Here is a 57,671-nt window from a genome sequence, read left to right as displayed (position 1 = left end):
TCATCCCGAAGTGGACCTGCGAAGGTTCCATCGCTTCGAAGTACCGCCCGGGTTCGTGCCAGGGTGAGGCCGCAGCCGCCGAGTAATTGGCGTTCGCTGCTCGCATACGGAAACGGGGAGCCCAGGCTCCCCGTTTTCGTTTCAGCGCTGCGGGTTGACCGGATCCTACCTGGCCACACGCTTGCATTGAGTCCGCGAAGTTTGTTCTTCTGTTGAAATCGACCGTGCGACTGGGGAGTTCGCAATGCGCCGTCCTTCATTCAGCCATGGCCCATGGCTGCTTCTGATCTTCGTGCTCTCCGGCTTCGCCGGGCTGATCTACCAGTCCATCTGGACGCAGTACCTGGGGCTGTTCCTGGGGCATTCCTCGCACGCGCAATCGCTGGTGCTGATCCTGTTCATGGGCGGCATGGCGCTGGGGGCGTGGCTGGTCAGCCGCCGCAGTGCGCTGCTGCGCCGGCCGCTGCTGGCCTACGCGGTCATCGAGCTGGTGATCGGGGTGCTGGGCATCGGTTTCGACGGGCTGTTCCAGGGCGTGACCGGCTGGGCGTACACCCACCTCATGCCGGGCATGGAGGGCACCTCGTCCACGGCGCTGCGCTGGGCGCTGGCCACGGCCCTGGTGCTGCCGCAATGCATCCTGCTGGGCGCGACCTTCCCGCTGATGAGTGCGGGTTACATGCGCCTGCAGCCCGGGTCGCAGGGTGAGGTGCTGGCCGGGCTCTATTTCTCCAACAGTCTGGGCGCGGCCGCCGGCGCCCTGGTGGCGACCTACGCGCTGCTGCCGGCGGTAGGGCTGCCGGGCACCGTCCTCAGTGCCGGCCTGCTCAACATCGTGGTGGCCATCCTGGTCTATCCACTGGCCCGCGACGGCAGCGCGCCTGCGGTAGTGGCCTCCGCCGCGCCGGCTGCCGGCGGCGTACGACCGGAGACTGCAGTGCCGGTGCGGCTGGTGCTGCTGGTCGCGGCAGCGACCGGCGCGTCGTCCTTCGTCTACGAAATCACCTGGGTGCGCATGCTGTCGCTCGCACTCGGCACCACGCTGCATTCGTTCGAGCTGATGCTGGCGGCGTTCATCCTCGGCATCGCCTTCGGCGGCCTGTGGCTGCGCCGCCGCGCCGACCGGATGCCGTCGCCCCTGCGCGTGGCAGGCTGGGTGCAGGTGTGGATGGGGCTGGCGGCGCTGGCCTCGATGTTCGTCTATGCGCAGGCCTTCGATTGGGTCGGCTGGCTGATGCGGGTCATCGTGCGCAGTGCGGATGGTTACGTGCTGTACAACCTGGCCAGTGCCGCCATTGCCGGCCTGGTGATGTTCCCGGCGGCGTTCTTCGCCGGCATGACGCTGCCGCTGCTGACCCTGGCGCTGCTGCGCGCCGGGCAGGGCGAGCGCGCGATCGGCCAGGCCTATGCGTTCAATACGCTCGGCGCGATCGTCGGTGTGCTGGCGGCCATCCATCTGCTGATGCCGCTGCTGGGGCTGAAGTACGCGCTGCTGGTCGCTGCGGTGGTCGACATCGTGCTGGGCCTCGTGCTGCTGCAGCGCCTTCGGCTTGCGGCCCCGGGCCGTCTGCGCTCGCCACTGTGGCAGGCTGGCGCGCTGGCTGTCGCTGGCGTAGTGGCGGCCGTCGTGCTGGTCCGCTTCGATCCGCTGGTGCTGAATTCGTCGGTGTACCGCCATGGCACGGCCCGTCTGGCGGATACCGCCACGATGCTGTTCTCGCGCGATGGGCAGACGGCCACCGTGGCGGTCTATGAAAGCACCCAGCCGATCGGCCGCATGCGTGCCATCGCCACCAACGGCAAAGTGGATGCAGGCATGGCCGTGTCGATGGCACAGGCACCCACCAGCGACGAATCGACCATGATCCTGCTGGCGGCTCTGCCGTTGGCGCTGCGCGATGATTACCAGCGCGTCGGTGTGATCGGTTTCGGATCCGGGCTCAGCACGCACACGCTGTTGGGCGACCAGCGCGTCGGGCGCGTGGAAACGGTGGAGATCGAGCCGGCCATGGTGGAGGGCGCGCGTCTGTTCGGCGAGCGTGTCGAGCGCGCCTTCAACGATCCGCGCTCGCACGTGGTGATCGACGATGCGAAGTCCTATTTCGCCGCCAGTCCGCGCAAGTACGATCTGATCATTTCCGAGCCGTCCAATCCCTGGGTGGGTGGAACGGCGGCGCTGTTCAGCGACGAGTTCTATGCGTTCGTGCCACAGCAGCTCAACGAAGGTGGCGTGTTCGTGCAGTGGCTGCAGCTGTATGAGATTACCCCCGAACTGGTCAGCTCGGTACTGGCGGGGCTGCTGGAACAGTTCTCCGATGTGCGCGCTTACCTGGCCAATCGTGGCGACCTGATCCTGGTGGCGACGCCGAAGGGCACGTTGCCGCCGATGAAGGGCAGCCTGTTCCAACAGCCGCAGCTGCGCGGGGAACTGGCGCGGATCGGCGTGCATTCGGTGGCCGATCTGGAGAACGCCCTGTCCATGGATGACGCAGCGCTGCGCGCCTTCGTTCCTCTGTATCCGGCCGCGCGCAATTCCGATTACTTCCCGACCTTGAAGTTGAATGCCCCGGTGGCACGTTTCCAGGGGGCGTTCACCCGTGATTTCCAGCAGGTGATGACGGCCCCCTGGCGGATCGTCAGTGCGCCGCCAACGGGGCAGGTGACGGGTGCTGCGGCGGGTCTGCCGCAACCGGCGTCCAGCCGGGATGACAAACGTCCGACCGCACGGGCCGTGGCAGCTTTCCTGCAGGGCGAGGTGCCCACGGATGCGGCGGATGCCGATTGGATGAGTGCGCAGGCGCTGCGTGGGCTGGCAGCGCGCTGCGAACTGGACGGATCTCCGATGGAAACCACCCGGCTGCTGTTCGTGCTGGCCGGAGAAACGATCCCGTTCCTGCCGGCAGCGCAGCGGGCGGCCCTCTGGGCGCAGCGCGACTGGATGGACTGCACCCCGGCAGATCCCGTCGTGTCCGCCAGCCTTGCCCTGGTTGCCGCCGCGGCCACCGACGACCACCACGCTGTACTCACGGAAGGCCGGCGATTGTTGGGCAGCGAGCATGCGCCGATGCTGCTGGCCGACCCTGCCACCGGCTATTATCTGTTCGGTGCAATGCAGCACGCTGCGCGGCAGCTGGGGGATACCACGGCGTCGCGGCAACTGACGGACCAGTACTGGAAGGCGCTCGCGCCCGATGCGCGAGGAAACGGACCCCTGCGTTTGCTGAGCTACCTGGCCGCTATGGGCCGGCAACCCGTTTCTGAAACTGAATTCCGGCCGTCAGGGCACGAGTAACGAGGAATCCCATGAGCGTTGTTTCATCCCCCAACCTTGTCGGCATCACCGGGCTGGCGCGCCGCCTGGTCCAGGATGGTGCGCTGGACGAGGCCACCGCCCGCGACGCCATGACCCGGGCCGCCGCCGCGCGGCAGCCGCTGCCGCAGTGGTTCGCGCAGAACAAGGTGGTGGGGGCAGCACAGCTGGCCGCGGCCAATGCGGTTGAGTTCGGCATGCCGCTGTTCGACGTCTCGACCTTCGATGCCAGTCAGAACGCGATGAGCCTGGTCAGCGAGGAACTGCTGCGTAAGCACAACGTACTGCCGCTGTTCAAGCGTGGCGGCAAGCTGTTCGTCGGCACCAGCAACCCGACCCACGCACTGGACGAGATCAAGTTCCACACCAACCTGGTGGTGGAGCCGATCCTGGTCGACGAGGACCAGATCCGCCGCACTCTGGAACAGTGGCACGCCAGCCACGACACGCTGGGTGACGCGCTGGGCGGTGACGATGAGGGGATGGCCAACCTCGACGTGGGCCTGGGCGATGAGGATGGCGCGGGCGGCGACTCCGGCATCGATGCCAAGGGCGACGACACCCCGGTGGTGAAGTTCGTCAACAAGGTGCTGGTTGATGCGATCCGCAAGGGCGCGTCGGACATCCATTTCGAGCCGTACGAAGACGATTACCGCGTGCGCCTGCGCATCGATGGGCTGTTGAAGATGGTCGCGCGCGCGCCTGTGAAGTTGAACCAGCGCATCGCTGCGCGCCTGAAGGTGATGGCGCAGCTGGACATCGCCGAGAAGCGCGTGCCGCAGGATGGCCGCATCAAGCTCAACCTGTCCAAGTCCAAGCAGATCGATTTCCGTGTGAGCACGTTGCCGACGCTGTTCGGCGAGAAGGTCGTGCTGCGTATCCTCGACGGCAGTGCCGCCAAGCTGGGCATCGACAAGCTCGGCTATGAGCCCGACCAGCAGAAGCTGTTCCTGGATGCGATCCACAAGCCATACGGCATGGTGCTGGTGACCGGGCCGACCGGTTCGGGCAAGACGGTGTCGCTGTATACCGCGCTGGGCATTCTCAACGACGAGACGCGCAACATCTCCACGGCGGAAGACCCGGTGGAAATCCGGCTGCCCGGCGTCAACCAGGTGCAGCAGAACAACAAGCGCGGCATGACGTTCGCCGCTGCGTTGCGCTCGTTCCTGCGCCAGGATCCGGACATCATCATGGTCGGCGAAATCCGCGACCTGGAGACCGCCGAGATCGCCATCAAGGCCGCGCAGACCGGCCACATGGTGCTGTCCACCCTGCATACCAACGACGCGCCGCAGACCATCGCGCGCCTGATGAACATGGGCATCGCGCCGTACAACATCACCAGCTCGGTGACCCTGGTGATCGCCCAGCGTCTGGCGCGACGGCTGTGCCCGAACTGCAAGCGCCCGGCGCAGCTGCCGGAGCATGCATTGCTGGCCGAGGGCTTCACCCAGGCCCAGCTGGATGAGGGCATCCAGCTGCATGAGGCGGTGGGCTGTGATGAATGCACCGAGGGTTACAAGGGCCGCACCGGTATCTACCAGGTGATGCCGATGACCGACGAGATCGCCACGATCGTGCTGGCCGGTGGCAATGCGCTGCAGATTGCCGAAGCCGCGCAGGCGATCGGGGTCAATGACCTGCGGCAGTCGGCATTGAGGAAGGTCGCGGCGGGTGTGACCAGCCTGGCTGAGATCAATCGCGTTACCAAGGATTGACGCGGTTGTGCTGGCGGGGTCGGAGCCCTTTCCTGCGGAAAGGGATCCGACCGCTGGGTCTTGCGGCCCTTACTCCATGCCCAGCTTCTTCAGCTTGTAGCGCAGCGCGCGGAAGGTGATGCCCAGCTGCGCGGCGGTACGGGTCTTGTTCCAGCGGTTTTCTTCCAGCGCGCGCTGGATGGCGCTGCGTTCGAGCTGTTCGATGTACGAGGGCAGGGCGGCACTGCCCGGCTGCAGATCGACCACGGCTTCGGCGGCCGTGCCGTTGCCGGGCATGCGGGGGGCGTGCTGCGGCAGGCGCAGATCGTCGACACCGATGCGGTCTTCCTCGGCCAGGGCCAGCGCGCGCTCAAGGATGTTCTCCAGTTCGCGCACGTTGCCGGGGAAGGCGTACTGCGCCAGTGCCTCCAGCGCCGAGGGCGCGAGCAGCGGCGTGGTGCGGCCGTGGCTGCGGGCCAGCCGTGCCAGCACGGCAGCGGCCAGCTCCGGCAGATCCTGGCGGCGTTCGCGCAGCGGCGGCACCTTCAGTTCGATCACATTGATGCGGTAGTACAGGTCGTGGCGGAAGCGGCCGTCCTCGACCAGCTCGGCCAGATCCTTGTGGGTGGCCGACAGGATGCGCACATCGACCGGTTCCTCGCTGGCCGCACCCACCGCGCGCACCGACTTCTCCTGGATCGCGCGCAACAGCTTCACCTGCATCTGCAGCGGCAGCTCGGCGACCTCATCCAGGAACAGGGTGCCACCATGGGCGGCCTGGAACAGGCCGGGCTTGTCGGCGTGGGCGCCGCTGAAGCTGCCCTTGCGGTGGCCGAAGAACTCGCTCTCCATCAGTTCGCCGGGAATCGCGCCGCAGTTGACCGGCACGAACGGCCCGGCAGCACGTGCCCCCTGGGTGTGGATGGTCCGCGCGACCAGTTCCTTGCCGACGCCGGATTCGCCGAGGATGTAGACCGGGGCCTGGCTGCGCGCCACTTTGCCGATGGTGGCACGCAACACGTCCATCGCCGGCGAATTGCCGAGCAGCCGGGCGCCCTGTTCGGCGACGGGGCCCGGTACGGGCCGCTCGCTGTTGTTCAATTCCAGCGCGTGCTTGACCAGTCCGCGCAGTACGGCGATGTCCACCGGCTTGCTGACGAAGTCGAAGGCGCCCGCCTTCAGGGCTTCCACTGCCAGATCCATGCTGCCGAAGGCGGTGATCATCGCCACCGGTGTGCGCGGGTAGTGCTGGGCGATCTCGCTGACCAGCTCGATGCCGTTGCCGTCCGGCAGGCGCATGTCGGTGATGCACAGGTCATAAGGATTGCTGGCCAGCAGCTCGCGCGCTTCGGCGAGGTTGGCTGCAGTACTGATGCGCAGCCCCATGCGGCCGAGCGTCAGCACCAGCAGTTCGCGGATGTCGCGTTCGTCGTCGACGACGAGGGCGCTGCGGGTTTCGTTCATGGGCGGAAAAGATAAACGAGGGGGCTGAAAGCGACAAATGTTTGACGCACAGAATCAGGATCCATCGGGCAGCAGGGTGTGCGGACCTGGCAGGACCAAGCGGAAACACGAGCCGCCGGCCGGCACCGGGATGTAATCCAGCCGTGCCTGGTTGGCCCTGCACAATTCGCGGGCAATGTACAAGCCCAGGCCGGTGCCGTGCTCGGAGGTGGTGAAGAACGGCCGGAACAGCTGCGCCGCCACGCTTTCGGGAATGCCGGGGCCACGGTCCATCACGTCGATTACCGCGCTGCGTTCGTGCCGGGCTACACGCAGCCGCACGCGGGCCGGCTGCTGGCCGATGCGGCCGTACTTCAGGGCGTTGTGCACCAGCACGGTCAGCACCTGGTAGAGGTGGCGGGTGTCGACCTGCGCCGGCACCGAGGTGTCGCTGACGATCGGTTCGATGCTGTCGGTTTCCAGCGTCTGGCCCTGCTTGTACTCCAGCACGAAGCGGCGCACGAAGGCGACCAGATCCACGTTCTCCGGCGTGGCACGTTCGCGCCGGGCCAGGCCCAGCACGCTCTCGACGATGCCGTTGGTGCGCTGGCACTGCTGGCGGATGATCTGCAGCAGGCGGCGGTCGCTTTCGTTGAAGCCGGTACCTTCTTCCAGCAGCTGCACGGCATAGTTGATCGCCGCCAGCGGATTGCGGATCTCATGGGCCAGGCTGGCCGAGAAGCGGCCCATCGCCGACAGGGTGAGCGACTCGGCGCGCCGCGACACCACGCTGGAATCATCCAGGAAGACCAGGGCCAGTTCGCTGCCGGCCAGCAGGCGCGCGAAGCGCGGTTGCACTTCGGGTTGGTCCGGATTGAGCTGCAGCGGCAGTTCGTCCTGGGTCCAGCCGTTGCGCCAGCGCTGCAGGCGACGGGCCAGCTCGGGTGCGACGCTGGCCAGATCGAGGCGGCCGGTTCCGCCCGCACCGTCGCTGTCGCCGAGCAGCATCGAGGCAGCCTCGTTGGCCAGAGTGATGCGGCTGTCGGCATCCACCACCAGCACGCCGGTGCGCATGCGGCGGATGATCAGTTCGTTGATCTGGAACAGATTGGCCACCTCGTCACCGCGCTGGTTGGCCAGCTGCTGGTTGCGGCGGGCGCGGCTGCCGACCTGGTAGCTGATGAAGGCCAGGGCCAGGTAACTGGTCGTGAACATCGCCAGCTCGGCCAGGGTGCGGGTCGGGTCGCCGCCCTCCAGCAGCTTCCACAGGTATTCGCCCACCGTTGCCAGGCTCGCCGCCAGGGCCAGCCCAAGACCCCAGCTCAGCGGCAGCAGGGTGGCGGCCGCGGCGATGTTGAACAGCAGCGACATCGAGATGCCGGCACTGGCGCCGGGCAGGGCGTGGGCCAGCAGGATGGCGGCGATGATGTCCACCAGCACGCCGGTGACCACGATCGGCCGCAGCCAGCGTTCGTTGCGGCCGATCGCCAGGGCCAGCAGCGACAACGCCAGGTAGGCCGCGCCGACGGTGTAGGCCAGCCGCGGGTGGTGGGCCTCGCCGACCATCATCGACAACGGGCTGTACAGCAGGGCGGCGATCACGGCTGCGATCAGCACCCGGTACAGGGCGAAGAAGTACAGCTCGCGCCGCGGAATCGATTCGATGCGGTCGATCAATGAAGCACTGGGTGACACGCCGGAACTCCCCTTCTGGCTGCCTGGATCTGGGTTGTGCGACGGGCATGCCCGAGCGGACGCAGATGCCCAGTATACGGTCGTGGCGATGCCCGGCCGCGGGTCCGCGTCGCGCAATCGGCCTGTGGCGAGGGCGGCCGGGCGGCTGCCGGCGATCCGCAACTGCCTGAATGACAGCGGAAATCCGCCCGGATCCGGTACTGCGTACAGACTTCTTTGCGCCCCGGCGCCGGCTCGGCCACAATAGTGGGCCCGCCGCGGTCCGTGCCGGTGCCTCCCCCGGAGGCCCTGAGGAATTGCGTGCGGTCGTTCCTATTCCCACGGTGACGCATGAATTTCCACGAATACCAGGCAAAACAACTGCTTGCCGAATACGGCATCCCGGTCCCGGCCGGCAAGGTCGCGGCTACTCCGGACGAGGCGGTTGAAGTCGCCCAGTCGCTGGGCCAGGGCCCCTGGATGGTCAAGGCGCAGATCCACGCTGGCGGCCGCGGCAAGGCTGGCGGCGTCAAGTTCTGCAAGACCGTCGATGACGTGAAGGCCGCAGCGGCCAAGATGCTCGGCACCAAGATGGCCACCTACCAGACCGCCGGCGTCGAGCTGCCGATCAACCTGGTGCTGGTGACCACCGCCGGTGAGATCGTCAAGGAACTGTACCTGTCGGTCCTGGTGGATCGCGGCACCCGCACCATCAGCTACATCGCCTCCTCGGAAGGCGGCATGGAAATCGAGCAGGTGGCTGCCGAGACCCCGGACAAGATCCACACCCTGAATGTGGACTTCGTCGAGGGCGTGCAGGGTTACCACGGCCGTGACATCGGCTTCAAGATGGGCCTGACCGCCAAGCAGGCCGGCCAGTTCGCCAACATCATGGTGAACCTGTACCGCATCTTCAACGAAAAGGACTTGGCGCTGGTTGAGATCAACCCGCTGGCGATCCTGGACGACGGCAACCTGTACGCGCTGGACGGCAAGTTCAACAGCGACGACAACGCCAACTTCCGCCACACGGAACTGGTCGCGATGCGCGACAAGTCCCAGGAAGATGAAACCGAAGTGACCGCTTCGGAGCTGGACATCAACTACGTCACCATGGACGGCAACATCGGCTGCATGGTGAACGGCGCCGGCCTGGCCATGGCGACCATGGACGTCATCAAGCTCAACGGCGGCGAGCCGGCGAACTTCCTGGACGTGGGCGGCGGTGCCAACAAGCAGCGCGTCATCGAAGCGTTCAAGCTGATCCTGTCCTCGGACAAGGTGGAAGGCATCTTCGTCAACATCTTCGGCGGCATCGTCCGCTGCGACATGATCGCCGAGGGCATCATCGCCGCCGTGAAGGAAGTGGGCGTCAAGGTGCCGGTCGTGGTGCGCCTGGAAGGCACCAACGTGGAAGAAGGCAAGCAGCTGCTGCGTGACAGCGGCATGGCCATCATCCCGGCTGACAACATCAACGACGGCGCCAAGAAAGTCGTTGAAGCGGTCAAGAACGCCGCCTGATCCACGACACCGAAGGAAATTCCCATGTCTGTTTTGATTAACAAGAACACCAAGGTGATCGTGCAGGGCTTCACCGGCCAGCAGGGCACCTTCCACGCGACTCAGATGATCGAGTACGGCACCCAGGTTGTTGGCGGCGTGACCCCGGGCAAGGGTGGCACCACCCACATCGACCTGCCGGTCTTCAACACCGTTGCCGACGCCGTGCAGAGCACCGGCGCCAATGCTTCGGTCATCTACGTGCCGCCGCCGTTCGCGGCCGACGCGATCCTGGAAGCCGCAGCTGCCGGCATCAAGGTCATCGTCTGCATCACCGAAGGCATCCCGGTGCTGGACATGCTGCGCGTCAAGAACGTGCTGACCCGTTCCTACCCGGACACCGTGCTGATCGGCCCGAACTGCCCGGGTGTCATCACCCCGGGTGAGTGCAAGATCGGCATCATGCCGGGTCACATCCACAAGCCCGGCAAGATCGGCATCGTGTCGCGTTCGGGCACGCTGACCTATGAAGCGGTCAAGCAGACCACCGAAGTCGGCCTGGGCCAGTCCACCTGCATCGGCATCGGCGGCGACCCGATCAACGGCCTGAACTTCGTTGACTGCCTGAAGCTGTTCAACGAAGACCCGCAGACCGAAGGCATCATCATGGTCGGCGAGATCGGTGGCGACGCCGAGGAAGCCGGTGCGGAATACATCAAGAACCACGTGAAGAAGCCGGTCGTCGGTTTCATCGCCGGTGCCTCGGCTCCGGCCGGCAAGCGCATGGGCCATGCCGGTGCGATCGCCTCCGGCGGCAAGGGCACGGCGGAAGGCAAGTTCGCCGCCATGGAAGCGGCTGGCGTCGTCACCGTGCGTTCGCCGGGCGACCTGGGCGCTGCCATCGCCAAGCTGGTGAAGTAAGGTTGTTGCCGGCTTCCGGCCGGCACGATCTGTAGAGCCGAGCCCATGCTCGGCCTGCTTTGGAAAAGCCGCCTCCGGGCGGCTTTTCTGCGTCTGGGCGTCGCGCAGTCATCCGCCGGGCATGGCCCGGCGCTACCCGCAGGGTCCGCCCGGCAGGCACACGGTGCGGCGTTACAATGGGCCATTGCAACCACAGGCTGGACCTTCCATGGCTTCGATCCGCATCGCGATGGCGCAGTTCGATTTTCCGGTCGGCGATGTCGCCGGCAATACCGAGCGCATCATCGAGATGATCGGCCAGGCGCGCGATGAGTATGGCGCCGGGCTGGTGATGTTCCCCGAGCTGGCGGTCAGCGGCTATCCGCCGGAAGACCTGCTGCTGCGTCCGGGGTTCCTGTACGAATGCGAGCAGGCGATCGCGCGCATTGCGGCTGCCTGCCGCGGTATCACCGCCGTGGTCGGCTGGCCGCAGGCGGCGGGCGCGGTGGTGTACAACGCCGCCAGCGTGCTGCGCGATGGCCGGGTCGAACAGACCTATCGCAAGCGCGAGCTGCCCAACTACGCGGTGTTCGACGAGCGCCGCTACTTCGACGTCGATCCTGATGGCGGCAGCTGCGTGTTCGACGTCGACGGCATTCCGGTGGGCCTGCTGATCTGCGAGGACCTGTGGTTCGCTGAGCCGCTGGCCGATACCGTGCGTGCTGGCGCGCAGCTGGTGGTGGTGCCCAATGCCTCGCCCTACGAGCGCGGCAAGCACGCCCAGCGCGATGCCGTGCTGGCCGCGCGCACCCGCGAGAGCGGTGCGGCGATCGCGTATCTCAATGTTGTCGGTGGCCAGGACGCACTGGTATTCGACGGCGCTTCGGTGGTGGCCGATGGCGACGGTACGGTGCACCCGGCTGCCGCTGCGTTTGTCGACCAGTGGCTGGTGGTGGAGTACGACGGTGCCAGCCGTCGCTTCATGCCACACGTCTGGATGGACGATGGCGACGAGAGCATGGACGCCCTGGCCTGGCGCGCGGTGACCCGTGGCATCCAGGATTACTGCCGCAAGAATGGTTTCACGAAGGTGTGGCTGGGCCTGTCCGGCGGCATCGATTCGGCCCTGGTGCTGGCCCTGGCGGTGGATGCGATGGGGGCCGAGAACGTGACTGCCGTGCGCCTGCCGTCACGCTATACCGCAGGCCTGTCCAACGATCTGGCTGCAGAGCAGTGCCAGGCGTTGGGAGTGAAGCTGGAAGCGGTGTCGATCGAGCCGGCGTTCAAGGGCCTGATGGAATCGCTGGCGCCGCTGTTCGAGGGCACAACCCCGGATGTGACCGAGGAGAACCTGCAGTCGCGCAGCCGCGGCGTGATCCTGATGGCGCTGGCCAACAAGTTCGGTGGCCTGCTGCTGACCACCGGCAACAAGAGCGAGTATGCGGTCGGCTACGCCACCATCTACGGTGACATGTGTGGCGGCTACGCGCCGTTGAAGGATCTGTACAAGACCGAAGTATTCGGTCTGTCGAAGTGGCGCAATACCGTGGGGGGCGCGCCGGTGATTCCGCCGGCCGTGATCAGCCGCCCGCCGTCGGCCGAACTGCGCGAGAACCAGCTGGACCAGGATTCGCTGCCGGCCTATGACGTGCTGGACGGCATTTTGTACCGCTACGTCGACCAGGAGCAGTCGCGCGCCGAGATCGTTGCAGCCGGTTACGATGCGGCCGTGGTCGACCGCGTGCTGCGGCTGGTGCGCATCAGCGAGTGGAAGCGGCACCAGGCCGCACCGGGGCCGAAGGTCTCCCGTCGCGCCTTCGGCCGCGAACGCCGCTATCCGATCAGCAACGGCTACAAGGGCTGAGGCCCGCGCCTCCGCAGGGCCCGGCCATGGCGGGCCCCACAAAAAGGAAGGGCCCCTTGCGGGGCCCTTTTCTTACTTCTTTTCCAGCCGCGCGTTGCGCTGGCCGGTACTGGCGGACTTCTCGCCTGCGAACGGGTTGAGCTTGCGGATCATCCAGGGGTACTTCGGCCAGTTGCCTGCCAGCCACGGGTGATCGGGCTGGTTCAGCTCCAGCACGCGCCGGGCATCGTCGGCCAGGGTCTTGTTGCCCAGGTGGGTGTAGGAGTCGGCCAGGACTGCCACGGCGTCGTACTGGAAGGCGCTCTGCGGATAGGTTTCCAGCAGGTAGTTGGCCCGGCCAGCGGCCGACACCCAGGCGCCACGGCGCATGTAGTACAGCGCGTTGTCCAGCTCGTGCTGGGCGAATACGTCACGCAGCTCGATCATCCGCTGGCGGGCGTCGGCGGCGTAGCGGCTGTTCGGGTAGCGGTCAACGACGATGTTGAAGTCCGAATACGCCTGGTGCGGCGTGGACAGATCGCGGCGGCTGGGGTCCAGGGACCATACGCGACGCAGGAAAACCGTATTGCGGTTGGAGTTGGCCAGGCCGCGCAGGTAATACAGGTAGGCGATGTTGCGATGGGTCGGATAGGTCCGGATGAAGCGGTCGATGCTCGACACCGCATCGTCGTGCTTGCCGGCCTTGTACTGCGCGTAGGCGGTTTCGATCATCGCCTGTTCGGTGTACGGGCCGTAGGGATACTGGGCCACCAGGCGACGGAAGCTGGCTTCGGCGCCGCTCCAGTTGCCCCCCTTCATCAGCGTGTGGCTCTTCTCGTACAGCTGTTCGACCGGCGTCCCCTCGTCGGGGCGATCACCCTTCTTGGCGCCGCGATGGCAGCCGGTGGCGGCGATGACCAGCACCAGCAGCAGGGCGGTGAGGCGGACGGGCGCGGAGAGCATGGCGGAGCGTCGGATCATGGGGTCAAGGCGGGACGCGTCTGGAATACGAAGGGTCGATGATAGCCTAGTGTCCTGTCCTGCGACTGAAACCGACCGCCGGGACCCCAAAATTTCAAAGATACCCCCCTGCCATGTCTGAACAACCCTCCGAATCGGCCCGCCAGGCCATCGTCCCCGACACCGCCGCCGGCCGGCGTTTCGACGCCGTCGTGGCCGAACTGTTCCCCGAGTACTCCCGTTCACGCCTGACCGAATGGATCAAGGCCGGCGACGTCCTGCTCGATGGCGCCCAGGCGCGGCCGCGCGATCCGCTGCGCGGTGGCGAGGTGGTGACCCTGAACGTGGTGCTGGAGACCCAGACCGATGCCCAGCCGGAGGACATCCCGCTGGACGTGCTGTTCGAGGACGAGCACCTGCTGGTGATCAACAAGCCGGTCGGCCTGGTGGTCCACCCGGGTGCCGGCAACCACAGCGGCACCCTGGTCAATGCGCTGCTGTACCGCGACCCGTCGGTGGCGGTTCTGCCGCGCGCCGGCATCGTGCATCGCCTCGACAAGGACACCAGCGGCGTGATGGTGGTCGCCCGCACCCTGGAGGCGCTGACGGCCCTGGTCGAGCAGCTGGCCGCGCGTGATGTGCACCGCCAGTATCTGGCCATCGTGATGGGCGCTCTGGTGGCCGGCGGCACCGCCGATGCGCCGATCGACCGTCATCCGCGCGACCGCCTGAAGATGGCGGTGCGCGAAGACGGCAAGGACGCGATCACCCATTACCGCCTGCGCGAGCGCTTCCGGGCGCACACCGCGCTGGAATGCCGGCTGGAAACCGGCCGCACCCACCAGATCCGCGTGCATATGGCGCACCTGCGCCACCCCATCATCGGCGACCCGCTGTATGGCGGTGCGCTGAAGCTGCCCAAGGGCGCCAGCGACGAACTGGTGGCCGCGCTGCGTGGCTTCAAGCGCCAGGCCCTGCACGCCGAGACGCTGGAGTTCGTGCATCCCATCACCGGCGAGCCGGTGCGCAATTCGGCGCCGGTACCGGACGACATGCTGCACCTGATGAAGGTGCTGCGCGAAGACAGCGAGGCCTTTGCCGAGCGCGAGCGGGATCGCTGGTGATGGCGACCGCGCTGCCGCTGCTGCAGGCTGACTGGCCGGCGCCGCCGGGCGTGCAGGCGCTGACCACACGCCGGCACGGCGCGGGCATTTCGCCGGCACCCTTTGCCCAGTTCAACCTGGGCAACCGGCACGCAGCCGATGGTGATGCGCCGGCCAACGTCGAACACAACCGGCAACTGCTGCAGCAGGGACTGGCGCTGCCCTCCGCGCCGCACTGGCTGCGCCAGGTGCATGGCACCACCGTGCTGCGCTTTGATGGCCCGCCAGTGGCCGGGGCCAGCGAGCCGGTGGCCGATGCCGCGGTGACGTCGGTGCCGGGGGTGGTGCTGGCCATTCTGACCGCGGACTGCCTTCCGGTGGTGTTTGCCGCCGCCGACGGCAGCGAAGTGGGCGCCGCCCATGCGGGCTGGCGCGGCCTGGCCGATGGCATGCTGGAACACACGGTGGCCGCGATGCGCACCGCGCCGTCGCAGTTGCGGGTCTGGCTGGGCCCGGCGGCAGGGCCTGCCGACTATGAGATCGGCGAAGAGGTGTATCAGGCCTTCGTCGGCCACGAACCGGCGGCGGCCGCCGCCTTCGTGGCCACCCGCGCGGGGCACTGGAAGGTCGATCTGTTCGCACTGGCGCGCCAGCGCGTGCAGTCCGTGGGCGTGGACCCGGCCCAGGTGTCTGGCGGCACGATCTCCACCATTGCCGATCCGGACCTGTATTCGCACCGTCGCGACCGCCGCACCGGCCGCATGGCAACGCTGGCCTGGATCGCTCCCTGACCGTGCCGCTGTTCGCGCAGGTGCTGGGGCCGGCCTTCGCCACCCTGGCAGCACCGGTGCAGGCGTTGCATGCGGCGCCGCTGCCGTGCCGCCGTACCGGGCAGGCGCGGATCGCACGAGGCCGCCATTGGCTGGTGCCCATGCTGGCCGCGTTGGCGCGGCTGCCGAGGGAGGGGCACGCCTTGCCGGTCGAGGTGGTGTTCAGCGCCTGCGGGCAAGGCGAGCAGTGGGCGCGACGTTTCGGGCGCTGGCCGATGGTGTCGCGGCTGTGGGCACAGGAAGGCCGTCTGCATGAGCAGCTCGGGGCGGTGCACTTCGGATTCGAGCTGCGGGCGCGTGAAGGCGGCATCGACTGGTCGGTGCGCAGCGTCCGCGTGTTCGGCCTGCTGCCGCTGCCGACGCGCTGGTTCGACGGCGTGCGCTGCCGCGAGGCCTGGGCCGCAGAGCGCTACACTTTCCTGGTTGATGTGACATTGCCCTGGATTGGACCCCTGATCCGTTATGAAGGCTGGCTCGACCCGCAGTGACGCAGTGATCGTGTTCGATGGCGTCTGTGCGCTGTGCAGCCGCTGGGTGCGTTTCCTGCTGCGTGTGGACCGCCACGGGCGCTATCGCTTCGCAGCGATGCAGGGTACGCATGGCAGCCTGCTGCTGCGCAGCCATGGGCTGGATCCGCAGGACCCGCGCTCCTTTCTGCTGCTGGACGAGCAGGGCGCTTGGACTGACACGGACGCGATCCTGCGCGTGCTGACCGGGCTGGGAGGCGCATGGCGGCTGGCGGGCGTGCTGCGCCTGTTGCCGCGCAGCTGGCGGGATGCCGCCTATCGCAGGCTGGCCCGCAACCGATACCGCTGGTTCGGTCGTCACGACCGCTGCACGCTGCCGACGACGCAGCAGGCCGGCCGTTTCCTGGACTGATGCGCCGGTCGGTCCGCGCGCGGTGTCAGTGCGGAGCCGCAAGCAGCCGATAGGCGATGCGCTGGTTGCGCGCGCGGCCGTCCTCGCTGCGGTTGTCGGCTACCGGATGCTCTTCGCCGTGCCCCACCGCGACCAGCATCGGTGCCGGCACGCCATGCGCCTGCAACGCCGTCACCACCACGTCCGCACGCTGCTGGCTGAGCTGCCGGTTGGCCTCGGACGCGCCCTGGCTGTCGGTGTGAGCGGCCACTTCCACCCGTGTGCCCGGCGCAGTGCTGCGCAATGCGTCGGCCACCACCTGCAGCGTTTCGCTGGAGCTGCCGCGCAGTTCGCTGGAGCCGGGATGGAACTCCAGCCGGGTCAGGTTCAGCGCAGCGATCCGCTGCGCGGCGCCGGCATCGGCCGGCAGCCGCGACAATGCCGCCCGGCCCGGACCCCACAGCCCACTCATCCGCAGGGCGGGGAAATCCTGGCGGAGCTGCCGCGAGATCGCCAGGCGCCGCTCTTCGCTCAGGGCGGTGGAGTCGATATCCAGCTGGTTGCCGGCGAACTCCAGGCGCAGTCCGTCGCCCTGCAGGCAGGGCAGGGTGCGGATCAGGCGCTCGAACCAGCGCGGCGACCGGGCCTGCGGATCGATCTCGATACGGCCACTGACGTGCCCTGCGCCATGCACCGCAATCAACGCGCTCCACAGGCGGCGGCGCAGGGCGTCGCTGGGCAGGCTGCCATGGACCGAGACCTGCGCGCCGCGCTGGTGCAGGAACAGCCGCGCGTCGTGCTCGCGGACGATCGCCTGTGGCGTCCACAGCGGCGTGCGTGCCTTCAGCTGCAGCCATGCGGTAGCGCCGAGTACGACCACGGCGGCCATCATCCACAGCAGGCTGCGCAGGGCCATGCCCTGCACCCGCGGGGTGAGCAGGGTGCCGGCCATCTGCGGTCGCTGCCGCTGCGGGCGGTTGCGCAGCTGGCGCGGCTCCGAAGGGGCCGGCTCGATGGGCTGGGACGTCAATGCGATCAGCCCCGGCAGCAGATCGCAGGCCACGACCCGGAACGCCCCCGATGACAGTCTGCTGCGCCGGGCCAGCCGGTCCATGACCGGATCACCCAGCGCACGCTGCAGGTCGCTGGCCAGCACCGGCAGCGGCGGCTGCCCGGGACGCCGCCAGGATCGGAAGTGAACCCCCAGGCCCGCCTGCTCGAAGGTCTGCTCCAGTCCGTCTAGTCCCCGTGGGTGGGAGGCTATCCAGCCGGCAATCACATCAACCACCCAACGGGTGCGATGGCCCAGTCCCAGGCGGTGGCTGGCTTCTTCGATGAAACGGTCGTACGCGTGCATGCAGTGGATCCCCGGAGTGATGTGCACGCAGTCGTGCACGGTGCGGCTTCTGTCGATTGCAGGAGCTCTGGGGGCGCCACTGTGGGGAGGTCGCGTCAATGCGAAATGAAATATCGCCGGTTCATTTTCTTTCGTTTTCCGCGATGGCGTCGCGAGGACGCCACGCAGCTGGCTGGAAGCCTTGGGGCAGCAGGACGTTCGCCTGCCTGAGTGCCACTTGCGACAGTGGCTGTGGAGATCACGCCACAGCGGCGGGATGGTTGCATGCGCAATTACTTTCGAGCCAAAAGCGTCAAGTTTCGGCGTACAGAATGCGCCTGATTCAGCCTTCGAGGGCGTCCAGGTAGCTGCGCCGCCAATGGTTGATGTCGTAGGTGCGCAGGTGCTCCATCATGGCGTGCCAGCGCTCCTGGCGCTTGCGCAGCGACATGGTGGCGGCCGTGGCGATGGCATCGGCCACGCCGTCCAGATCGTGCGGGTTGACCAGCAGCGCCTGCTTCAGTTCATCGGCGGCGCCGGCCAGAAGGGACAGCACCAGCACGCCCGGATCCTCCGGGTCCTGCGAGGCGACGTACTCCTTGGCGACCAGGTTCATGCCATCGCGCAGCGGGGTGACCAGACCGACGGCCGCCGCGCGGTAGAAGCCGGTGAGGGTGGCATGGGTGAAGTTCTGGTTGACGTAGCGAAGCGGCGTCCAGTCCGGCTCGGCATGGCCACCGTTGATGTGCCCGGCGATCTGTTCCAGCTGGCTGCGCAGTTGCCGGTACTCGGTGACATCACCGCGCGAGACCGGCGCGATCTGCAGGTAGGTCAGGGTGCCGCGCTGGTCGGGGTGGCGCTGCAGGTAACGTTCGAAGCCGAGGAAACGTTCGGGCAGCCCCTTGGAATAGTCCAGGCGGTCCACGCCGATGGCCAGCTGCCGATCCCGCAGACTGGCCCGCAGGTTCTTCACGGCGGCCTTGGCCGCTGCGGTGCTGGCCTGACGCGCGATAAGCCCGGTGTCGATGCCGATCGGGAAGGCGGCAGCGCGGAAGCGGCGCCCCCCCGGGGCCTCCAGTTCGCCGTTGTCGAGCACGCGACCGCCGCCGAACAGCCGCAGGTAGGTCTGGAAGCGATCGGCATCGCGCTGGGTCTGGAATCCCACCAGGTCATAGGCATACAGCGCGGAGAACAGCCGCAGGTGGTCGGGCATGGCCTGCAGCAGGTCCGCCGAGGGCATCGGGATGTGCAGGAAGAAGCCGATGCGGCAGCCGATGCCGCGCTCGCGCAGCAGGGCACCCAGCGGGATCAGATGGTAGTCGTGGATCCAGACGATATCGTCCTCGCGCAGCAACGGCGCGAGCTTGTCCGCGAACATCGCATTGACCTTGTGATATGTCTCGCGCGTGCCGCGGTCATAGTCGACCAGGTCCAGGCGGAAATGCAGCAGCGGCCACAGCGTGCGGTTGGCGAAGCCGTTGTAGTAGCCGTCCACCTCGCGCTTGTTCAGGTCCATGGTGACGAAGCGGATGTCGCCGTCCTGCTGTTCATGCAGCGCGCCGCTGCCATCACGCACGGTCTTGCCACTCCAGCCGAACCACATGCCGCCGCGCTCCTTGAGCGCAGCCAGCAGGCCCACCGCAAGGCCCCCGGCGCGGTTCTCGCCGGGCACGGCAACGCGGTTGGAGACCACCACCAGACGACTCATGATGCCTCCTGCCACGAACGCGACAGGCGCATCGCTGCCGTGATCAGACCCACATGCGAATACGTCTGCGGGAAGTTGCCCCATGCTTCGCCGCTGTCGAAGGCCAGGTCCTCTGACAGCAGGCCAAGATGGTTGCGCTGCTTCAACAGCGTCTCGAACATCTCGCGTGCCTCATCCATGCGCCCGATCGCCGCCAGCGCATCGATGTACCAGAAGGTGCAGATGGTGAAGCTGGTTTCCGGCTCGCCGAAATCGTCCGGTGCGATGTAGCGGTACAGCGAATTGCCATGCTTGAGGTCGCGGCCGATGGCCTCGACGGTGGCGATGAAACGTGCGTCGAGTGCATCGATGAAGCCGATGTCGGCCAGCAGCAGCAGCGACGCGTCCAGGCGATGGCCGTCGAAGGTGTCGGTGAAGTGGCCCAGCGATTCGCTCCAGGACCGCTGCATGATGCGCGCGTGGATGATGTCGGCGCGCTCGCGCCAGTAGCGTGCACGGTCATCGCGCTTGAGCCTCACGGCGATCTTGCACAGGCGATCGCAGGCGGCCCAGCACATCGCGCTGGTGTAGGTGTGCACCTCGGTGCGGCCGCGGAACTCCCACAGGCCTGCGTCGGGGACGTCGTGCAGGGCAAAGGCCTGTTCGCCCAGCGGTTCCAGCCGGGCAAAGGTATGGGCATCCCCGGGGTCCTGCAGGCGACGATCGAAGAACAGCTGGGTGGAGGCCAGCACCACGCTGCCGTACACATCGTGCTGGCGCTGTACCCAGGCCAGGTTGCCGCGGCGCACCGGTCCCATCCCGCGGTAGCCGGACAGGCTGGGGACTTCGTCCTCGTCCAGCTTGGCCTCGAATCCGATACCGTACAGCGGCTGCAGCGTGCCGTCGGTGGTGGCGAGGTTGAAGATGTAGCCGAGGAACTGTTCCATCGTACGGGTGGCGCCAAGCCGGTTCAGCGAACGCACCACGAACGCAGCATCGCGCAGCCAGCAGTAGCGGTAGTCCCAGTTGCGCACGCTGCCGGGAGCCTCGGGAATCGAGGTGGTCATCGCCGCGATGATCGCCCCACTGTCCTCGTACTGGCACAGCTTGAGAGTGATCGCGCTGCGGATCACCGCGTCCTGCCATTCCAGCGGGATCGACAGATAGCGCACCCATTCGCGCCAGTAGTCACGCGTGCGCTGGAACGCTTCCTGCACATAGCCGCTGATCGAGCGGTTGAGCGATTCATCCACGCCCAGGATCAGGTGCACAGGGTGGTTGAGGACGAACGGCAGGCCATCACGGACCATTCGGACCGGCACATCGGTGGTCAGTCGCAGCACGTGGTCGGGCAGGATCCAGCGCACGTGGTTGCTGCCCCACGTGGATTCGGGAACACGTGCGCCCCAGTCGGCCAGCGGCCGTGCGCGGATGACGATACGTGGGCTGCCGGCCAATGGCCGCACCTGGCGGATCAGGCTGACCGGCCGGTAGAAGCGGTCGTTCTGCCGCCAGCGTGGCGCGAAATCGAGGATCTCCAGCGCACCTCCATGCGTGTCGCGCAGCACCGTGCGCAGGATGGCGGTGTTGGTGAGATATTCCTGCTCGCTGTCGGCGAAGTCCTCCAGCTCGACGGCGAAGTCGCCGCCTGTCTGCTGGTTCGGGCCCAGCAGCGCACAGAAGGTGGGGTCGCCGTCAAAGGTGGGCAGGCAGCTCCAGACGACACGGGCATGTTTGTCGACCAGGGCGCCGAAGCTGCCGTTGCCGACCACGCCCAGATCAAGATCGGGTTGGGTCATCACGCGGTACATCTCGGTTGCGGCCGTGGGGGTGGCCGGGTCAATAGGCATTCTCGCGCAGCCAGGCGTGCACGCTGCGTATGTCAGGCAGCGCGAACACGGCGGCGCTGGGTTCACGCTCGCCGATCAGCACGCTCCAGCCATGCTGGCCGTTGGCGGCGTCGAATCCGAATTCATCCGTCAGGTCATCGCCGAGGAACACGGGCAGGCGGCCCCGGAACGGCAGGTACTGCATCATCCGCCGGATCGCGCGGCCCTTGTCGGTGCCGACGGGCACGAACTCGACCACGTGATCGCCGGGTTGCAGGCGGTAGCTGGAGCGACCGCGCACATGGCGGTCAGCGAACGCCCGCACCTCGCTTCCAGCGTGCGGCGCCTCGCGCCAGTGCAGGGCCAGGCCCACACCCTTGTCTTCCACCAGTACCCCGGGATGGCCATGGGCAAAACGCATCGCCTGCTGATGCAGGGCATGTAGCCATTCGGCGGTGTCATCGTCATGTTCGTCGCGCAGCACGCGTCCGTCCTGGCCACGCAGTTCATGGCCGTGCAGGCCGGCCGCAGGCAGCTGCAGAGGCGCGAACAACTGGTCAAGCTGTGCCAGAGGACGGCCACTGACCAGTGCTACGGCACCTTCCAGGCGGTCGCTGATACGACCGATGGCCTCACGCACATCGGGCAGCAGCTGCACGGCGTCCGGTCGTGCAGCGAATTCAATCAGGGTGCCATCGACATCGAGGAACAACGCGCAGGCATCGTCCAGCAATGGAGGTGGCGGACGCAGGGGGAGCGGTTCAGCCATGACGCCCAGCCTGCCAGCGTGGGCGTGTACGTGGGGTCGAGAGCAGGCGACGACGGTGCGTCGGCGCTGTCTGTCGGTTGCCGGCACAAGGGAGCGGTACCGGAGCGGGGCAGTGCGGACCCACGGTCCGCACCACCGCAGACACGCGTCAGCCGCGGTCAGAACGTGTAACGGACGCGGCCGTAGTAGTAGGCGCCGTTGCTGCCGATCGGCGAAAGCACGTCGTAGGGCAGATTGCCGAAGTAATGGATGTCCTCATTGGATCGATCCGGGTAGTTGTCGGTCAGATTCTGTCCGCCGATGGCCACGCTCCATCGGGCGCTGATGCGATACTCCACTTCTGCATCCAGCTGCCATTCGGCCTGGTAGGTCTGGCGCGGAATGTAACCGTCACCGAAGTTGAAGACACGGGTGACGCTGCCATAGCGGTTCACCCGGCTGCTGAGTGACCAGCGGTCATTGCTCCATGCTGCAGAGACGCTGCCGCGCGTGCGCGGGGTGGCGTCGGTCAGCGTGTTGGTCTCTTCGATGCCGAACAGCACATAGTCCGGATCGAGCGCCTGCAGTTGTGCAGGGGTAGCCAGCACGTTCTTCAGCGTGGTCTTGGTATAGGCGTAAGTGCCGGTCAGCAGCAGCTGGCCGTTGCCCAGCGCCTGCCGCCAGTTGCTGACCAGTTCGGCGCCACGGGTACGTGTATCGGCGGCATTGACGAAGAAGCTGGCGCTCTGCAGGCCACTGACGCCGTAGTTGGCGGCGACGTAGTCGGTCAGCGCATCGCCGGTGATGCTTTCGGACAGCGCGATGCGGTCATCGATGTCGATCTGGAAGAAGTCCAGCGACAGGTCGAAGTGCTCGCCGATGCGGCTGGTGAAGCCCAGCGACGTGTTGATCGACTTTTCGGGCTTGAGGTCCTGCGCGCCCAGGCCGCGGGCAATCGGATTGTTGACCGACAGCAGCCGGCCCTGCACCAGCTGGCCGCCGGCGTTGTAGCCAGTGGAGGTCGACTCGTAGCCGATCTGTGCCAGCGACGGGGCGCGGAAGTTGTTGGAGATCGCGCCACGCAGGGCGAAGGCCGGGGTGAACTGGTAACGCAGGCCGAGCTTGCCGGTCAGTTCGCCGCCGAAATCATCGCTGTGCTCGTAGCGCGCAGCCAGGTCGCTGGAGAAGTGATCGCCGAACTGGCTGGACAGGCTGGCATAGGCGCTGGCCACGTCGCGCGACAGGGTGGCGGCATCCTGCGGCGTGAGGCCGCCGCCGGCCTGCGAGCCGGTGGGACGGTCGGTAAACGGGCCGGCCGCATAGCTGGCGGGGTCGCCGGGACGGGTCTGGTAGCGCTCACGGCGCGCTTCCGCGCCCAGGCCCAGCGTATGGCTGATGCTGTCGCTCTGGGTGAACACACGGCTCAGGTCCAGGTTGCCGACGGTCTGAGCGTACTCATAATCAGCCGTCTTGAAGCGTGTCGGGCTGGCCGGACCCAATGAGGCGTTGAGCGAATCACGCAGGCGATAGGTGAAATCGTTCTGGCCATGGTCCAGGCTGCCGTCGTAGCTCCACTCACCCCATTGGCCGCGCACACCGGCGACCGCCTGCACGTCGCGGTTCTCGCCTTCGGAGACCGGCCGGTAACCGTTCGGATAGACCTCCTTCCAGTTGGCCTCGCCGTCCGGGTAGCGGAAATAGTTCGCGCCTTCGGTATCGCGCTGGTTGAAGGTACCGAACGCGTAGAAGGTGGAGGTCTGGCCGACCGGGATTTCAGTGTTGAGCCACAGGTTGATGTCCTTGCTCTCACCATCGCCCAGCACGTAGTTGCGCTTGCCCTGCAGTGCCAGGTTGTCCGGGGTCTGGTCCCACGGTGGAATCTGGTCGAAGCCGGCGCGGTTGGTCCCGTTGCGGTGCTTGTACTCCAGGCCGACGCGCAGGAAGCCACCGTCCTCACCCAGCGAGGTGCCCACTTTGGCGCTGATGTTGCCGGCCTGCCCATCGGTAAGGGTGCGGCCGATCGGCTTCAGATCGGTGTGATTTGCACCGTAGCTGGCTTCGATCTCGCCGCCGTCGCCACCATTGTCGAGGATCACATTGATGACACCTGCCACGGCGTCGGAGCCATACAGCGCGCCGGCACCGTCGCGAAGCACTTCGATGCGCTTGATCGCGCTGACAGGGATGGCATTGAAGTCGACCGGCGTGGTGCCCTTGCCGATCTTGCTGTCGGTGTTGACCAGGGCGGTGTGGTGGCGGCGCTTGCCGTTGATCAGCACCAGTACCTGATCCGGCGACAGGCCGCGCAGCTGCGCGGCGCGGACGTGGTCGGCGCCACCGGAATTGGACTGGCGCGGGAAGTTGAACGACGGCAACAGCGCCTGCAGCGCACTGCCGAGTTCGCCGTTGACCACGCCGGCCTTGCGGATGTCCTCGGCGGTAAGCACATCCACCGGCGAGGTGGATTCGAGCACCGTGCGGTCGGCGGCACGGGTGCCGGTGACGATCACGGTGTCGAGGTTGGTGGCGTCCTGGGCCAGGGCCGGGGCGATGGGGGAGAGCGCAAGGGCAATGGCGAGGCCGAGCGGCGACGCGGGCAGGCGGGCGGACATGGGGGCTCCAGCAACAACGACGACGGGGAAGGGGGGAGATAGTTTCACTTACATCCATCCGGATGAAGCGATATATTATCTTCGCGTGATGACCGGTGCTGATGCAAGCCCCTGCCGGTCCGGCATGAGCTGATGCCCTGTTGGCATCAGCACGCCGGGCCGGTGGCGCTGTACGCTGCCGGCTCGCACTGTCCCCCTTCCCCGGAGCTGTACCGATGAAACACCTTGGCCTTGCCTTCGCTGTTCTGCTTGCCGCCAGTGGCTGCGCCAGCCTCTCCTCGCAGGCGCCCAGCGCCTACGCTACGGCCGCGACCGCTGAACTGAAGGGGGATGCCGCACGCCCGTCCGCTGGCCAGGGCTGGGTGCGCAGCGAGCTGTACTTCGGGGTGGGCGAGGAGCAGGGCGCCGGCAACCGACCGCAGGCCGACACCATCAGCGAGGCGCAGTGGCGGACGTTCCTGGACAAGGAAGTGACCCCGCGCTTCCCCGATGGCCTGACCGTGTTCGATGCCTACGGCCAGTGGCTGTTCCGGGGTGATGCTGCGCCGAACCGCCTGCGCACCAAGGTACTGGTGGTGCTGCACGAAGACAGCCCGCAGCGTCGTGCCGACATCGAAGCCATCCGCCTGGCGTGGAAGCAGCAGACCGGGCACCAGTCGGTGCTGTGGTCGCGACAGGCCGTTGACGTATCGTTCTGACCGGGAGGCGCCGCCCTGGCGTCGCAGGGAAAGACGATGAGACACAGGGACACCGTGATTGGCCTGCTGGCGGGCCTGCTGGTACCGCTGGCGCACGCTGCTGACAGCGATGCGTCGCTGCGCTTCGAGGCGGCACCTGGCATTGGCGTGCAGGCTGAGGTGGCGGAGGACGGCAGCATTGCCGTGCAGCTGCTGCCCTCTGGCAAGCGGCTGAGCCTGCCGGGTGCCCCGGACGTCGACGGCAATTCGCGGTTGTCAGCCGAGGATGTTGATTTCGATGGGCGCCCGGAGCTGGTTGCGCGGGCGTCGGTCGGCATGGTCAATGAAGCGGTGGCGGTGTATCGCTACGATCCGACCAGCGGTGGTTTCCGCGCGCTGCAGGCCGAAACCCATGGGCGTGACAACTGCGGCGGCCTGATGGGGCTCACCGTTGATGCCGCCACGCGCACGTTGACCAGCAGCTGCCGCAGCGGCCCGATGTGGTACACGGACCAGTACCGGTTTGCAGGCGCGAAACTCTATCTGTATCGCGCCGAGCGCGTCTTGATGCTGGGCGATACCCTGAACGCCGCACTGCGGTGGGTGCCGGCCGACGAGCAGGGCCCGTCGGCGGTCTGGCGCACCTTTGATCCCACCGGTCGTGTGCTGGAGAGCGCGATCGCTGATGGCCTGGGCGCACCGCCCGACGGCCCGCTGCGCAGCCAGCAGGCCACCGTGGTGCCGGCGCGCCTGTTCCTGTTCGACCGGCCCGGTGCGCCCAGCACCCAGCGTTACCTGCTGCAGGGCGACCGCGTGGAACTGCTGGATGAACACGAGGGTTGGCTGAAGGTGCGGTATCGCAACCCGAAGAGCGGCGCGGTGGTGGGCTGGATCAACGTCAACGATTGACCCGATATCGCTCTGCAGTTTGCCTGTCGAGGCGATGCGTGGCTTGCCCACGGAGGCATCACTTCGTCGGGTCTAGCCTCGGACGTTCCCCCGTTCGAGGATGCATCCGATGAGCAAGCGCGTTGCCGAGATCGTTGTCGATACCCTGCAGCAGGCGGGTGTCCGCCGCTGTTATGGCATCGTCGGCGACACGTTGAACCACGTCACCGATGCACTGCATCGCAGCGAAATCGAATGGGTACATGTGCGCCACGAAGAGGTGGCCGCCTTCGCCGCCGGCGCCGATTCGCTGGTGAGCGGCGAGCTGACGGCCTGTGCCGGCTCCTGCGGTCCCGGCGGCCTGCATTTCATCAATGGCATCTTTGAAAGCAACCGCAACCGCGCACCGATGGTGCTGATCGCCAGCCAGGTGGTGACCAGCGAACTGGGCATGGAATTCCCCCAGGAAGTGGATTTCAAGGCGGTCTATGGCAGCTGCACGGTGTTCTGCGAACAGGTGCACAGCCCGGCGCAGGCACGACGCGTGGTCGCCCTGGCCTGCCAGGCGGCGATCAGCCGCCGCGGCGTGGCGGTGGTGATCCTGCCGGCCGACATCAGCCAGGCCGAGGTGAAGCACGATGTGCCGTTCTCGGTGCACTACGCCCAGCCGGTGCTGCGCCCGTCGGATGGCGAGCTGCAGCGCATCGCCGAGTTGCTGGGGCAGGGCAAGCGCATCGGCATCTATGCCGGTGCCGGTTGCCAGGGCGCCCATGCGCAGCTTCTGGAACTGGCCCGGCGCCTGCAGGCCCCGATCGCGCACACCTCGCGTGCCAAGGACTTCGTCGAGCCGGACAACCCGTACAACATGGGCATGACCGGCATCTTCGGCATCGAATCCGGGTTCCACACCCTGATGGAGTGCGACACGCTGCTGCTGCTCGGCGCCGATTTTGCCTGGGGGCAGTTCTATCCGGACAAGGCGACGATCATCCAGGTCGATCGCGATGGCAGCCATCTCGGTCGCCGCCATCCGGTGAACCTGGGCGTGGTGGGTGACATCGCACCGACGCTGGATGCACTGCTGCCGATGCTGCCACCCCGCGAGGACAGCACGTTCCTCGACGAGTGCATCGAGCGTCGCGACAAGGCGCTGGCCAAGCGTGAGCAGGAGGAGCAGCCGGGCGAGGGCGAACTGATCCATCCGCAGCACCTGACCGCGCTGCTGTCGAAATACGCCAGCGACGATGCGTTGTTCACCGCCGACGGTGGCTCGCCGATGGTGTGGGTGCTGCGGCATATCCGCGTCAATGGCCGTCGCCGCACGCTTACCAGTCTCCTGCACGGGACGATGGCCAATGCGATGCCGCAGGCGCTGGGCCTGCAGAAGGCGTTCCCGGGCCGGCAGGTGATCTCGCTGTCGGGCGATGGCGGCCTGGCGATGCTGCTGGGCGATTTGCTGACCGCCGTGCAGGAGAAGCTGCCGATCAAGGTGGTGGTGTTCAACAACGGTTCGTTGAACTTCGTGGAGCTGGAGCAGAAGGTGGAAGGGCTGCTGGACAACTACACCGATCTGAAGAATCCGGATTTCGGCCGTCTGGCCGAGGTGATCGGTTTCCATGGCCGCACGGTCACCCGCAGCGAGGACCTGGAGGAGGCCGTACAGGACTTCCTCGCCCAGCGCGGTCCGGCATTGCTGGACGTGCATACCAGCCGGGCGGAGCTGGTGATGCCGCCGCAGATCGAGGCCAAACAGGTGGCGGGTACGGCCCTGTATGCGGCCAAGGCGGTGTTGAATGGCCGCTTCGACGACGTGAAGCATCTGCTGGTGGACAACTTCCTGAAGAAGTGAGGGGGGGGCGATGCAGGGCTGCGCCCTGCACCCGCTACGCGCCAGAGCCAGAGCCAGAGCCAGAGCCAGAGCAGAAGCTGGTTTCCTGAGGGATGGCGGGGTGGGTCCGGTTGCGGGGGACGCCGTAAACCCGTCCTTGGGGGCTTGGCCGCGGCATCCATGCCGCGGACACCCCCGCAACCGGACCCACCCCGCCTTCGACAGATTCCTGTGATCTGTCGGAATGGCATGGCTGTTGCCTGATGGGTGTCGACCTTGGTCGACACGGTAGAACCACGCCATGCGTGGATGAACGAAGGAGTGATCGGGATGATCTTCTGTAGCCGAGCCATGCTCGGCTCAGAGGCTTCGCGTATGGCAGCCGAGCATGCGCTCGGCGCTACAACGAGAGCCTGCCTTTGCTTTTGATCTTTTGATTCTCTTCCGTGGCTGGCACACGCGGGAAACTGTCAGGGGCCGGGCGGGTGGGCGTCGCGGGGGTGTCCGCGGCATGGATGCCGCCGCCAAGCCCCCAGGGATGGGTTCACGGCGTCCCCCGCGACGCCCACCCGCACGGGCCAGCCCGGGATCTGCGATTTGCGCCCGGCCACGAGGGGCCCCGCCGTTGGCTGGAACCCATCATTCCACCGTGGAATTGGCGCGCCGGCCCCGCTGGGCCTACCATCGGCGCTCCCCACCCCCATCGCCCCTTCCATGTCCGCTCCCGCTTCCGCCGCACCGCGTCGCTGGTTCGTCGCCGGTGACTTCAATGGCTTCTTCGGCCTGGTCGTCGACAACCTCTCCATCCTCGGCTTCATCGCCATGGCGTTGGTCGGCATCTTCCAGTTTCCCGCCGACGTGGTGTTCGGCCGCATGTTTCCCGGTACCGCCTTCGGCGTGCTGATCGGCAATCTGCTGTACACGTTGATGGCGCGCCGGTTGGCGGCACGCACAGGGCGTGATGACGTCACGGCGATGCCGCTGGGGCTGGATGCGCCTACCAGCATCGGCATGGCGTTGCTGGTGCTCGGTCCGGCGTTCGTCGCGTTCAAGCAGCAGGGCATGGACCCGCATGCCGCCGGCATTGCGACCTGGCAGCTGGGCATGGCGGCGCTGGTCATCATGGGCGCGCTCAAGCTGGTGCTCTCCTTCTTCGGCGAAGCCGTCACCCGCGCGCTGCCGCGTGCAGCGTTGCTCGGCTCCATCGCCGGCATCGCGCTGGTACTGATGGGCCTGCTGCCGTTGCTGGAAACCCTGCGTTCGCCACTGGTCGGCTTCACCACGTTGGGCCTGCTGCTGTATGTGCTGATCGCCAAGGGCCGGCTGCCGGTGCGTGGCCCGGGTGTGCTGCTGGCGTTCGTGTTCGGCACCGTCCTGTACTACGGCCTCGGTCTGGCGGGACTGGGGGCCCCCGGCTTCCACGTGCCGGCGTGGACGCCGCCGCAGGTGGTGCTGCCGCTGCCGACGCTGGGCTTCCTGGACGGCCTGCCCACGGCAATGACCTACCTGCCGCTGCTGTTGCCGTTCGGCCTGCTGATGGTGGTCGGTGGCATCAACGTGTCCGAGAGCGCGCGCGCGGCCGGGGATGATTACCGCACCCGCGATATCCTGCTGGTGGAAGCGGTGGCCACGCTGGTGGCCGGTGTCTGCGGCGGTGTCGCGCAGACCACCCCCTACATCGGCCAGCCTGCATACAAGCACATGGGCGCACGCAGCGGGTACACGCTGCTGACGGGCCTGTTCGTCGGCATCGGCGGCATGCTGGGCATCATTTCCGGGCTGGTGCAGTGGCTGCCGCTGGCGGTGCTGGCGCCGATCATCGTGTACGTCGCCATCGACATCACCACCCAGGCCTTCCAGGCCACACCGCGACAGCACGCCGGAGCGATGGTGTTCGGCTTCCTGCCTTCGGTGGCCTACCTGCTGGCGATCAAGGCGCCGGGCTGGATCGCACCGGACCAGCTGCCGCAGCTGCTGACCAAGCTCGATGGACACGGCCTGCCGGAACTGGCGGTGATCTTCACTCTGGGCAACGGCTTCATCATCACCTCGATGCTGTGGATTTCCGCCGTGGCCGCGATGGTTGACGGCCGTCTGCGCCGCGCCTGCGGCTTCCTGCTGGTGGCGGCTGTGCTGACCCTGTTCGGCCTGATCCACTCGGTGGATCCGCGCGGCGGCATCTATCTGCCGTGGGACCTTGAAGGCCTGGCGCGTACCATCAGCTGGCAGTTTGCGGGGGCTTACGTGGCGCTGGCACTGCTGCTGGGGCTGTTGTCGCTGCAGAAGCAGGCGGTGAAGCCGCTGGGTGATCGCGCCGATCATTGACCGGGAACGCCGGGCATGGCCCGGCGCTACCGCTCTCCGTCCAGCTCGGGGTAGTGGCGGAAGATGCCGTTGGTGTTGAACGCCAATCGCCGCTCCGACGCGAGATAGGCAGCGATGTTCGGTCGCTTCGCCACCCGCTCCTGCAGTGCCCGCAGCAGGGGCAGGCGCGGCGTGAGTGCCTGCATCCGGCGCGGGAACATGTAGTCCAGCCCGCTCATCAGCTGGAACAGCGACAGATCCACGTAGGAGTGCTCGCGCAGTGCATGGCGGCCACCGTTGGCCGCCAGCACCTGCTCGAAATAGCCGAGGAACTTCGGCAGCCGCTCGCTGCGCAATGACGCCGCACGTGCGTTGGCTTCGGTCTTCTGTTCCTCGTAGTACTTCGACGCGGCAATCGGATGGTGGGTGTCGTGTACTTCAGCCACCAGGTCGGCAATGGTCAGCTGCAACTGCAGCGCCTGCATGCGCCGCGCCGCGGCCTGCGGCACCAGATCCAGGGTCGGGCCGAGAAAATCCAGGATCGCTGCGACCTGCGCGATGACCTGTCGCCCCGCCTTGAGGAACGGGGGAGCGAACGGTTGCGCGCCCTCACTGTGGCCATCGAGAAAGGGCTGCATCACGGCGTCGCCATGTATCCGCGCCATGTCGATGTAGTCGGCGCCAGCGTCTTCCAAGGCCAATCGTACGAATTCGCCACGTCCCTGGATGCCGGTCCAGTAGTACAACGCGTAGTGCATGACACGGTCTCTCCACGACAAGGTGCACAGCCTCGCGCAGCGCGCGCAAAGCAGGCGTGAGTGTGCCCTGCGTGCGGCGCCAACCCCAACGGCAGCGGAACACGCGGGGAACCCTCGGGAATCGAGAGGGTCACACCTTGTCCATGCAGATGGAAAACGAGGGACTGCATCATGCAGAGTGGAAAGGCGGTATGGCCCTGGGTGCTGGGTGTGGTGGTGATCGGTGGCGCGGGCGGTTGGCTGTTCCGCGATCAGCTCAAGAGCCTGGCGGACGGTGTCCCGGTGCCGGTGCAGTCGCCCCCCGCCAGTGCTGGCGCACCGCCACAACCGAAGGCGGCCGCAGAAACCGCACCGGCGCCGCCCGCCATCCAGCATCCGCTGGACACCGAAGCCGCGGCCGATCCCGCGCTGCCGAAACTGGCCGACAGCGATATCGTGGCCTGGAGCGCATTGAGCCAGCTGTTCCAGGGGGAGGGGCCGCTCACCCTGCTGCTGCGCGATCACCTGATCCAGCGCCTGGTGACCCAGGTCGACAATCTGGACAAGCCCAGTGTTCCGCCGACCGCATTGGCCGCGCGGCCTCTGCCGGGGAGCCTGCAGGTCGAGCCGGGCGAGGGCGGGGAACGCATCGCCGCCAGCAACGCCGCGCGCTATGCGCCCTATGTGCAGGCATTCACCGCGCTGGACCCGGCGGCAACGGCTACGGCGTACAAGCGCTTCTACCCGTTGATCCAGCAGGCCTATGTCGATCTTGGGCGGCCAGAGGGCTACTTCAATGATCGCCTGGTGGCGGTGATCGACCATCTGCTGGAGACCCCGGAGCCGCAGCAGGCGCCCCTCGTTCAACGCGATGAACGGGGCCGCTACCGCTTCGTGGATCCGGATCTGCAGGCGCGCTCGATTGGCCAGAAGGCCCTGCTGCGCATGGGTGTGGCGCAATCGCGGGCGGTCAAGCAGCAGCTCCGGGCGATCCGCGGCGCGATCGCGCGCTGAGCGATCGCGGGCGCGGCCCGCCATGCGTACTGATCCGGATCAACGCGCCGACCACACCCGTTCCGGCATGCTGGCCCCAGGCTGACTGGCCCCGGGGTGCAGTCGCAGCCACCCTTGAAACCGGGTGGTGCAACCGCATCTTTCCAGCATCGCCGGCACGGGCCGGCACTGACGACCGATGAGGATTCGCAATGCGGATGGACAAGCTCACCTCGCGTTTCCAGCAGGCGCTGGCGGACGCGCAGTCGTTGGCCGTGGGCCGCGACAACAGCATCATCGAACCGGTCCACGTGTTCAGCGCACTGCTGGACCAGCAGGGCGGCAGCACGCGCCCGCTGCTGGCGCAGGCCGGTGTCAATGTACCGGTGCTGCGCGAGCGCCTGGACGAGGCGCTGGACGCGCTGCCGAAGGTGTCCGGGCAGGCCGGCAACCTGTCGATCGGCAATGATCTCAACCGCCTGCTCAACCACACCGACAAGCTGGCCCAGCAGCACGGCGATGCCTTCATCGCCAGCGAGTGGTTCGTGCTGGCGGCGCTGGAGGATGGCGGCACGCTCGGCATGGCGCTGCGCGCCGCCGGTGCCGACAAGGCGCGCCTGCAGTCGGCGATCGACAAGCTGCGCGGCGGCGAGAACGTGCAGTCGGAGAACGCCGAAGAGCAGCGCCAGGCGCTGGAGAAGTACACCATCGACCTGACCGCGCGCGCCGAGAGCGGCAAGCTGGACCCGGTGATCGGCCGTGACGAGGAAATCCGCCGCACCATCCAGGTACTGCAGCGCCGGACCAAGAACAACCCCGTGCTGATCGGGGAACCCGGCGTGGGCAAGACCGCGATCGTGGAAGGGCTGGCCCAGCGCATCATCAACGACGAAGTGCCTGAGGGCCTGCGCGGCAAGCGCGTGCTGTCACTGGACATGGGCGCGTTGATCGCCGGCGCCAAGTTCCGCGGTGAATTCGAGGAGCGACTGAAGGGCGTATTGAACGACCTGGCCAAGAACGAAGGGCAGATCATCCTGTTCATCGATGAGCTGCACACCATGGTCGGGGCCGGCAAGGCTGACGGTGCGATGGACGCCGGCAACATGCTGAAGCCGGCGCTGGCGCGCGGCGAGCTGCACTGCATCGGTGCCACCACGCTGGACGAGTACCGCAAGTACATCGAGAAGGATGCCGCACTGGAACGCCGCTTCCAGAAGGTATTCGTGGGCGAGCCTTCGGTGGAGGACACCATTGCCATCCTGCGTGGGCTGAAGGAGAAGTACGCCCTGCACCACGGCGTTGAGATCACCGACCCGGCGATCGTTGCTGCGGCCACGCTGTCCAACCGCTACATCACCGACCGCCAGCTGCCGGACAAGGCCATCGATCTGATGGACGAAGCCGCCTCGCGCCTGCGCATGGAGATCGACTCCAAGCCCGAGGAACTGGATCGGCTGGAGCGGCGCGTGATCCAGCTGAAGATCCAGCGCGAAATGCTGAAGAAGGAGAAGGACGATGCCTCGCGGCAGCGCCTTGCCGATCTGGAGAATGACATCGAGGTGCTGGAGCGCGAATTCTCCGACCTCAATGAAATCTGGAAGTCGGAGAAGGCCGCGCTGCAGGGCGCAACGAAGATCAAGGAGCAGGTGGAGCAGGCCAAGCTGGAGCTGGAAGCCGCGCAGCGCCGGCAGGATTTCGCCAGGATGAGCGAGATCCAGTATGGGCTGCTGCCCCAACTGGAAAAGCAGCTGGCGGCTGCCCAGGAAGCCGAGCACAAGGACTTCAAGCTGGTGCAGGACCGGGTGACCGATGAGGAGATCGCCGAGGTCGTGTCGCGCTGGACCGGCATCCCGGTGAACAAGATGCTCGAAGGAGAGCGCGACAAGCTGTTGCGGATGGAAGAGGTGCTGCACAACCGCGTGGTCGGCCAGGAAGAGGCGATCAAGGTGGTGTCTGACGCGGTGCGTCGCTCACGCGCGGGCCTGTCCGACCCGAACCGGCCTGCCGGCTCGTTCCTGTTCCTGGGCCCGACCGGCGTCGGCAAGACCGAACTGTGCAAGTCCCTGGCCGAATTCCTGTTCGACAGCGCCGACGCGATGATCCGCATCGACATGAGCGAGTTCATGGAGAAGCACAGCGTCGCCCGCCTGATCGGTGCACCTCCGGGCTACGTCGGCTATGAGGAAGGGGGCTACCTGACCGAAGCCGTGCGTCGCCGTCCGTACTCGCTGATCCTGCTCGACGAGGTCGAGAAGGCGCATCCGGACGTGTTCAACATCCTGCTGCAGGTGCTGGACGATGGCCGCCTGACCGATGGCCAGGGCCGCACGGTGGACTTCCGCAATACCGTCATCGTGATGACCTCGAACCTGGGCTCGCACCAGATCCAGGACATGAGCGGTGACGACAGCCCGGAGGCCTACATGCAGATGAAGGCCGCGGTGATGGGGGTGGTGCAGGCGCACTTCCGTCCGGAGTTCATCAACCGCCTCGACGATATCGTGGTGTTTCACCCGCTGGACAAGCAGCAGATCAAGCAGATCGCGCGCATCCAGATGCGCGGGCTGGAGAAGCGGCTGGCCGAGCGCGGCCTGAAGCTGGTGGTGTCCGACGCCGCGTTCGACCTGCTGGGCAATGTGGGCTTCGATCCGGTATACGGCGCACGCCCGCTGAAGCGCGCGATCCAGTCGCAGCTGGAGAATCCGCTGGCACAGAAGATCCTGTCGGGCGCCTTCGCCAACGGTGACACCATCGAGGTCGGCAACGACGGCGGTCACCTGGTGTTCGCCAAGGCCTGATGTCGGCCGGGTTCCCGCCCATGGGGGCGGGAACCTGCGGGCTGCCGGGCAGGTCCTGATAACCACAGGTTACGGGCTCATCGCCAGCGGCTCTCAGCGTGCGCGGTGGGGTCGCCTATCGTGCAGGTTTCCCCGGATGGAACCTGACGCGATGAGTGATCCGCAGTGGCAACTGGAAACCCTGGCCGTGCACGGCGGCTACCGGCCCGACCCGACCACGCGCGCAGTGGCGGTGCCCATCTACCAGACCGTGGCCTACGCCTTCGATGACACCCAGCACGGCGCCGATCTGTTCGATCTGAAGGTGCAGGGCAACATCTATACCCGCATCATGAATCCCACCACCGACGTGCTGGAGCAACGTCTGGCCGCGCTGGAAGGCGGGATCGGTGCGCTGGCGCTGGCATCCGGGCAGGCTGCGATCACCTATGCGATCCAGACCATCGCCGAAGCAGGCGACAACATCGTCGCCGCCAGTGCGCTGTATGGCGGCAGCCTCAATCTGCTGGCGCATACGCTGCCGCAGTACGGCATCCAGGCGCGGTTCGCCGACCCGGCCGATCCGTCAGCCTTTGCTCCCCTCATCGACAGCCGTACCAAGGCGGTGTTCGTGGAGTCGATCGGCAATCCACGCGGGAATGTCACCGACATCGCCGCGATTGCCGAAGTCGCCCATGCCGCCGGCGTGCCCTTGATTGTCGACAACACGGTTGCCACGCCTTTCCTGCTGCGCCCGTTCGAGCATGGCGCGGATATCGTGGTGCACTCGCTGACCAAGTACCTCGGCGGCCATGGCAACAGTCTGGGGGGAGCGATCATCGATTCGGGCCGCTTCGACTGGACGGCGCAGCCACAGCGTTTCGCCCGTCTCAACCAGCCGGACCCGAGCTATCACGGTGTGGTCTACACCGACGCCCTCGGCCCGGCCGCCTACATCGGCCGTGCGCGGGTGGTGCCGCTGCGCAATACCGGCGCGGCGCTTTCGCCGTTCAATGCGTTCCTCATCCTGCAGGGCATCGAGACCCTGGCCCTGCGCATGGAACGGATCAACGCCAACGCGCTGGCCGTGGCGCAGTATCTGAAGCAGCATCCCAAGGTGGCGTGGGTGCGCTATGCCGGCCTGCCGGATGACCCAGAGCATGCGGGCGCACAGCGTTACCTGCGTGGGCAGGGCTCAGGCGTGCTGACCTTTGGCCTTCCTGGCGGACGTGAGGCCGGTGCCCGCTTCCTGGACGCACTGAAGCTGTTCACGCGGCTGGTCAACCTGGGTGACGCCAAGTCGCTGGCCACCCATCCGGCATCCACCACCCACCGCCAGCTGGATGCCGATGAACTGGCCCGCGCCGGGGTCAGCGAAGACACGGTGCGGCTGTCGATCGGCATCGAGCACATCGGCGACCTGCAGGCCGACCTGCAGCAGGCGCTGGCCGGCGCCTGATAGCCAGGCGCTTGGTCGTCATCGCCAGTGGCGATCACCACCGCCGCCGCGATGCGCTACGGTGGAGCTGCCTCTCCAAGGCGTGGCACTGGTGTTACCTATCCCCGGTCGATGCGGGTCGACCGGGGATTTTTCATGGCAGCCGCCGGGCATGGCCCGGCGCTACGCCGTCCGCCCTGCCTCACACCACCGGAATGCTGTGCTGGCCGAGATTCCGGTAGGGCGGGGTGGACATGATCATCTCCGCCAGCGAATAGGCCAGCTCGCGCTCGGCCATCACCGTGCCATCGGCGCCATGTTCCAGCAGGTGCTTCACTTCAGCATCGCTGTGTGCCCGTGCCAGCAGGGTCAGCTCGGGATTGATCGCGCGCAGTTTGGCCAGCGCTTCGCCGGCTTCCAATGGCTGCGGAATGGCCAGGACGGCGATCTTGGCGCGCTCCGGGTGGGCCTCGGCCAGCACCCGGTCGGCCGCGGCGCTGCCACGGATCGCCGCGAGGCCACTGGCATGTGCACGCTCGACATGGTCCTTGTTGTCATCGATCACCAGCACCGGTACGCCGCGGTCGCGCAGCACCTGCGCCAGCTCGCTGCCAACCCGGCCGTAGCCGATCACGATAGCGTGGTCATGCAGGTCGCGCGAGGGCCCGGTGGCTTCTTCCGGCTCCGGCGCCTGCGGCAGCTGCTCCTGCTTCGCCTGCCAGCGGTCGAGCAGGCCGAACACCAGCGGGTTGAGCATGATCGACACCAGTGCACCGGCCAGCACCAGCGACTGTCCTTCCTTCGGCAGGATCTGCAGCGAGACACCGAGGCCGGCGATGATGAAGGCGAACTCACCGATCTGCGCCAGGCTGGCCGAGATGGTCAGCGCGGTGCTGCTCGGGTGGCCGAACGCACGCACAATGAAGAAGGCGGCGGCGGACTTGCCGAACATGATGATCAGCACCGTGGCCAGTACCTGCCACGGATGCTGCACGACGATGTTGGGGTCGAACAGCATGCCCACCGAAACGAAGAACAGCACCGCGAACGCATCGCGCAGCGGCAGCGAATCATGCGCCGCCTTGTGGCTCAGTTCCGATTCGTTGAGCAGCATCCCGGCGAAGAACGCGCCCAGCGCGAAGGACACGCCGAACAGCATGGCCGAACCGAAGGCCACGCCCAGTGCGATCGCCAGCACTGACAGGGTGAACAGCTCGCGCGAGCCGGTGCCGGCGATGCGTTCGAGGATCCAGGGAATGACCCGCCGACCGACCACCAGCATCACGGCCACGAACAGGCCAAGCTGCACGAACGTCCAGCCCAGATCGGCCAGCACGCTGCCGACGGTGTGGGTTTCCTTGGCCGCATCGGGGCCGAACACGCCGGCGAGCACCGGCATCATCACCAGTGCCAGTACGCAGGCCAGATCCTCCACGATCAGCCAGCCTACTGCGATCTTGCCGCGCATGGTCTCCAGCAGGCGGCGCTCTTCCATCGCCCGCAGCAGGACCACGGTACTGGCGGTGGCCAGCGAGAAGCCGAAGATCACCCCATGCAGTGTCGGCCAGCCCATCAACCACGCCACGCCCCAGCCGAGCAGGGTAGCCACTGCGATCTGGCCGATGGCACCCGGGATGGCGATGGCCTTGACCGCCATCAGGTCCTTCAGCGAGAAGTGCAGGCCGACGCCGAACATCAGCAGCATCACGCCCAGTTCGGCCAGCTGGTTGGCCAGCGCCTGGTCGGCGACGAACCCCGGGGTGAATGGCCCCACGCAGATGCCAGCAACCAGATACCCGACCAGGGGAGACAAGCGCAGCTTGTTGGCCAGCGCGCCGAAGATGAAGGCGAGCCCCAGGCCAACGGCGACGATGTTGATCAGGTCGGTGTCATGGTGCATCGGCACTCGCAGGGTTCGGGGAGGGGGATGTCCCGATTTTCACCGATGAGGCCACATACGGCAAACCCCTCCAGCGTATCGGATCGTTGCGTAAGGGGAGCCGTCAGTGGTCGGCGTCCGAGCTGGCGTGTGCGGGCCGGTCGAGGGGCGCTGTCGGGATCGGCCCTGTGTGGGGCGGCCAGTTGCTCTGAACCATGAACCTGAGCCAAGCCGACGCCAGCCGATACAAGCACGGGAACGGGGATGGGTTCGACACGTGGCGACGTCTTTGCAGGGCCCCTGGCCCTGTGCCACAAGGTCTTCCAGTCGATGCGACGGCATCCAAGCACCGGTGGTTGGACGGAAGGCGCAGGCGAAGGGGGTGAAGTTTGCGATCTGGCGGGTTTCCCCGAAACCGGCACGCGTCACCATGTGCTCGCTCCTCCGTTCTGCTGACCAACCAGTGGGGCCTGCTCTCTTCAGACCAGTGAACAACCACATGAAGCTTCCCGACATTGACGTAGTAATGCAGGCGATAGGTCAAGACACGAGCTCGGCGCCCCTGGCCCGCTTGCTCCTTGAACTGGAAATCGGTGAGCGCGACCTTCGCCACTATCCGTTGAAGCTGGCGGGAATGCGGTTCTGGACTGACGAGGAAAATACGCTGCAGTTGGAATTCAAGGATATCGGCCTGCTGGCGGACATTCCGTACCATGACCTGGACGATGGGCCCTGGGTACTGACGAGCGCAGCGTTCTGGGGGCCGAGAAAGAGTAAGAAGAACAAGAAGGAAGAGCTTGCCTACTCTGGCCCGTTGCCCTGCGCACTGAGCTTTTCCATGCTGCGCCGACATGTAAGGGGGCGGCTCGATGCGCTGAATGCAGGGGATGCTGTTGAAATGGGATTTGATGGTGAGGTAGATGTCTGGTGCGTCGGTGGCTTGGAGCTCGCAGTTGATTTTTCTGGTCCCGATGATTCGATTCGCTGCATCTCGTTGAGCGTTCCTATCAAACGTATCGATCGCCATCCGTAGGCAGGTCGTGGCGGCTTACCGCTCAAGTGGACAACGAGATCTTTGTGAGTCATCCAACGGTTGAAGAATTCATCGCTGTGATCGGTAGAGATTCAGAATTGCAGGAGCTCGAAATCATGTTCTCCAGGAACGGAATCCAGCTCCGGGATCTGGATGATTACCGCTTGGGCGTCAGTGGTCACCGGATCTGAGTGGATGATGCTGCGGGACGGCAACTGGCAATGTCGACGCATGGACGCTCGAAAAGCTGGAGCTGGCTGTCGACTACGACGGTGAAAGGGGAGTGCGTTGCGTCAGCCTACGGCTGCCGCCAGAGGAATGAATGAAATGGAACTCCAGGCGATAACGGCCCTCTTTGGCAGAAGCGCTGCTGATCCAGCCGTCACGACGATGCTTCAATCGCTGGGCGTCAGGCGAAGACCAGAGTTGACCCGTCCCGCCAGAAGTCCTTATGAGGCCGTCCTGCGTGCGAGCGGCCAGGGCGTGCTGTTCTCTTTCAGCGAACGAAATTACTGGAATGGACGATCTGTAGCATCGCACGGGAAAAGCGGAGTGCTTGTTTTCACCAATGTCGCTGTGACCTCAGGAATTCCAGACGTCATGCGTCGCTATGAGGGTGTCCTGCCCTTTGGCCTAAAGTGGGATGACGACAGGGCTACGGCGCGCGCCAGACTGGCTACGGCAGGGTGGGGGAGTAGACTGCATGCCGGCAGGCGCGACGCTTGGTGGTTGCCTGACCACCGCATCCGTTTGACCTATCAACCGGAGTGCGTCGAACAGGCACGAGAGCCTGGGATCGTTGATATCAGCGTGGGAATTCCCATGCCATTGCTGGCCCACGCGCCGGCGATGCACGCGTTCCCCTCAGCGGAGCAGGTGCTCGATATCCTCGGGAGATCGACCGGAGGTGCCGATTTCCAGGCTGTGTTCCGGGAATTTGGTCTTGCGAGTCTGATGGCGGAGGCGAGCAGGGAGGTCGTTGACAGAGCCGACGAGCATGGCTTCATCCTTTACTTCGACAGTAAGCGAGGCGTGCCCGGTGGCCACCCGGTATGCACCGGCATAAGTTTCATCCGCGATCGACTGGGAAACTCAAGAGCCTGGGCTGGACCGTTGCCATTCGGTCTTCAATTCGATGATCCGCCGTCCATTCTCGAAGAACGCATTGGTGAACGAGCCAGTCGATGGCGCGATGAGGGAACGTTTGGCAGCGCGAGCTGGTCGCTCCCTGGATTTCAAGTAAACGTGAATTTTGACAGTCTGGACAATTGTCTTGAGTCTGTCCGTGTGATTGCACGAGGTCGTCGCAGGACCAATTGCCAGCCGTGCGACTGATCTGCCCGCAGCACAAAACAGAACACCCGCCGCGGTAGGTCAGCGGGTGCGAGACGCGAGCGCCGCCGGGCGCGGCCCGGCGTTACCGGTGCCGCTTACCAGGTGTACCGGATACGCCCGTACACATACGCGCCGTTGAAGCCGAACGGCGAGTAGTTGCTGTACGGCAGCATGCCGAAGGTCGAGTTCTGCAGGTCCGCCGTCCGGTCCGGATACTTGTCCAGCAGATTGTCCGCACCGACGGTCAGGGTCCAGTTGCTGCTCGGCTTGTAGCTGGCCGAGGCATCCACTACCCAGGCATCACCGTAGGTCTGGTCACGCAGCGCGGTGGCCGAATTGCGCACGGTGAACTTGCCGTAGCGTGTGGCCGCCAGGCCCAGCTCCCAATGATCCGAGCGCCAGGTGCCGCTGAGGATCGCCTTGTCGCGCGGATAGCTGTCCTCGATGCGGCCGATCTCATCGCGGCCGATCAGCGACTGCGAGATACCCAGCGTCGGGAACACCGACGGAGACCCGTTCACCCGCTTCACTTCGGTTTCGTTGTAGCTGTAGGCCGCCGTCAGCTCCAGGCTGCTGGCACTGAAGGGCACGGTATAGCTGGAGACGAAGTCCACGCCCCGCGTGCGCGTGTCCAGTGCATTGGTGAAGTACGAGAAGGCCGTCACCTGCGGCAGGCCCAGCCCGCCCAGCAGCGCGGCGGCAGCCGGCGTGGTGGTGATATTGGAGGACAGGGCGATGCGATCGTCAATGTCGATCTGGTACGCATCGATGGTCACGTACAGGCGGTCCACCGGCTGCAGCACCAGGCCCAGGCTGTAGCTGGTGGAGGTCTCGGCCTTCAGTGGCGAGGCGCCCAGCGCCTGTGCGGCCGGGCTGGTGGTGGGGAAAGTGCCGCGTTCGAAGAAGTCACCGTTGATGATGGTGCTGGTCACCGCCTGGTAGCCCTGCTGGCCCAGCGATGGCGCGCGGAAGCCACTGGACGCGGTGGCCCGCAGCGCGACCTTGTCGGTGAACGCGTAGCGTGCCGAAAGCTTGCCGGAGAAGCGGTCACCGAAGTCCGAATAGTCTTCGTAGCGCCCGGTGAGGCCGGCGGAGAACTTCTCGGTCAGGTCCGCTTCCAGGCCGGCGTAGACCGCATAGTTGTGGCGGTCGGTATGCACTTCATTGGTCGGGGTGAAGCCGGCGAAGCCCTGTGCGCCGCTGCCGGTGTACGAATTCAGCTCGCCCGGGTTCTGGTCCCACTTCTCCTTGCGGTACTCACCACCGAAGGACAGCGTCACCGGATAGGCCAGGCCCCAGTCCAGCGACTTGGTCAGGTCGGCATTGAAGATGTCCTGCTGGTACTTCAACGTGCCGTCGTAGAACGAGCTCGGGCTGGCCGTACCCAGGCTGTAGTTGATGGTGTTGCGGGTGTGGAAATCCAGGGTGTTCTCGCCGTGGTTCAGGCTCAGGTCCCAGGTCCAGCCGCTGTCGGTGCTGCCCTTGACGCCGGCCACCAGCGAGCGGTCCTTGGAGTACTGGTTGATCTGCGGCACGAAGCCGTCGGGATAGATCTGGGCCAGCAGGGCGCCCTGCCCACTGTGGTTGCGCGAGCGGTAGAACGCGAACGAGGTGATGTCGCGGTTGCTGAGCAACGCGCTGGCGTAGCCGGTAACGCGGTCGCTGAAGTCGAAGCTGGCGTTGGCCGAGGCGGCGGTCGCATCCACGCGCGGATCGCCGACCACGAAGGTCGTCTCGCCGATGCCAGGGAAATTGCCGGTGTTCGGTGTGCTGCCCTGGTAAGGACCGGCGCGGTTGCTTTCATCCTGCTGGCTGATCTGCCCGGCCACGTGCAGGCGGCCACGGCCGCTGCCGAACTCCACGCCGGTATCGCCGGAGAGCTGGTACTTGTTGCCATCGCCGGCCGAATACTGGCCGTAGTCGACGGCCAGGCTGCCGCCGCTGCCGCTGCCCTTGAGCACGATGTTGATGACGCCGGCGATGGCGTCCGAGCCGTACTGCGCCGAAGCGCCGTCGCGCAGCACTTCAACGCGCTCGATGGCGGCGATCGGAATCGCATTGATGTCCACCGCCGACGAGCCGCGGCCGATGCTGCCGTTGACGTTGATCATGGCGGAGGTGTGGCGGCGCTTCCCGTTGACCAGCACCAGCACCTGGTCCGGTGACAGGCCACGCAGCTGCGCCGGTCGCACGCCGCTGGTGCCGTCGGTCAGGGCCGGGCGCGGGAAGTTCAGCGAGGGCAGGGCACGCGACAGCGCGGTGGCCAGTTCGCTGGTGCCGGTGGACTGCAGAACCTCGGGGGTGATGATGTCGATCGGGGACTGCGATTCGGCGACCGTGCGGTCGGCCACGCGGGTACCGGTGACGATCACGGTGTCCAGTGTGTTGGCGGCAGTACCGCTCTGCTGGGCGGCGGCGAGGAACGGAGAGCCACCGAGTGCGACAGCGACGGCGGCGGCGATCAGGCTGGTCTTGCTGGTCATCGGGACGGAACTCCGGTTGGCGGGGACGGCACCGGTATCGACATCACGAGGTGAAGCGGACGACGGTTGTTGCGGTGCGCAAAATAGGAATTAACGGGATATTCAGTGCCTGTCAAATGCCGGCCATCGGAAAAAACGTTGCAGCAGCAACCATTTAGCCGCGATGGGCATCATCATGAGAGGGGCCCGGGACGCGTGCGGTGAGGACGTGGGAGAGAGGAAACGCCAGCCGCTGCGCATCCCGGGGCGCGTCAAGTATTCGTTAACGCTAGAATTGCGTCGCAGGAACAGTGCTTACCAGCACATTCCATCCGGTTATATGGACCCCTCCCCCGATGATTTCGCTTCGTAATTTCGCCTTGCGCCGCGGCGAGCGGCTGCTGTTGTCCAACGTCGACCTGACCCTGCATGCCGGTTACCGGGTGGGCGTGGTCGGCCGCAACGGTGCCGGCAAGTCCAGCCTGTTCGCGGCGGTGAAGGGCGAACTGGAGGCCGACAAGGGCGACGTCGACCTGCCCGGCAAGGTCCGCATTGCCAGCGTGGCCCAGGAAACCCCGTCGCTGCCGGATCCGGCGTTGAGCTTCGTGCTCGGTGGCGATACGGAAGTGGCCGCCGTGCTGGCCGAAGAGGCCGATGCGACCGCCCGTGAAGACTGGGAGGCGGTGGCCAATGCCCATACCCGGATGGCCGAGATGGGCGCCTATGACGCCGAAGCACGTGCCGGCAAGCTGCTGCACGGCCTCGGATTCCCGGCCGAGACCCACCACCGCGCGGTGTCCTCCTTCTCCGGTGGCTGGCGCGTGCGCCTGAACCTGGCCCGCGCGCTGATGATGCCCAGCGACCTGCTGCTGCTCGACGAACCGACCAACCACCTCGATCTGGATGCGGTGTACTGGCTGGAACAGTGGCTGCTGAAGTACCCCGGCACGCTGCTGCTGATCTCGCATGACCGCGAGTTCCTCGACAACGTTGCCACCCACACCCTGCACCTGCATGGGGGCGGCGCCAAGCTGTACCCGGGCGGCTACACCGATTTCGAGCGCCAACGTGCCGAGCAGCTGCGCCAGCAGCAGATCGCGCACGAGAAGGAACAGGCCGAGCGGGCCCACCTGCAGAGCTTCATCGACCGCTTCAAGGCGCAGGCCAGCAAGGCCGCGCAGGCGCAGAGCCGCATGAAGCGTCTGGCCAAGCTGGCCGGTACCGAGGCCGTGCGTGCCGAGCGCGAGTTCCGTATCGAGTTCGCACCGCCCGCCAAACTGCCGTTCTCGCTGATCCGCCTGAATCATGTCGAGGCGGGCTATGGCCAGGACGCCGTGATCCTGCACAACGTCGGCTTTGGTCTGGAAGCGGGACAACGCATCGGCCTGCTCGGCCCCAACGGCGCCGGCAAGACCACCCTGGTGAAGACCCTGGTGGGCGAGCTGGCACCGATTGCCGGCGAGCGCATGGCCCATCCGGACCTGAAGATCGGCTACTTCGCACAGCACACGGTCGAGTCGCTGCACGAAGGCCAGTCGCCGATGGAGCATTTCCGCGAGATCGCGCCGGATGCGCCGAACCAGTCGTTCCGCGACTTCCTCGGCAAGTGGAATTTCCCGGGTGATCGTGCATTCGAGCCGGTCGATGGCTTCTCCGGTGGTGAGCGTGCGCGCCTGGCGCTGGCGCTGATCGCCTGGCAGCAGCCGAACGTGCTGCTGCTGGACGAACCGACCAATCACCTGGACCTGGAAATGCGCGAGGCGCTGGCCGAAGCGCTGGCAACCTTCGAAGGCGCGATCGTGATGGTCTCCCATGATCGCCACCTGATCGGCCTGGTCTGCGATACCTACTGGCGCGTGGCCGATGGCGTGGTCGAGCCGTTCGACGGAGATCTCGACGCCTACGCTGCGTGGCTGCGCACCCGTCCGCAGGCGCAGGGCACCAAGGCGCGCATGGAGCAGGTGGAAGAGCCGGTAGTGGTCAAGACCGCACCGGTGGCGCAGGTCGTGCAGAAGAAGCCGGTGAATCCGCACAAGCTGGCCGCGGCGGAAGCCAAGGTGGCCGAGCTGGAAGCCGGCCTGGCCGAACTGGACCGTCAACTGGCGGACCCGGCCAACTATGCCGACAGCACCCGCATGGCCGTGCTGGGCCGTGATCGCGAAACGGCCGCTGCGCAGCTGGAAAAGGCTGAAGCTGCCTGGATGGAGCTGCTGGAGTCCTGATGGAGGGCGCCGGGCCATGCCCGGTGGTGTTCCCGATGCACTGCGCTCGCCGGGCATGGCCCGGCGCTACCGCTCGCGCGCGTCAGCCCTGCGCCTGCAACCATTCCCGGAAGCGTCGTGCAGGCTCACGCTCGGCGCGTGAGCGCAGCCTCGTCAGCCAGTAGCGGCCCAGTTCCAGCGTCGTGGCGAACGGCTGCAGCAGCCGTCCTTCCGCCAGTTCCTGTTCGAACATGCGCAGCGGCAGCAGGGCCACGCCGGCCCCTCCGGCAGCGGCCATGGCCAAGGTCAGCGACGAATCGAATACCGGCCCGCGCGCCTCCACGCCGCTGACCCCGGCCGCCTGCAGCCAGCGCGGCCACTCGTCATTGCGATAGGAGCGCAGCAGCGGCAGCGTGCCCAGATCACGCGGCTGTTTCAGCCGGCGTGCCAGGGCGGGGGCGCACAGCGGTGCGAACGGCGCATCCAGGATCGCCGTGCAGGCCTGCCCCTGCCAGTCGCCCTCACCGAAGCGGATGGCCAGGTCCAGGCCTTCGCCGGCAAGATCGATGCGGTTGTTGTGCGTCTGCACGCGAAGCTCGATATCCGGATGCGTGGCCTCGAACGCGGCCAGGCGTGGCAGCAGCCAGCCGGTGGCGAAGGTGCCCACCACGCCCAGCGTCAGCACTTCGCGGGCCGCTCCCCCCGTGTAGCGCGCGATGCTGGCCGAGATGCGCTCGAACGCTTCGTTGAGCACCGGGAACAGCGCGTCGCCTTCATCGGTGAGGGCGACGCCGCGAGGCAGGCGATGGAACAGGCGGATCCCCAGCCGGTCCTCCAGCCCCCGGATCTGATGGCTCAACGCGGCCTGGCTGACGCACAGCTCAAGCGCGGCGCGGGTGAAGTTCTGGTGGCGGGCCGCTGCTTCGAAGGCGCGCAGGGCGTTGAGCGGCAGAGTCGGATGCAGCATCGGAAAGCCGTGAGCTGAAATGATGACTGATCGTAGCGGGATCCGGATGGTTCGTGGAATCTCCGTTGAATGCCCTTCTTAGGCATGAATGAAATTGATGGCACGTGCTGAAAAAACGCGCTGGTCAGGCGCGGCGGGGGCTTTCGATAATCGGGTTCACTTTCCGGAGGTCCTGCATGTTGCCCCGTCGACGATTCCTTCAGTTCAGTACTTCAGCAGTGGTGTCTTCACTGGCTCTGCCGCTGATCGCCCGTGCCGCCGGCAGGGGCGTTGGCACGTCGGCGGCGGCCGGCGCGATCGCTGCCGCCACGGACTTTGCCGCCCTGGAAAAGGCCTGCGCGGGCCGGCTTGGCGTGACCGTGCTGGATACCGCCAGCGGTCGCCGCATCGGCCATCGCCAGGATGAGCGGTTCCCGCTGTGCAGCACGTTCAAGACGGTGCTGGCGGCCACGGTGCTGGACCAGTCACGGCGCGTGCCCGGGCTGCTGGACAGGCGCGTGCCGGTGCGCGAGGCCGACCTGCTTTCGCATGCGCCGGTGGCGCGCCGCCACGCCGGCAAGGATCTGACCGTACGCGACCTGTGCCGGGCAACGATCATCACCAGCGACAACACGGCGGCCAATCTGTTGTTCGACGTGGTGGGCGGGCCGCCCGCCGTGACGGCCTTCCTGCGCGCTCAGGGCGACAGCGTGACCCGCAGCGATCGTCTCGAGCCGGAACTGAACAGCTTCGCCGAGGGTGATCCACGTGACACCACCACGCCGGCGGCGATGGCCGCGACCCTGCAGCGGCTGGTGCTGGGCGATGCGCTGGCGCCGGGCGCGCGCCAGCAACTGGCCGACTGGCTGATCGACAACGAAACCGGCGATGCGTGCCTGCGCGCAGGGCTGGGCGCGCGCTGGCGGGTGGGCGACAAGACCGGCAGCAATGGCGAGGATGCACGCAATGACACCGCCGTGTTGTGGCCCATGGGGGGAGGGGCACCCTGGGTGATTACGGCCTACCTGCAGGCTGCGGACATCAGCAACGATCAACGCGCCAGCGTGCTGGCGCAGGTTGGACGCATCGCGGACAGGCTGATCGGCTGACGCCCGCCCGTCTCCGGGCCGGGCTTGCTCCGAGGGTCGTGCGCGCGCATCCTGCGCGCGTTCGAAACCACACGGAAGTCCCCCATGAGTCATGAGTTGATCTACCTGCTGCTGATCTTCGCGCTGCTGGTGATCCCGCGCGCGCTGCAGCGCTTCAGCCTGCCCGCACCGCTCACCTGCCTGCTGTTCGGGATCATCGGCATGCTCTGGCTCGGGGACCAGGCGCACGACGCGGTGATCGGGCTGCTGGCCACGCTCGGCATCTCGTCCCTGTTCCTGTTCGCAGGTCTGGAGGTCGATCTGCAGGCGTTGCGCCGTGGCATGTGGCCCCTGCTGGCGCATCTTGTGGTGCGCAGCGCCACCCTGTTCGGCGTCGGCTGGCTGGCCTGGCGCTACGCCGGCCTGCCGTGGCAGGCCGCGGGCCTGCTGGCCCTGGCGCTGCTGACGCCCTCCACGGGTTTCATCATGGATTCGCTGTCGCGGCTGGGTCTGAGCGAGGACGAGCGGTTCTGGGTGACCAGCAAGGCCATCGCCGGTGAGCTGCTGGCGCTGGCGGCACTGTTCATCGTGCTGCAGGCCGGCGATCCGGGTCACATGGCCCTGTCCAGCCTGGCCCTGCTGGCGATGATGGTCGGCCTGCCGCTGCTGTTCATCGCGCTGGGTCGCTGGGTGGCGCCGCACGCGCCCGGTTCGGAGTTCTCGCTGCTGGTCATGGTCGGCATGGTCGCTGCCTACATCACCTACCTGCTGGGGGTGTATTACCTGGTGGGCGCCTTCATCGCAGGCCTGGTCGCACGGCTTCTGCACCAGCGCATGCCGCTGCTGGCCTCGCACGAGAACCTGCATGCACTGCGGCTGTTCGCATCGTTCTTCGTGCCGTTCTACTTCTTCAATGCCGGCACCAAGGTTCCCGCCGAGGCATTGAGCTTCGAAGCGCTGGGGCTGGGCATCGTGATCACCCTGGTGGTGCTGCCGCTGCGTATCGGCGTGGTCTGGCTGCAGCGCCGGCTGATGTTCGGTGAGAGTTTCCGCAGCAGTCTGCGCGTGTCGCTGGCGCTGGCGCCGACGCTGATCTTCACCCTGGTCCTGGCCGCGATCATGCGTGAGCGGTTCCAGATTCCGGCGGTGCTGTTCGGCGCATTGCTGCTGTACGCGGCGCTGACCACCCTGCTGCCCTCGCTGGTGTTCCGCACGCCCTTCGATGTCGACCCGGTCGAGCAGGAACCGGTCGGGGCGGGCGAGGCCGCACCGGTGGCGGCAACCGAGACCCTGGCGGAGGGCGTGGACACGAGCCGTTGAACGGGCCAGTGGTTTGCGCAGGCCGGCCATGGCCGTTAGGGTTGGGGCATGAAACTGCCTGCCCTCGTCACTGCTTCTGTCGCCCTGCTCACGCTCGCAGCCTGCTCACAGCCCTCGCATACGGTCGCCCACGACGTGGCGACGGCCCCGGCCGATGCCTTCATGGCTGCGATCGCCGCCCACTGCGGCCAGGCGTATGAGGGCAAAGTGGTGGAGGACACGCCGGCACCGACCGGCAAGGACCCCTTCGCCGGGCAGCGGCTGGTCATGCACGTGCGGGGCTGTGCCGATCCCGGGCATGAGCTGCGCATCCCCTTCCATGTCGGCGATGATCATTCGCGGACCTGGGTCCTGACCCGCACCGAGAGCGGGCTGCGCCTCAAGCACGATCACCGGCATGCCGATGGCAGCCCTGATGCGATCACCCTGTATGGCGGCGACAGCCGTCCGCCGGGTACCGCCGAACGCCAGCAGTTCCCGGCCGATGCCGATTCGGTGGCCATGTTCCGCCGCGCCGACATGCTGGCGTCCACCCACAACGTGTGGGCGATGGAGATCGAGCCGGACCAGCGCTTCGTCTACGAGCTGACCCGTCCCGAAGGCCGCCGCTTCCGCGTGCAGTTCGACCTGAGCAAGCCGGTGGCGTTGCCGCCGGCACCGTGGGGCGACGAGGCCCCGCCGGCAACCGCACCGTAGCGCTCGAATCGCGCCTGACAGTGCCGGGCCATCCCCGGCGAGCGCGGCGGCGGCGATGCCGCCGCACGCCCGCAGGTTCGTTCGCTCAGCGCGTGCCGAAGCGGGCCCGGCAGCCGTTGCTCACCCAGACCTGGCCCCGCGAATAGCCCCAGCTGCGGCCCTCCTGACAGGCGCTGCCCGACAGCTGCTGCTGCAGCACGGGCCGGCCCTGGCGCTCGTCCCAGTCACAGTTCTGGGTGCGGTTGTTGTTGCTGCTGCAGGTAATGGAGTAATTGCTGTTGCCGCCGCCGCCCCAGCCGCCGTTGCCGCCGCCCCAGCCACCGCGGGCTTCAGCGAACTCGGCGCGGCAGCCATTGCTGACCCACACCGCGCCATTGCGCACGCCCCAGGTGCGGCCTTCCTGGCAGGGACTGCCGGACAACTGGCGGACCAGGCGGGCATTGCGCCATCCGACCGGACAGCTGCGTTCACGGTTGTTCTGGCTTTCGCAGCGGATGGTGTCGCCGTTGCTGCCCCCCCAGCCGCCATTCCCACCGCCCCAACCGCCGCGACCCTCGACGAATTCGGCACGGCAGCCGTTGTTGACCCAGATGCTGCCGTTGCGGCTGCCCCAGGTACGGCCTTCCTGGCAGGCCGAGCCGGACAGCTGGCGTACCAGCTGCGCGCTGCGCCAGCCGGTAGTGCAGACCCGTTCGCGGTTGTTCTGGCTTTCGCAGCGGATGACGCCGTTCTGCGCGGCGGCGGGGGCGGGGGAGAGGGTGAGCCCGGCGAGGGCGCCCAGGCTGAGGGTGACGGCCAGGCTGGCCAGGGACAGCGTTTTCATGGCGAATCCCCATACGGTGTGTGGTGCGCGACTATAAGGACGGAACGGATAAAGCCCGTGTGACTGCCCCGCATTTGCCCCGGCCGGGGCCTCGGCCGCAGAATACGGGGCTTTCCGGCCCCATCGGGTGCCGGCGTTCTCCAGCGGAGCTTTCCCCCATGCGTACCCACTTCTGCGGCCTGGTCGACGAGACCCTGATTGGCCAGACTGTCACCCTCGCCGGCTGGACCGACGTGGCCCGTAACCAGGGCGGCGTCTGCTTCATCGATCTGCGCGATCATGAAGGCATCGTGCAGGTGACGGTCGAGGTCGACAACGCCGAAGTGTTCGCGGTCGCGGCCAGCCTGGGCTACGAGGATGTGCTGCAGGTGGAAGGCGTGGTGCGTGCCCGCCACGCGGTGAACGACAAGATGGCGACCGGCAGGGTGGAAGTGATCGCCACGGCCATTACCGTGCTGAACAAGGCGGCGCCGTTGCCGTTCCACGCTCACGAGAATCCGGGCGAAGATACCCGCCTGAAGTACCGCTACCTGGACCTGCGCCGCCCGGAAATGCAGCGCATGCAGCGCACCCGCATCAAGCTGGTGCAGGCGCTGCGCCGTCACCTGGATGCGCGTGGCTTCCAGGACATCGAAACCCCGATCCTGACCAAGGCCACCCCGGAGGGCGCGCGCGACTTCCTGGTGCCGGCGCGCATGCATCCGGGCGAGTTCTACGCTCTGCCGCAGAGCCCGCAGCTGTTCAAGCAGATCCTGATGGTGGCCGGCTTCGACCGTTACTACCAGATCGCGCGCTGCTTCCGCGATGAAGCGCTGCGTGCCGACCGCCAGCTGGAATTCACCCAGCTGGACATGGAGTTCGCCTTCGTGCGCGAGCGCGACGTGCAGGATTTCGTCGAAGAGATGATCCGCGCCATCTTCAAGGAAGTGGTGGACGTCGACCTGGATGCCAGCTTCCCGCGCATGACCTGGGCCGAAGCGATGCGCCGCTATGGGTCGGACAAGCCGGACCTGCGCATCGCGCTGGAACTGGTGGACGTGGCCGAGCTGGTCAAGGGCAGTGAGTTCCCGGTGTTCACCGGCCCGGCCAACGACGCCGATGGCCGCGTCGCCGCGCTGCGCATCCCCGGTGGCGCAGCGTTGAGCCGCAAGCAGATCGATGAGTACGCTGCGCACGCCGCCAAGTACGGCGCCAAGGGCCTGGCCTACATCAAGATCGCCGACAACGGCGAGGTCAGCTCGCCGATCCAGAAGTTCTTCAGCGAAGACGCCTTCGCCGCGCTGGTTGCCCACGTCGGCGCTGGCAAGGGTGACATCGTGTTCTTCGGTGCCGGTGGCTACAACAAGGTCTCCGACTTCATGGGCGCGCTACGCCTGAAGGCCGGCAAGGACTTCGGCCTGGTCGCCGATGGCTGGCGCCCGTTGTGGGTCACCGATTTCCCGATGTTCGAATGGGACGACGAGGCGCAGCGCTATGTCGCCCTGCATCACCCCTTCACCGCACCGGCTGTGGACGATATCGCCGACCTGCGCGCCAATGCCCGTACCGCGGTCTCGCGCGGCTACGACATGGTGCTCAACGGCAATGAAATCGGCGGCGGCTCGATCCGTATCCATCGCCCGGACATGCAGAGCGCGGTGTTCGAGCTGCTCGGCATCGGCGCCGAAGAAGCGCGTGCCAAGTTCGGTTTCCTGCTCGACGCGCTGAACTACGGCGCGCCGCCGCACGGCGGCATCGCATTCGGCATCGACCGCATCGCCGCGCTGATGGCCGGCACCGAGTCGATCCGCGACGTCATCCCGTTCCCGAAGACCACCGGTGCACAGGATCTGATGACCGACGCGCCGTCGCCGATCGTCGACGAGCAGCTGGCCGAAGTGCACATCCAGGTTCGCCCCAAGAAAAACTGATCAGGAGATCCAGGCAATGACCGAGTTTGCGTTTTCGCTGGAGTGGGAAAAGCTGGGCAATGAAGGCTCCGAGGCCAACCTGGTCACCGAGCGGGCACGCGTGTTCGGTGGTTGGCTGGTCCGCGTCGGTACCAACCCGGCGGCGATGGCCCTGACCTTCGTCGCCGACGGCGAAGGCCGCTGGGACGGTGAAGACTTCGGCGTCGAGGATTACGAAGACGACGAAGAGGAAGAAGAGTACGACGAGGACGAGGAAGGCGAAGAAGAGGACGAGGACGAAGAGGAGTACGAGGAAGAGGACGAGGAAGACGAAGACGCGGAATCGCCTGAAAAGGCTTGACCCGCCCTTCGCGCTGACGTCAACTTCCTGCATGTACTCGATCCGCCGCGCCACCGTGGACGACGCGCCGACCTTGTCGGCGCTGGCCGCACGCACGTTCACCGAGACTTTCGGCCACCTGTATCCGCCGCAGGACCTGCAGGCGTTCCTGCAGGAGTCCTACACGGTCGAGCGCCAGCGCACGATCCTGGCTCACCCGGATTACGCCGTGTGGTTGCTGGAGCGGGAAGGGGAGGCGGTCGGTCATGCCGCCGCCGGCCCCTGTGGCCTGCCCCATCAGGATGTGAAAGCGGGGGATGGCGAGCTCAAGCGCCTGTACCTGGTCAAGTCGCAGCAGAGTTGTGGCTGGGGCAGCCGCCTGCTGGAAACCGCGCTGGCGTGGCTGGAACGCGACGGCCCGAGGACACTGTGGCTGGGCGTGTGGTCGGAGAACTTCGGCGCACAGCGCTTCTATGCCCGTTACGGCTTCGAGAAGGCCGGGCAGTACCTGTTCCCGGTCGGCCAGACCAACGATCTGGAGTTCATCCTGCGCCGCGCGCCGCGAACGGCCTGAGCGCGTTCACCGCCGCTTTCTGCCGGCGTGTGTTCAATCACTTCACGTTTTCGCCCCGCTGATCGCCAGGCTGTTGCACATGACACCCCCCGTACTGCTGCTCCATGGCATCTGGAACGCCCGCGCCTGGGTAGGGCCGCTGGCGTGGCGCCTGCGCGCGCGCGGGTTCCGGGTGCAGACCTTTGGCTATTCCTCCGTGTTCGGCGGCCCGGATGTAGCGGTACCTCAGCTGTTGGAGCGTCTGGCCGATGCCGGACCGCTGTCGCTGGTCGGCCACAGCCTTGGCGGGCTGCTGGCGCTGGAGGCACTGCGCCGGCAACCGCAGCTGCAGGTACAGCGCGTGGTCTGCCTTGGCTCGCCGCTGCGCGGCAGCGGTACCGCGCGTTCGCTGTCCGAGCATGGCTGGGGCCTGGCCTTGGGCCGCAGCAGCGAACTGCTGCTTGACGGCCTGCCCGACTGGCAGGGCACGGCCGCGGTCGGCCTGATCGCCGGTTCGGTGCCGCATGGGCTGGGCAGCCTGCTCGGCGCGATCGACGATGCCTCCGACGGCACGGTGGCGCTGGCGGAAACCCGCCTGCCGGGTCTGGCCGATCATTGCGTAGTGCGTACCAGCCACAGCGGCCTGGTGGTTTCGCCCGATGCGGCACGGCAGACCGCGCACTTCCTGCGCCACGGCCGGTTCGATCACAGCCGCGACGCTGCGGCCGCGTAGGCGCCCGGTCGATGCGCACCGTCCGCCGGGCCATGCCCGGCGAGCGCAGCGGCGCCCATCCGCCCTAGACACGGTTGCAGCGCCCGATCAGGTAGAATCCGCGCCTTGATCCTGAAGCAGCCAGACGGTAGCACCCATGGGTAGAGGCCCCTCCATCGAAGCCCGCAAGAACGCGTCCGACGCGAAGCGCGGCAAGATTTTCACCAAGATCATCCGCGAGATCGGCGTGGCCGCGCGCGGCGGTGGAGGCGACCCCAACAACAACCCGCGCCTGCGCGTGGCGATGGACAAGGGCCTGGCCGTGAACATGTCCAAGGACGTGATCGAACGTGCGATCAAGAAGGCCACCGGTGAGCTGGAAGGCGTCGACTACGAGGAAGTGCGCTACGAGGGCTATGCGCCCGGCGGTGTGGCGGTGATCGTCGATTGCCTGACCGACAACCGCGTGCGCACCGTGGCCGATGTCCGCCACGCGTTCAGCAAATGCGGCGGCAACATGGGGACCGAGGGTTCGGTGGCCTTCATGTTCAAGCGCTTGGGCGTGCTCAGCTTTGCCCCGGGTGCCGACGAGGAGGCGATCACCGAAGCGGCCATCGAGGCGGGCGCCGATGACATCGTCGTCTATCCGGACGATGGCTCGATCGACGTGGTCACCAGCCCTGACGCATTCAACGCGGTAAAGGAGGCGATGACTGCCGCAGGGCATCTCGCCGACCACGCCGAGATCACCTTCCGCGCCGACAACGACATCAAGGTCGAGGGCGAGGTCGCACTGCAGGTCCGCAAGCTGCTGGACATGCTTGAAGACCTGGACGACGTGCAGGACGTGTATTCGAACGCCGAACTCGGCGCCGACGCCTACGCCTGAGCCGTCACCGACGGCCTGGGCGCGGGCCGTTGAACGGTCACCGCGGACAGTCATGAGCCCATACGCCTGCCAGCGCTTCCCGTTCCGCCCCGCCAGGAGCGCGGCATGACCCGCATCCTCGGCATCGACCCCGGTTCACAGCGGACCGGGGTGGGCATCATCGATGTCGATGCCGCAGGGCGCGTCATCCACGTCCATCACCAGCCCCTGGTACTGCTGGGCGCCGACGATTTCCCGCAGCGGATGAAGCTGCTGGTGCTGGGTCTGGCCGACCTGTGCCGCGAGTACCAGCCGCAGGAAGTGGCGATCGAGCGCGTGTTCATGGCGCGCAACCCCGATTCGGCGCTGAAGCTGGGCCAGGCCCGCGGCGCAGCCATTTCGGCCGTGGTGCTGCGCGACCTGCCGGTGCACGAATACGCCGCCAGCGAGATCAAGCTGGCCGTGGTCGGCCGTGGTGGCGCGGAAAAGCAACAGGTTCAACACATGGTCGGGCTCATGCTCAACCTGAAAACCAAGCTGCAGGCCGACGCGGCCGACGCGTTGGCGGTAGCGATCACCCACGCCCACGTAAGGGCGACGGCCAACCGCCTGGGGCTCAGCGCCCGCCAGGCGTGGGGTCGCAAATGAGGAGCTGCACGCAATGATCGGTCGACTGCGCGGCATCGTCGCCTACAAGGCGCCGCCGTGGCTGGTGGTGGACGTGAATGGAGTGGGCTACGAACTGGAGGCGCCGATGAGCACCTTCTACGACCTGCCCGAGCTTGGACGCGAGCTCACGCTGTACACCCATTACGCGCAGAAGGAAGACAGCGTCTCGCTGTACGGCTTCCTGCGCGAGGGCGAGCGTCGGCTGTTCCGCGATGTGCAGAAAGTCAGCGGCATCGGCGCGAAGATCGCGCTGGCCGTGCTGTCCGCTGTCAGCGTCGAGGAATTCGCGCGCATGGTGCAGGCGGGCGACATCACCGCACTGACCCGCATCCCGGGCATCGGCAAGAAGACTGCCGAGCGCATGGTGCTGGAGCTGCGCGACCGTGCGGCCCAGTTCGGTGCCGGCGGGGCGCTGCCGACCGGCAGCGGTCCGGCCCCGGCCGACCCGCTGTCCGATGCCACCGTGGCGCTGCAGCAGTTGGGCTACAAGCCGGCCGAAGCGGCCCGCATGGCCCGTGATGCCTTCAACGAAGGCGACGAAGTGGCCACGGTCATCCGCAAGGCCCTGCAGTCGGCGCTGCGCTGAGCCGCGTCCTTTTCCTCCCCCCATCGCCTGAGCTTCGCCAGGAGTCCCATGTCCAGCAGTCAAACCCCGCATGCAGCCGCCCCTGGCGGACACGGTCACGCCCCCCCGGCCGGGGGACTGGCGCTGGTCATCGGTGCGATCGGTGTGGTCTTCGGTGACATCGGTACCAGCCCGCTGTACACCCTGAAGGAGGCGTTCTCGCCGCACTACGGGCTCAACAGCGACCACGACACCGTGCTCGGCGTGCTGTCGCTGGCGTTCTGGGCGCTGAACATCGTGGTCACCCTGAAGTACGTGACCATCATCATGCGCGCCGACAACGATGGCGAGGGCGGCATCATGGCGTTGATGGCGCTGACCCAGCGTACGCTGCGCAACGGCTCACGCTCGGCCTACGTGGTGGGCATCCTGGGCATCTTCGGTGCGTCGCTGTTCTTCGGTGATGGCGTGATCACCCCTGCGATCTCGGTGCTTGGTGCCGTCGAGGGCCTGGAGGTGGCCGCACCGGGCCTGCACGCGTTCATCGTGCCGATCACCGTGGTGGTCCTGCTGATGGTGTTCGCCGCGCAGCGTTTCGGCACAGAGAAGATCGGCAAGGCGTTCGGCCCGATCACCTCGGTGTGGTTCATTTCGCTGGCGGCGATCGGCATCTACAACATCATCGATTCGCCGGAAGTGCTGAAGGCGTTCAACCCGTGGTGGGCGATCCGCTTCTTCATGGAGCACAGCTGGCACGGCATCTTCATCCTTGGCGCCGTGGTGCTGGCGGTCACCGGTGGCGAGGCCCTGTATGCCGACATGGGCCACTTCGGTGCCAAGCCCATCCGCCATGCCTGGTACTTCTTCGTGCTGCCGTGCCTGGTGCTGAACTATCTGGGGCAGGGCGCGCTGGTGCTGAACCACCCCGAAGCGGTGAAGAATCCCTTCTTCGAAGCGGTCCCCGACTGGGCCCTGTATCCGATGATCATCCTGGCCACGATGGCGGCGGTGATCGCCTCGCAGTCGGTGATCACCGGCGCGTTCTCGGTCTCGCGCCAGGCCATGCAGCTCGGCTACATCCCGCGCATGCGCATCAAGCACACTTCGCACGACACCATCGGCCAGATCTACATCCCGGGCATCAACTGGGGCATCGCGGTGATGGTCATCGGCCTGGTGCTGGCCTTCCGCAGCTCGTCGAACCTGGCCGTGGCCTATGGCATCTCGGTCTCGGCCACCATGCTGATCGATACGCTGCTGCTGGCCCTGGTCGCGCGCTCGCTGTGGCCGAAGGCGCGCCATTGGATCCTGCCGCTGTGCGTGGTGTTCTTCATCATCGACGTCGGCTTCGTCATCGCCAATGGCGCCAAGCTGCTGCAGGGCGCCTGGTTCCCGGTCGTGCTGGGCATCTTCCTGTTCACTATGATGCGCACCTGGCGCCGTGGCCGAGAGCTGCTGCGCGACGAGATCCGCAAGGACGGTATCCGCATCGACACCTTCCTGCCGGGCCTGATGCTGGCGCCGCCGGTGCGCGTGCCGGGTACCGCGGTGTTCCTCACCGCTGACCCGACCGTGGCTCCGCATGCACTGATGCACAACCTCAAGCACAACAAGGTGCTGCACGAGCGCAACGTCTTCCTGCATGTGGAAACCCTGCCCATTCCCTATGCGATGGAGGGGCAGCGGCTGAAGATCGAATCGGTGGGCGACGAGTTCTACCGGGTCTATGTCCGCTTCGGTTTCATGGAGACGCCGGACGTACCGTTGGCGTTGATGCGCTCCTGCGACCACGGCGGGATCTATTTCGATCCGATGGACACCACCTTCTTCGCCAGCCGCGAGACCATCGTCGCCACCGCCAACCGCGGCATGCCGATCTGGCGCGACAAGCTGTTCGCGCTGATGCATCGCAACGCTGCGCCGGCCACGGGCTTCTTCCGGATTCCGGGCAACCGTCTGGTTGAGTTGGGCGCACAGGTGGAGATTTAATCTCCACCTGCGTTACGTCCCACGATTTGCTGCGCAAACCGTGGGCCCCGCGCGCATTCCACCTTATCCCCCCGCCTATCGGCGCGCCCCCTTGAACAACAAGGGGGCTCCTCTTGCGGAGATGCTGCGTGCCTGAAACTGAGCCCACTCTCCTGCTCTGTTCCATCCACGCATGGCGTGGATCTTCCGTGTCGACCAAGGTCGACACCTACCATCAGATCGCGGCCAACTGTCGAAGGCGGGGTGGGTCCGGTTGCGGGGGCGTGAGCCGCATGGATGCGGCGACCGAGCTTACATGGACGTACTTGCAGCGTCCCCCGCAACCGGA

The 57,671-nt window shown here is 66.6% G+C and carries 44 protein-coding genes (1 of these 44 running past the window's edge); 31 read left to right on the top strand and 13 right to left on the bottom strand.

Going from position 1 to position 57,671, the window contains the following annotated elements; all coding sequences use genetic code 11:
• The 3 genes from IMX13_RS13090 to pilB all read left to right on the top strand — a co-directional run.
• Positions 1 to 86: the end of a pilin gene (locus tag IMX13_RS13090; RefSeq protein ID WP_111186751.1), read on the top strand. The gene continues 355 nt to the left of window position 1, outside the view; only the last 86 of its 441 coding nucleotides appear in the window; its start codon lies off the left edge, out of view; its stop codon occupies positions 84 to 86.
• Between the two features lie 158 nt (positions 87 to 244).
• Positions 245 to 3,292: a fused MFS/spermidine synthase gene (locus tag IMX13_RS13085; RefSeq protein ID WP_193396498.1), complete on the top strand. Its 3,048-nt coding sequence runs from the start codon at positions 245 to 247 to the stop codon at positions 3,290 to 3,292.
• 11 nt (positions 3,293 to 3,303) lie between these two features.
• Positions 3,304 to 5,031, top strand: coding sequence for a type IV-A pilus assembly ATPase PilB (pilB, locus tag IMX13_RS13080; protein WP_053517028.1), 1,728 nt, complete (start codon positions 3,304 to 3,306; stop codon positions 5,029 to 5,031).
• A gap of 69 nt (positions 5,032 to 5,100) precedes the next feature.
• On the opposite strand, the gene IMX13_RS13075 is transcribed toward pilB, so the two are convergent.
• A complete protein-coding gene (locus tag IMX13_RS13075) occupies positions 5,101 to 6,474 on the bottom strand; it encodes a sigma-54 dependent transcriptional regulator (RefSeq protein WP_053517026.1) in 1,374 nt (457 codons plus the stop codon).
• A 54-nt stretch (positions 6,475 to 6,528) separates the two neighbouring features.
• The gene (locus IMX13_RS13070) at positions 6,529 to 8,148 is read right to left on the bottom strand and encodes an ATP-binding protein (protein ID WP_053517024.1); all 1,620 of its coding nucleotides are present in this window, start codon (positions 8,146 to 8,148) and stop codon (positions 6,529 to 6,531) included.
• Positions 8,149 to 8,478: 330 nt separating this feature from the next.
• Between IMX13_RS13070 and sucC the strand changes: the two genes are divergently transcribed.
• The 3 genes from sucC (at position 8,479) to IMX13_RS13055 (ending at position 12,391) form a co-directional block, all read left to right on the top strand.
• The gene (gene sucC, locus IMX13_RS13065; protein ID WP_193396497.1) at positions 8,479 to 9,648 is read left to right on the top strand and encodes an ADP-forming succinate--CoA ligase subunit beta; all 1,170 of its coding nucleotides are present in this window, start codon (positions 8,479 to 8,481) and stop codon (positions 9,646 to 9,648) included.
• A 24-nt stretch (positions 9,649 to 9,672) separates the two neighbouring features.
• Positions 9,673 to 10,548, top strand: a complete 876-nt coding sequence (sucD, locus tag IMX13_RS13060; RefSeq protein WP_005418610.1) for a succinate--CoA ligase subunit alpha — start codon at positions 9,673 to 9,675, stop codon at positions 10,546 to 10,548.
• 208 nt (positions 10,549 to 10,756) lie between these two features.
• Positions 10,757 to 12,391, top strand: a complete 1,635-nt coding sequence (locus IMX13_RS13055; protein WP_065181642.1) for an NAD+ synthase — start codon at positions 10,757 to 10,759, stop codon at positions 12,389 to 12,391.
• Between the two features lie 72 nt (positions 12,392 to 12,463).
• On the opposite strand, the gene IMX13_RS13050 is transcribed toward IMX13_RS13055, so the two are convergent.
• The gene (locus tag IMX13_RS13050) at positions 12,464 to 13,351 is read right to left on the bottom strand and encodes an outer membrane protein assembly factor BamD (RefSeq protein ID WP_053517021.1); all 888 of its coding nucleotides are present in this window, start codon (positions 13,349 to 13,351) and stop codon (positions 12,464 to 12,466) included.
• Between the two features lie 113 nt (positions 13,352 to 13,464).
• On the opposite strand from IMX13_RS13050, the gene rluD reads away from it, so the two are divergent.
• From rluD to IMX13_RS13030, 4 genes are read left to right on the top strand one after another with little or no spacing between them, the layout of a single operon-like run.
• Positions 13,465 to 14,454, top strand: a complete 990-nt coding sequence (rluD, locus tag IMX13_RS13045; RefSeq protein ID WP_193396496.1) for a 23S rRNA pseudouridine(1911/1915/1917) synthase RluD — start codon at positions 13,465 to 13,467, stop codon at positions 14,452 to 14,454.
• Positions 14,454 to 15,224, top strand: a complete 771-nt coding sequence (gene pgeF / locus IMX13_RS13040; protein WP_193396495.1) for a peptidoglycan editing factor PgeF — start codon at positions 14,454 to 14,456, stop codon at positions 15,222 to 15,224. The genes rluD and pgeF overlap by 1 nt, the downstream gene beginning before the upstream one ends.
• 2 nt (positions 15,225 to 15,226) lie before the next feature.
• The gene (locus IMX13_RS13035; protein ID WP_193396494.1) at positions 15,227 to 15,751 is read left to right on the top strand and encodes a DUF4166 domain-containing protein; all 525 of its coding nucleotides are present in this window, start codon (positions 15,227 to 15,229) and stop codon (positions 15,749 to 15,751) included.
• The gene (locus IMX13_RS13030; protein ID WP_053517013.1) at positions 15,726 to 16,142 is read left to right on the top strand and encodes a thiol-disulfide oxidoreductase DCC family protein; all 417 of its coding nucleotides are present in this window, start codon (positions 15,726 to 15,728) and stop codon (positions 16,140 to 16,142) included. The genes IMX13_RS13035 and IMX13_RS13030 overlap by 26 nt, the downstream gene beginning before the upstream one ends.
• Before the next feature lie 25 nt (positions 16,143 to 16,167).
• Here IMX13_RS13030 and IMX13_RS13025 read toward each other — a convergent pair whose 3' ends face one another.
• From IMX13_RS13025 to IMX13_RS13005, 5 genes are all read right to left on the bottom strand, one after another.
• Entirely contained in the window at positions 16,168 to 17,478 is a 1,311-nt protein-coding gene (locus IMX13_RS13025) for an OmpA family protein (protein ID WP_111186747.1), read from the bottom strand.
• A 322-nt stretch (positions 17,479 to 17,800) separates the two neighbouring features.
• Entirely contained in the window at positions 17,801 to 19,165 is a 1,365-nt protein-coding gene (gene otsA, locus IMX13_RS13020; RefSeq protein WP_053517011.1) for an alpha,alpha-trehalose-phosphate synthase (UDP-forming), read from the bottom strand.
• A complete protein-coding gene (locus IMX13_RS13015) occupies positions 19,162 to 20,943 on the bottom strand; it encodes a glycoside hydrolase family 15 protein (protein WP_053517094.1) in 1,782 nt (593 codons plus the stop codon). The genes otsA and IMX13_RS13015 overlap by 4 nt, the downstream gene beginning before the upstream one ends.
• Positions 20,944 to 20,983: 40 nt before the next feature.
• Positions 20,984 to 21,742: a trehalose-phosphatase gene (gene otsB, locus IMX13_RS13010; protein WP_053517008.1), complete on the bottom strand. Its 759-nt coding sequence runs from the start codon at positions 21,740 to 21,742 to the stop codon at positions 20,984 to 20,986.
• A gap of 158 nt (positions 21,743 to 21,900) precedes the next feature.
• The gene (locus IMX13_RS13005; protein ID WP_193396493.1) at positions 21,901 to 24,333 is read right to left on the bottom strand and encodes a TonB-dependent receptor; all 2,433 of its coding nucleotides are present in this window, start codon (positions 24,331 to 24,333) and stop codon (positions 21,901 to 21,903) included.
• 215 nt (positions 24,334 to 24,548) lie between these two features.
• Between IMX13_RS13005 and IMX13_RS13000 the strand changes: the two genes are divergently transcribed.
• From IMX13_RS13000 to IMX13_RS12985, 4 genes are all read left to right on the top strand, one after another.
• Positions 24,549 to 25,031: a DUF3574 domain-containing protein gene (locus IMX13_RS13000; protein WP_193396492.1), complete on the top strand. Its 483-nt coding sequence runs from the start codon at positions 24,549 to 24,551 to the stop codon at positions 25,029 to 25,031.
• Positions 25,032 to 25,067: 36 nt separating this feature from the next.
• Complete coding sequence (locus IMX13_RS12995) at positions 25,068 to 25,919, top strand: SH3 domain-containing protein (RefSeq protein WP_111186745.1); 852 nt, start codon at positions 25,068 to 25,070, stop codon at positions 25,917 to 25,919.
• 109 nt (positions 25,920 to 26,028) lie between these two features.
• Entirely contained in the window at positions 26,029 to 27,747 is a 1,719-nt protein-coding gene (locus IMX13_RS12990; RefSeq protein WP_111186744.1) for a thiamine pyrophosphate-dependent enzyme, read from the top strand.
• Positions 27,748 to 28,440: 693 nt separating this feature from the next.
• Entirely contained in the window at positions 28,441 to 30,051 is a 1,611-nt protein-coding gene (locus tag IMX13_RS12985) for a hypothetical protein (RefSeq protein WP_111187260.1), read from the top strand.
• Between the two features lie 26 nt (positions 30,052 to 30,077).
• On the opposite strand, the gene IMX13_RS12980 is transcribed toward IMX13_RS12985, so the two are convergent.
• Positions 30,078 to 30,788 carry a glutathione S-transferase gene (locus IMX13_RS12980; protein ID WP_065174750.1) on the bottom strand — a complete coding sequence of 237 codons (711 nt, stop codon included), beginning with the start codon at positions 30,786 to 30,788 and terminating at the stop codon, positions 30,078 to 30,080.
• A gap of 171 nt (positions 30,789 to 30,959) precedes the next feature.
• Between IMX13_RS12980 and IMX13_RS12975 the strand changes: the two genes are divergently transcribed.
• The 3 genes from IMX13_RS12975 to IMX13_RS12965 all read left to right on the top strand — a co-directional run bounded on the left by IMX13_RS12975 (position 30,960) and on the right by IMX13_RS12965 (position 35,996).
• Complete coding sequence (locus IMX13_RS12975) at positions 30,960 to 31,781, top strand: DUF3014 domain-containing protein (RefSeq protein ID WP_193396491.1); 822 nt, start codon at positions 30,960 to 30,962, stop codon at positions 31,779 to 31,781.
• 191 nt (positions 31,782 to 31,972) lie between these two features.
• A complete protein-coding gene (gene clpB / locus IMX13_RS12970) occupies positions 31,973 to 34,558 on the top strand; it encodes an ATP-dependent chaperone ClpB (protein WP_065174752.1) in 2,586 nt (861 codons plus the stop codon).
• 151 nt (positions 34,559 to 34,709) lie between these two features.
• A complete protein-coding gene (locus IMX13_RS12965; RefSeq protein WP_053519387.1) occupies positions 34,710 to 35,996 on the top strand; it encodes an aminotransferase class V-fold PLP-dependent enzyme in 1,287 nt (428 codons plus the stop codon).
• Between the two features lie 181 nt (positions 35,997 to 36,177).
• Here the strand turns inward: IMX13_RS12965 and ybaL are convergent, their stop codons facing one another.
• Positions 36,178 to 37,875 (bottom strand): YbaL family putative K(+) efflux transporter, encoded by a 1,698-nt coding sequence (gene ybaL / locus IMX13_RS12960; protein ID WP_053519386.1) that lies wholly within the window; start codon positions 37,873 to 37,875, stop codon positions 36,178 to 36,180.
• 478 nt (positions 37,876 to 38,353) lie between these two features.
• Between ybaL and IMX13_RS12955 the strand changes: the two genes are divergently transcribed.
• Complete coding sequence (locus IMX13_RS12955) at positions 38,354 to 38,887, top strand: hypothetical protein (protein ID WP_193396490.1); 534 nt, start codon at positions 38,354 to 38,356, stop codon at positions 38,885 to 38,887.
• A gap of 327 nt (positions 38,888 to 39,214) precedes the next feature.
• Entirely contained in the window at positions 39,215 to 40,222 is a 1,008-nt protein-coding gene (locus IMX13_RS12950) for a hypothetical protein (protein ID WP_193396489.1), read from the top strand.
• 95 nt (positions 40,223 to 40,317) lie between these two features.
• Here the strand turns inward: IMX13_RS12950 and IMX13_RS12945 are convergent, their stop codons facing one another.
• Positions 40,318 to 42,705, bottom strand: coding sequence for a TonB-dependent receptor (locus IMX13_RS12945; RefSeq protein WP_193396488.1), 2,388 nt, complete (start codon positions 42,703 to 42,705; stop codon positions 40,318 to 40,320).
• 335 nt (positions 42,706 to 43,040) lie between these two features.
• Between IMX13_RS12945 and IMX13_RS12940 the strand changes: the two genes are divergently transcribed.
• Positions 43,041 to 44,906 carry an ABC-F family ATP-binding cassette domain-containing protein gene (locus IMX13_RS12940; RefSeq protein WP_053519381.1) on the top strand — a complete coding sequence of 622 codons (1,866 nt, stop codon included), beginning with the start codon at positions 43,041 to 43,043 and terminating at the stop codon, positions 44,904 to 44,906.
• A gap of 82 nt (positions 44,907 to 44,988) precedes the next feature.
• On the opposite strand, the gene ampR is transcribed toward IMX13_RS12940, so the two are convergent.
• The gene (gene ampR / locus IMX13_RS12935; RefSeq protein WP_193396487.1) at positions 44,989 to 45,852 is read right to left on the bottom strand and encodes a LysR family transcriptional regulator AmpR; all 864 of its coding nucleotides are present in this window, start codon (positions 45,850 to 45,852) and stop codon (positions 44,989 to 44,991) included.
• Positions 45,853 to 46,028: 176 nt separating this feature from the next.
• Between ampR and blaL2 the strand changes: the two genes are divergently transcribed.
• The 3 genes from blaL2 to IMX13_RS12920 all read left to right on the top strand — a co-directional run bounded on the left by blaL2 (position 46,029) and on the right by IMX13_RS12920 (position 48,935).
• Complete coding sequence (gene blaL2 / locus IMX13_RS12930; RefSeq protein ID WP_193396486.1) at positions 46,029 to 46,940, top strand: L2 family extended-spectrum class A beta-lactamase; 912 nt, start codon at positions 46,029 to 46,031, stop codon at positions 46,938 to 46,940.
• 84 nt (positions 46,941 to 47,024) lie between these two features.
• Entirely contained in the window at positions 47,025 to 48,239 is a 1,215-nt protein-coding gene (locus tag IMX13_RS12925; protein WP_193396485.1) for a cation:proton antiporter, read from the top strand.
• A 48-nt stretch (positions 48,240 to 48,287) separates the two neighbouring features.
• Positions 48,288 to 48,935 carry a hypothetical protein gene (locus IMX13_RS12920; protein ID WP_193396484.1) on the top strand — a complete coding sequence of 216 codons (648 nt, stop codon included), beginning with the start codon at positions 48,288 to 48,290 and terminating at the stop codon, positions 48,933 to 48,935.
• A gap of 85 nt (positions 48,936 to 49,020) precedes the next feature.
• On the opposite strand, the gene IMX13_RS12915 is transcribed toward IMX13_RS12920, so the two are convergent.
• Positions 49,021 to 49,758 (bottom strand): DUF3011 domain-containing protein, encoded by a 738-nt coding sequence (locus IMX13_RS12915; RefSeq protein WP_053519371.1) that lies wholly within the window; start codon positions 49,756 to 49,758, stop codon positions 49,021 to 49,023.
• A gap of 158 nt (positions 49,759 to 49,916) precedes the next feature.
• Here IMX13_RS12915 and aspS point away from each other — a divergent pair, with 158 nt between their 5' ends.
• The 8 genes from aspS (at position 49,917) to IMX13_RS12875 (ending at position 57,343) form a co-directional block, all read left to right on the top strand.
• The gene (gene aspS, locus IMX13_RS12910; RefSeq protein ID WP_053519369.1) at positions 49,917 to 51,668 is read left to right on the top strand and encodes an aspartate--tRNA ligase; all 1,752 of its coding nucleotides are present in this window, start codon (positions 49,917 to 49,919) and stop codon (positions 51,666 to 51,668) included.
• A gap of 16 nt (positions 51,669 to 51,684) precedes the next feature.
• The gene (locus tag IMX13_RS12905) at positions 51,685 to 52,008 is read left to right on the top strand and encodes a hypothetical protein (protein ID WP_053519367.1); all 324 of its coding nucleotides are present in this window, start codon (positions 51,685 to 51,687) and stop codon (positions 52,006 to 52,008) included.
• A 31-nt stretch (positions 52,009 to 52,039) separates the two neighbouring features.
• Entirely contained in the window at positions 52,040 to 52,561 is a 522-nt protein-coding gene (locus IMX13_RS12900) for a GNAT family N-acetyltransferase (protein ID WP_065182592.1), read from the top strand.
• A gap of 79 nt (positions 52,562 to 52,640) precedes the next feature.
• The gene (locus tag IMX13_RS12895) at positions 52,641 to 53,273 is read left to right on the top strand and encodes a thioesterase domain-containing protein (RefSeq protein WP_053519363.1); all 633 of its coding nucleotides are present in this window, start codon (positions 52,641 to 52,643) and stop codon (positions 53,271 to 53,273) included.
• Positions 53,274 to 53,409: 136 nt separating this feature from the next.
• A complete protein-coding gene (locus tag IMX13_RS12890) occupies positions 53,410 to 54,141 on the top strand; it encodes a YebC/PmpR family DNA-binding transcriptional regulator (RefSeq protein WP_053519361.1) in 732 nt (243 codons plus the stop codon).
• A 105-nt stretch (positions 54,142 to 54,246) separates the two neighbouring features.
• Positions 54,247 to 54,768 (top strand): crossover junction endodeoxyribonuclease RuvC, encoded by a 522-nt coding sequence (ruvC, locus tag IMX13_RS12885; RefSeq protein ID WP_053519359.1) that lies wholly within the window; start codon positions 54,247 to 54,249, stop codon positions 54,766 to 54,768.
• A 13-nt stretch (positions 54,769 to 54,781) separates the two neighbouring features.
• Positions 54,782 to 55,375 carry a Holliday junction branch migration protein RuvA gene (ruvA, locus tag IMX13_RS12880; RefSeq protein WP_193396483.1) on the top strand — a complete coding sequence of 198 codons (594 nt, stop codon included), beginning with the start codon at positions 54,782 to 54,784 and terminating at the stop codon, positions 55,373 to 55,375.
• 48 nt (positions 55,376 to 55,423) lie between these two features.
• On the top strand, positions 55,424 to 57,343 hold the full coding sequence (locus IMX13_RS12875) for a potassium transporter Kup (protein ID WP_053519356.1): 1,920 nt from the start codon (positions 55,424 to 55,426) through the stop codon (positions 57,341 to 57,343).
• Positions 57,344 to 57,671: the final 328 nt, after the last annotated feature.

This window comes from Stenotrophomonas sp. B2 (assembly GCF_014947095.1).
Classification (GTDB): domain Bacteria; phylum Pseudomonadota; class Gammaproteobacteria; order Xanthomonadales; family Xanthomonadaceae; genus Stenotrophomonas; species Stenotrophomonas maltophilia_P.
This window is presented reverse-complemented; position numbering and strand designations above follow the sequence as displayed.

Excerpts from the sequence above, each read along its gene's own strand:
- IMX13_RS12990 (WP_111186744.1), top strand. The coding sequence starts at position 26,029 with ATGAGCAAGCGCGTTGCCGAGATCGTTGTCGATACCCTGCAGCAGGCG.
- rluD (WP_193396496.1), top strand. The coding sequence starts at position 13,465 with ATGTCTGAACAACCCTCCGAATCGGCCCGCCAGGCCATCGTCCCCGAC.
- IMX13_RS12925 (WP_193396485.1), top strand. The coding sequence starts at position 47,025 with ATGAGTCATGAGTTGATCTACCTGCTGCTGATCTTCGCGCTGCTGGTG.
- IMX13_RS13025 (WP_111186747.1), bottom strand. The coding sequence starts at position 17,478 with ATGCACGCGTACGACCGTTTCATCGAAGAAGCCAGCCACCGCCTGGGA.
- pilB (WP_053517028.1), top strand. The coding sequence starts at position 3,304 with ATGAGCGTTGTTTCATCCCCCAACCTTGTCGGCATCACCGGGCTGGCG.
- IMX13_RS12955 (WP_193396490.1), top strand. The coding sequence starts at position 38,354 with ATGAAGCTTCCCGACATTGACGTAGTAATGCAGGCGATAGGTCAAGAC.
- IMX13_RS13075 (WP_053517026.1), bottom strand. The coding sequence starts at position 6,474 with ATGAACGAAACCCGCAGCGCCCTCGTCGTCGACGACGAACGCGACATC.
- otsA (WP_053517011.1), bottom strand. The coding sequence starts at position 19,165 with ATGAGTCGTCTGGTGGTGGTCTCCAACCGCGTTGCCGTGCCCGGCGAG.
- IMX13_RS13055 (WP_065181642.1), top strand. The coding sequence starts at position 10,757 with ATGGCTTCGATCCGCATCGCGATGGCGCAGTTCGATTTTCCGGTCGGC.
- IMX13_RS13005 (WP_193396493.1), bottom strand. The coding sequence starts at position 24,333 with ATGTCCGCCCGCCTGCCCGCGTCGCCGCTCGGCCTCGCCATTGCCCTT.
- IMX13_RS12900 (WP_065182592.1), top strand. The coding sequence starts at position 52,040 with ATGTACTCGATCCGCCGCGCCACCGTGGACGACGCGCCGACCTTGTCG.
- IMX13_RS12980 (WP_065174750.1), bottom strand. The coding sequence starts at position 30,788 with ATGCACTACGCGTTGTACTACTGGACCGGCATCCAGGGACGTGGCGAA.
- pgeF (WP_193396495.1), top strand. The coding sequence starts at position 14,454 with ATGGCGACCGCGCTGCCGCTGCTGCAGGCTGACTGGCCGGCGCCGCCG.
- IMX13_RS12995 (WP_111186745.1), top strand. The coding sequence starts at position 25,068 with ATGAGACACAGGGACACCGTGATTGGCCTGCTGGCGGGCCTGCTGGTA.
- IMX13_RS12895 (WP_053519363.1), top strand. The coding sequence starts at position 52,641 with ATGACACCCCCCGTACTGCTGCTCCATGGCATCTGGAACGCCCGCGCC.
- clpB (WP_065174752.1), top strand. The coding sequence starts at position 31,973 with ATGCGGATGGACAAGCTCACCTCGCGTTTCCAGCAGGCGCTGGCGGAC.
- IMX13_RS12985 (WP_111187260.1), top strand. The coding sequence starts at position 28,441 with ATGTCCGCTCCCGCTTCCGCCGCACCGCGTCGCTGGTTCGTCGCCGGT.
- IMX13_RS12940 (WP_053519381.1), top strand. The coding sequence starts at position 43,041 with ATGATTTCGCTTCGTAATTTCGCCTTGCGCCGCGGCGAGCGGCTGCTG.
- otsB (WP_053517008.1), bottom strand. The coding sequence starts at position 21,742 with ATGGCTGAACCGCTCCCCCTGCGTCCGCCACCTCCATTGCTGGACGAT.
- ruvC (WP_053519359.1), top strand. The coding sequence starts at position 54,247 with ATGACCCGCATCCTCGGCATCGACCCCGGTTCACAGCGGACCGGGGTG.
- IMX13_RS12890 (WP_053519361.1), top strand. The coding sequence starts at position 53,410 with ATGGGTAGAGGCCCCTCCATCGAAGCCCGCAAGAACGCGTCCGACGCG.
- IMX13_RS12915 (WP_053519371.1), bottom strand. The coding sequence starts at position 49,758 with ATGAAAACGCTGTCCCTGGCCAGCCTGGCCGTCACCCTCAGCCTGGGC.
- sucD (WP_005418610.1), top strand. The coding sequence starts at position 9,673 with ATGTCTGTTTTGATTAACAAGAACACCAAGGTGATCGTGCAGGGCTTC.
- IMX13_RS13050 (WP_053517021.1), bottom strand. The coding sequence starts at position 13,351 with ATGATCCGACGCTCCGCCATGCTCTCCGCGCCCGTCCGCCTCACCGCC.
- IMX13_RS13085 (WP_193396498.1), top strand. The coding sequence starts at position 245 with ATGCGCCGTCCTTCATTCAGCCATGGCCCATGGCTGCTTCTGATCTTC.
- IMX13_RS12975 (WP_193396491.1), top strand. The coding sequence starts at position 30,960 with ATGCAGAGTGGAAAGGCGGTATGGCCCTGGGTGCTGGGTGTGGTGGTG.
- IMX13_RS12950 (WP_193396489.1), top strand. The coding sequence starts at position 39,215 with ATGGAACTCCAGGCGATAACGGCCCTCTTTGGCAGAAGCGCTGCTGAT.
- IMX13_RS13000 (WP_193396492.1), top strand. The coding sequence starts at position 24,549 with ATGAAACACCTTGGCCTTGCCTTCGCTGTTCTGCTTGCCGCCAGTGGC.
- IMX13_RS12945 (WP_193396488.1), bottom strand. The coding sequence starts at position 42,705 with ATGACCAGCAAGACCAGCCTGATCGCCGCCGCCGTCGCTGTCGCACTC.
- IMX13_RS12920 (WP_193396484.1), top strand. The coding sequence starts at position 48,288 with ATGAAACTGCCTGCCCTCGTCACTGCTTCTGTCGCCCTGCTCACGCTC.
- aspS (WP_053519369.1), top strand. The coding sequence starts at position 49,917 with ATGCGTACCCACTTCTGCGGCCTGGTCGACGAGACCCTGATTGGCCAG.
- IMX13_RS12965 (WP_053519387.1), top strand. The coding sequence starts at position 34,710 with ATGAGTGATCCGCAGTGGCAACTGGAAACCCTGGCCGTGCACGGCGGC.
- ybaL (WP_053519386.1), bottom strand. The coding sequence starts at position 37,875 with ATGCACCATGACACCGACCTGATCAACATCGTCGCCGTTGGCCTGGGG.
- sucC (WP_193396497.1), top strand. The coding sequence starts at position 8,479 with ATGAATTTCCACGAATACCAGGCAAAACAACTGCTTGCCGAATACGGC.
- IMX13_RS12905 (WP_053519367.1), top strand. The coding sequence starts at position 51,685 with ATGACCGAGTTTGCGTTTTCGCTGGAGTGGGAAAAGCTGGGCAATGAA.
- ampR (WP_193396487.1), bottom strand. The coding sequence starts at position 45,852 with ATGCTGCATCCGACTCTGCCGCTCAACGCCCTGCGCGCCTTCGAAGCA.
- IMX13_RS12875 (WP_053519356.1), top strand. The coding sequence starts at position 55,424 with ATGTCCAGCAGTCAAACCCCGCATGCAGCCGCCCCTGGCGGACACGGT.
- ruvA (WP_193396483.1), top strand. The coding sequence starts at position 54,782 with ATGATCGGTCGACTGCGCGGCATCGTCGCCTACAAGGCGCCGCCGTGG.
- blaL2 (WP_193396486.1), top strand. The coding sequence starts at position 46,029 with ATGTTGCCCCGTCGACGATTCCTTCAGTTCAGTACTTCAGCAGTGGTG.
- IMX13_RS13030 (WP_053517013.1), top strand. The coding sequence starts at position 15,726 with ATGAAGGCTGGCTCGACCCGCAGTGACGCAGTGATCGTGTTCGATGGC.
- IMX13_RS13015 (WP_053517094.1), bottom strand. The coding sequence starts at position 20,943 with ATGACCCAACCCGATCTTGATCTGGGCGTGGTCGGCAACGGCAGCTTC.